Genomic DNA, 55,221 nt, shown 5'->3' on the forward strand with positions numbered 1-55,221 from the left:
GCGGCAATAGCGCGGTGGTCCCACCTGACCCCATGCCGAACTCAGAAGTGAAACGCCGTAGCGCCGATGGTAGTGTGGGGTCTCCCCATGCGAGAGTAGGACACTGCCAGGCATCAAATAAACGTTATCAGTGTGACGACTGGTAATGCGCAAGTCGCAAAGCGCGATATTGCCGGTATCGAAAGATACAACGTAAAAGAATCGGTGGAGCGGTAGTTCAGTTGGTTAGAATACCTGCCTGTCACGCAGGGGGTCGCGGGTTCGAGCCCCGTCCGTTCCGCCACTTAATTGATAAGCCCTGAGTCTCTGACTCAGGGCTTTTTCATATCTATATTTTGCGCTTTTCAGGCCGGAATTGTCCTTCCTTACCGCCTTATCTCCCGATATTGTTGCCTTTAGATCAAAAGTCTTATGCCGAACCAGGCGTTTTTGATCAATAAAAAAGTTGCCATAATCTTCCTCATACCACATTTACCCGTTAATGAGAGAAAACATTATGAGCATCCCTGCATTTGGTTTAGGTACTTTCCGCCTTCAGGATCAGGTTGTTATCGATTCTGTCAGCACCGCACTTGAGCTGGGCTACCGTACTATCGATACCGCACAGATCTATGAAAACGAAGCGGCTGTTGGCCAGGCTATCGCTGCCAGCGGTGTGAAACGTGAAGACCTGTTCATCACCACCAAGATTTGGATCGCGAACCTGGCGAAAGGCACGTTGATCCCAAGCCTGCAAGAAAGCCTTAAAAAACTGCAAACGTCCTACGTTGATCTGACGCTGATCCACTGGCCGTCACCCAATGACGAAGTGCCGGTTGCCGAATTTATGGCTGAGCTGCTGGAAGCGAAAAAGCTGGGGCTGACCCGCCAAATTGGCGTATCTAACTTCACCATCGACTTGATGCAGCAAGCGATTGACGCGATTGGCGCCGATGAAATCGCCACCAACCAAATCGAGTTGTCACCGTTCTTGCAGAACCGTAAGGTGGTAGCATTCGCGCAGCAGCATGGCATCGCCATCACTTCTTACATGACATTGGCCTATGGCAAAGCGCTGCAGGATGAAACGATCAAAAGCATCGCCGCACGTCACAATGCGACCCCTGCACAGGTTGTCCTGGCTTGGGCACTGAAGCTGGGCTATGCGGTTATTCCATCCTCTACCAAGCGTGAAAACCTGGCGAGCAACCTGTTGGCGCAGCAACTGACGCTGACCGACGAAGATATGGCGCAGATCGCCACACTGGAGTGCAACGGCCGTCTGGTTAGCCCGGAAGGTCTGGCGCCAAACTGGGATTAATCATTCCTCGCAGTAGTCAGCATAAGGCGTCCATCGGGGCGCCTTTTTTATCGTTTCAGGTATTCACTCACAAAATCAATAAAGCTGCGCAGACGGTTGCTGACGGCGCTGTCGCTGTAGTAAACCGCGTTGATCGGCATGGCGACCGGCAGTGTCGCTTCCACCAGAATCGGGACCAAATCTCCACGTTTGATATCTTCGTCGCTCATAAAGTCGGACAGGCAGGCGATACCGTTGCCATGCAGACAGAGATGGCGCTGGGTTTCTCCACTATTGGTGGTCAAACCGGGGGTGATTTCCAACTGGCTGCCATCTGAACAAGCCAGTGGCCAACGGTTCAAGCTGGGCAGGTCGTTGAAACCGATACAGCAGTGATGTGCAAGATCTTCTACCGTTAGCGGCGTGCCGTGCTGAGCCAGATAAGCGGGGGAGGCGAGCACATGTCGGTAGCTGGTCATCAGTTTGCGTGCTTTCAGCGTAGAATCGGTCAGCTCGCCTACGCGGATCGCGATATCCACTTTTCGCTCGATCAGATTGATAAAGTTTTCCGAAGACACCAGCGATAACGACATTTCTGGATAACGTTCGCGGAACTCGGCCACTAAAGGCGTCAGCATATGCAGCACCACCGGCGTTGCCGCATCGACGCGCAGCAGGCCTTGCGGGCGCTGGCGGCTTTCCATCAGCGCATTTTCCGCCGCGGCCATGTCGTTCAGTACCTTCTGCACCTGGCGAAAGTAATTCTCTCCTTCCTGAGTCAGGCTGATTTGGCGCGTGGTGCGGTTGAGCAACGTTACGCCCAGTTTGCTTTCCAGTTTTTTCACCGTTCGGCTGACTACGGAGTTCGCTTGTTCCAGGCGTTCGGCCGCCCGGCTGAAGCTGCCGCTTTCTACGACGGTGACAAAGGTGATCAACTCGTCAGAGTTTGCTTTCATTTTTGCTCCGATAGCAAAGTTAATTTGAAATTTTGAGCATTTTTATCATTTAAGCATAGGCCGATAATAGCCGTCATCAACTTGAATGCTATTTCGGAGTAAAAAATGCCACTCGCATTACTTGCCTTAACCATCAGCGCTTTTGCTATCGGCACGACCGAGTTCGTGATTGTCGGGTTGATCCCGACTATCGCGGAGCAGCTTGGGGTGACCGTACCGTCCGCTGGATTGCTGGTGACTATCTATGCCCTCGGCGTGGCCATTGGCGCGCCGGTGCTGACGGCCCTGACCAGCCGCATACCTCGCAAACTGCTGCTGGTTGGCCTGATGGTGCTGTTCACTCTCGGCAACCTGCTGGCCTGGCAGTCACCCAGCTATGAATCGCTGGTAGTGGCTCGGTTGTTGACCGGCCTGGCGCACGGCGTGTTCTTCTCTATCGGCTCCACTATCGCCACTAGCCTGGTGGCGAAAGAGAAGGCGGCCTCCGCCATCGCCATCATGTTTGGTGGCCTGACGGTGGCGTTGGTGACCGGCGTACCGCTGGGGACGTTCATCGGCCAGCAGTTTGGCTGGCGTGAGACCTTCCTGGCCGTTTCTCTGATTGGCGCTGTCGCCACGCTGGCCAGCGTTATTCTGGTACCGAGCAATATCAAGAACCAGGGCAGCGCCGGCGTGCGGGAACAGCTGAAAGTGCTGACTCATCCTCGTCTGCTGCTGATTTACGCGATTACCGCATTGGGATACGGCGGGGTCTTCACGACCTTTACCTTCCTTGCGCCGATGATGCAGGAACTGGCCGGCTTCTCTGCTCCGACCGTGAGCTGGATACTATTGGCTTATGGCGTCGCGGTGGCGGTGGGTAACATCTGGGGAGGCAAGCTGGCCGATCGTCATGGGGCCGTGCGTGCGCTGAGCTTTATCTTTGCCGCGCTGGCCATTTTGTTGCTGGTGTTCCAGTTTACCGCCAGCCACAGTATTGCCGCGTTGCTGACGGTGATTGTGATGGGCGTGTTCGCTTTCGGCAACGTGCCGGGGCTGCAGGTGTATGTGGTGCAGAAAGCCACGCAATACACGCCAAATGCGGTGGATGTGGCGTCCGGTCTCAACATCGCGGCGTTCAACATCGGCATTGCGCTCGGCTCGGTGATTGGCGGCCAGACCGTTGCCTCACTGGGGCTGGCGCAGACCCCCTGGATTGGCGCGTTGATCGTGGTGGTTGCATTGTTACTGGTTAGCTTCAGCGGTCGCCTGGATAAAAAGTCTCAGCTGCAAACGGCTTAATACGTAAAACTCTTGCTGCCTGGCCCGCATTTTGCGGGCCTTTTCGCATTTTTCACCTATTACCCCTCACCTTTACACAGCTATACCGTCAGAAGATTGAAATCGCTGCAGGCGGCCCCTATAACTGAAAAGGTGATGCCCGCAAAAGCCATGCCCTCTATGCAGGGTAGGCGTATAATCAATTCATCGTTGGCGAGTGTTCATCGCCAGTTTTCATGTTAATGGGTAATAGGCGAATCGCGTGCCGAAACGAACTTATGCAATGAGGTATGTTGCAGGTCAGCCAGTTGAGCGAATCTTTCCTGGTGCCGTTAACCAGCCGTTGCCGCCAGGGGCGGCGCTGCCGACGACCGGCGCCCTGCGCGTCATGGTATGGAATATTTTCAAACAGCAGCGAGCCGACTGGCTTTCGGTGCTGAAAAACCATGGCAAAGACGCGCAGCTGGTATTGTTGCAAGAGGCGCAAACCACGCCAGAGTTGGTGAGCTACGCTACCGCCAACTATCTGGCGGCCGATCAGGTGCCGGCCTTTGTGCTGCCGCAGCACCCTTCCGGCGTGATGACGCTGGCTGCCGCTCATCCTGTTTACTGTTGCCCGCTGCGTGAGCGGGAGCCGCTGCTGCGGCTTTCCAAGTCGGCCCTGATCACCGTTTATCCGCTGTACAACGGCGAACTGTTGATGGTGGTGAACATCCATGCGGTGAACTTTAGCCTGGGTGTCGACGTCTACAGCAAGCAGTTGGGGCCGATAGGCGAACAGATCGCCAGTCACCGGGGGCCGGTGATTATGGCGGGGGATTTCAACGCCTGGAGCCGCAAGCGCATCAATGCACTGTATGACTTTGCCGGAGAGATGGCGCTGCGCGAGGTGAGTTTCACCGACGACCATCGCCGCAAGGCCTTCGGTCGTCCACTGGATTTCGTATTTTACCGCAATCTGGGAGTGGTGGAGGCGTCGGTGCTGGTGACCAGCGCGTCGGATCACAACCCGCTGTTGGTGGAGTTTCACCCGGAGAAAGACTCGCCGGTATGGTGAATCGCAGCTAATAAAAAAGCACCCCGAAGGGTGCTTTTTTTGTGCCGAACATTTAAGTATCCGGCGTCATCTTGTTGCCGACAAACAGGGTCAGCTTCAGACCTGGCTGCAGGTTGCCTTTGGCTAGCGTTGAATTCCAACGCATCACGTCGTTAATATCGACGCCGTGACGACGTGCGATACTGGCGAGCGAATCACCTTTACGAACCTGGTAGGTGATACTGCTGTTACTGCCAGTATTGCTGGCCACTTGCAGGGTTTGCCCAACTTTTAAGGCGCTCTTGGCGCGTAAGTTGTTCCAACTCTGCAAATCGCTGGTCTTAACGTTCAGCCGCTTGGCTATGGCCGATAAGGTGTCGCCGGAGCGCACTTTATACGAACTGCCACCGGACAAACCGCTGTTCTTCGCCAACTGCGTCGTTGGCTGAGTCACGGCCATCTGGCCATCGGCCAGCGAGTCTTTCAGCTGATCGGCATGCCCTTTGGGAACCATGATGTAATGGGGCCCGTTGGGTGCCGTAACGCCTTTTTTGTAGCCTGGGTTATACGCTTTCATCTTGGTGACTGAAAGCCCAGCCATCTCAGCCGCCTGAGTCAGCTGGATCTGCTGCCCGACATCGATACGAGCCAGCGCACGGGTTTCATCCGTTTTCGGGAGTTTCACGCCGTACTTCTTGCTGTTCTTGATGATGTCGCTCAGCGCCAGCATTTTCGGGACATAGATTGACGTTTCACGCGGAAGCGACAATGCCCAGAAATTGGTTGGCTTACCCTGGCGTTTGTTTGCCTTCACCGCTTGCATCACGCGGCCTTCACCACTGTTATAGGCGGCTACGGTCAGTAACCAGTCGCCGTTAAACATGCGGTTCAAGCGCTGCATCATGTTAAGCGCAGCGGTTGTCGAGGCGACGACATCGCGTCGACCGTCATACCACTGATTGTTTTTCAAACCATAATTGCGACCCGTTTGCGGCACGATTTGCCATAGCCCTGCGGCGTTGGCACTTGACGTGGCGTGTGGGTCAAAAGCGCTCTCCACTATGGGTAGCAGTACCAGTTCCATCGGCATATTACGTTTCTTAATCTGCCCGACTATCCAGTACATGTACGGCTCTGCCCGTAATGTTACATCGTGGAGATAGCTCTTACTTTTTAAGTACTTTCTTTTCTGATCACGGATCCGGGAATTTTCCGGAACCTCCATCTTCAGCTCGTCGCTAATGAAGTTCCACAGGTCCTGTTGCGCGGCGGGACTGTTGTTATCCAACCACCGCGCCGAGCTCGCTCGGCCATTTCCTGTGTACTCTCCTGCTTCACCATCTTGACCAGCCGAAGACAAACTCTGTGCATGCTGTTCTGGCGCCGGTGCGTCCTGCCTGGACGACTGGCAACCCACTAGCAAGACCGAGGCGAGAAATATCGCTTTAGCCTTCATGTGTGTGTCAATGTAGTTGCTTAAAAGACGAGCAATAATACTTTGCTTCGCCAAATAACACAACTAAAAGCTTAGAAGTTATCTTTCCGCAGGCGTAATTCAGAAAAAACTGAATGAAGGCTTTCTGGTGGTGAATTAAAGCCTAATTTCTTTTGTAAATCAGTGTCATGGCAACGTAAAAACAGGTTAATTTTGCGCTCTAATTGCAACGTGGTCGGCACGCTAGCTTGGCCTTTTGCCCTTAACGCTTCAACATGTTGTTGATATGTTTCAATCTCTCGATCTTCCGGCAAAATAGCCCGCGCAAACTTAAGATTTGAAAGAGTATATTCATGCGCGCAGCAAATTAAGGTGTTATCGGGAAGTTGCGCGAGTTGTTGAAATGAGTCGTACATTTGTTTTGCGGTGCCTTCAAACAGCCTGCCGCAGCCGGCGGAGAAAATGGTGTCGCCGCAGAACAGATAAGGGGCACTATAGAATGCCACATGGCCCAGCGTATGGCCGGGAACGGCGATAGTCTTGTATTGGCGGCCATCAATGTTAAAGGTGTCGCCGTCGTGGACGATGTGGTTCGCGCCTTTGCCAGCGGTTTCCTGCGGCCCGTAGACCGCCAGGCCCGGGTATTGCGCGACAATCTGCGCCACGCCACCGACGTGATCGTGGTGGTGGTGGGTCAGCAGGATCGCCGACGGCGCCAGCTGCAGGCGCTGCAGCGCCTCGAGCACCGGCCGCGCTTCACCCGGATCGACGATAATGCAGCGCCCCTGCCGGTCATCCAATAACCAAATGTAATTGTCCTGGAAGGCGGGAATGCTGATAAGATTCATGGTGTACCTCTCGTTGGCAACGGCTTGAAAGAAGATAATAAATCATGAAACCAGCCCATACTCTACAAAAGCTCACCGGCCCGCAGTCCTGGGCTGAGCTGCCGTGGGGGGAGTACTATCGTGAAGCGCTCGAGCGGCAGTTGCAACCCTGGTGGCCCAAGCTGTTCGGTTTCCATCTGCTGAAGATGGGCATGCTCAGCGCCGAGCTGGCCACGGATAAATGCGCAATCTCCCACCAGGTCAACGTAGGGCTGGAGGGGGAAGGGCTGCAGGTGATCGCCGACGCCTATCAACTGCCGTTCGCCGCCAAATCGGTGGATGCCTGCCTGTTGGCGCATACGCTGTCCTACGCGGACGATCCGCATCGCATGCTGCGTGAGGTGGATAGGGTGTTGATCGACGATGGCTGGCTGGTTGTCAGCAGCTTCAATCCGTTCAGCCTGCTGGGATTGGGCAAGCTGGTGCCCGGATTGCGTCATCGTCAGCCCTATGTCAGCCGCATGTTTACCCAGATGCGGTTGTTGGATTGGCTCAGCCTGCTGAATTACGAGGTGTTGCACCAGGCGCGTTTTCACGTGCTGCCGTGGCACCGCAAGGGCGGCAAGTTTTTATGCACCCATTTGCCGGCGCTGGGCTGCATGAGCGTGATTGTGGCGCGCAAGCGCACCTTGCCGCTGACGCCCACGCCGATGAAACTGGGGGCGAGAAAGCCGTCTCTCAGCCGCGCGGTGGGCGCGACCAAGAGTTATCGCAAGCTGCCTTAGGCTTCCGGTTGGTAGCCGACGTCATCTTGCGTCGGTTTACCCGCCGCCTCGCGCGCCAGCTCGTCGCAGCGTTCGTTCTCCGGGTGGCCGGCGTGGCCCTTGACCCACTCCCATTTAACGGTGTGGCGCTGAATGGCCTGATCCAGCCGCTGCCACAGATCGACATTCTTGACCGGTTTTTTGTCGGCGGTTTTCCAACCGCGTTTCTTCCAGTTATGGATCCAGCTGGTAATGCCCTGGCGCACGTACTGGCTGTCGGTGCTGAGCGTCACGGCGCAAGGCACCGTCAGCGCTTCCAGCGCCACGATCGCCGCCATCATTTCCATGCGGTTATTGGTGGTCAGACGAAATCCTTCGCTGAAGGTTTTTTCCGTCTGCTTATAGCGCAGTATCGCGCCGTAGCCACCGGGGCCAGGGTTGCCAAGGCAGGAGCCGTCGGTGAAAATTTCTACCTGTTTGAGCATCTCTGGTAGACTCTTCCTATCAGTTTTATAAAAGCCAAGTCTGACATAAACGAGCGCTGTGAGCACTGCAATATGATCTCTACAACCACCAGACAGATTGTCCTCGATACCGAAACCACCGGTATGAACAAGCTTGGGGTGCACTACGAAGGGCACCGCATCATCGAAATCGGTGCGGTGGAAGTGATTAACCGCCGCCTGACCGGGCGCAACTTCCACGTATACATCAAGCCGGATCGGCTGGTGGATCCGGAAGCGTACGGCGTACACGGCATCAGCGACGACTTCCTGGCCGACAAACCGACCTTCGATCAGGTTGCCGACGAATTCCTCGACTTTATCCGCGGCGGCGAGCTGGTGATCCATAACGCGGCGTTCGATATCGGCTTTATGGATCACGAATTCCGCATGCTGCAGCAGGGGATCCCGAAGACCGAGACCTTCTGCACCATCACCGACAGCCTGATGATGGCGCGCCGCCTGTTCCCGGGCAAGCGCAACAACCTCGATGCCTTGTGCAGCCGCTATGAGATAGACAACAGCAAGCGTACGCTGCACGGCGCATTGCTCGATGCCGAGATCCTGGCGGAAGTCTATCTGGCGATGACCGGCGGTCAGACGTCGATAGCGTTCCAAATGGAAGGCGACACCCAGCAAAACGATGCCGCGCAAGAAATACAGCGTATCGTCCGCCCGGCTACGGCGATGAAAGTGGTCTACGCCAGCGACGAAGAAATAAAGGCGCACGAGGCGCGTCTGGATCTGGTGGCGAAGAAGGGCGGCAGCTGCCTGTGGCGCGGGGCGCCGGCGGAATAACGGCGTTTTTGCACGAAAAAAACGCACCGGGCGACCCTTCGTTGAAAAACTGTGCAAACGGTTCATTTGCGGAGAAAAAGGCGTTGACGGAACCGAGAGGCGTCCGTAATATGCGCCTCGTTCCCCCGCAAGAGGGAATGGCGCGGAGCGGTAGTTCAGTTGGTTAGAATACCTGCCTGTCACGCAGGGGGTCGCGGGTTCGAGCCCCGTCCGTTCCGCCACTATTCAGAAGCCCTGAGTTAGCGATAACTCAGGGCTTCGTCGTTTCCGCTCTCGGCAAAACGGTGCGGCCCAGGGAACGGGGCCGGCAGACCGGCCCCTTATCCTCAGAACAACACCGAGTAATTCAAACCGAAGGTGCGTCCGCGGCCTTTATAGCTGTACAGCTCAGGTGAGCCGTAGGTCGGGCTGTACAGGATCGGCGCGCGTTGGCCCCAAACGGTGGTGTACTCCTTATCCAACAGGTTTTCCACGCTGAAGCTGATTTTCCCCACCGGCAGGGCATAGCTGCCGAGGAAATCGAGGGTGTTGTAGCCATCTATTTTGCGGCCTTGGGTGGAGTTGGCCTTGGTATAATCGCCGTCGTCCGACACGTCGAAGGTTTGCTGCGACTGCAAGCGCAGATTCCAGTCGCCCGGCGCCCAGCCGACGTAAGCGGTGACTTTCGATGGGCTGGCGGTATCGACCACCAGCTTCTTCCATTCGCCGTTGACCTTGGTTTCAGAACGGATGAAGTTGAAGTTGGTGCCGGCGCTCCAGTCGCTGTCTTCGAAGAAGTAGTCCACCGCACCTTCCAGCCCATAGATGCGCCGCTTGTCCGCATTGACGTTAATGGTCATGTCGGTTTTGTTGATGGCGATGCTCTTGTCGGACAACGAGTAGTAGGCGGCGATTTGCGTGCGCAGGTTATCGCCGGTATAGCGCCAGCCCAGCTCGTAGGCGTTGACCTTGATGCCTTCCAGCTTGGAATCGCCGACGTTGACGCTCTTCAGCAACTGGTAATGGCCGCCGTTCAACGCGTAGGTGCCGTTGCCGTAATATTTGCCCGGATCCGGGATCTCGAAGCCCTGAGAGAAGTTGAACCAGGTTTGCTGACGCTCGGTCAAGTGCGCCAACAGACCGGCGTTGAACAGCGCATTGTTGTAGTCGGTTTTCCCTCCCGGGATGGCGTCGGCGGAGGCGGCGGCGCCGGTGGCGATCGCCTGCTGCTGGTTATAGCCGACGAAGTCGTCGATCTTGTTTTCGGTGTACTGGTAACGCACGCCGCCGCTCAGGGTGAAGATGGGATTGATGTCGTAACTGGCCTGCAGGAACGACGCCAGGTTGCTGGTGGTATAGCTCGGGTAGCGGCCGGTGCCGTAAGCGTTCTCCAGCGTCATGCCGCCGGACTGTTGGGCCTTCGCCAGGTTGAAGAACTGCTGGTTGGCGTTGAAGCTTTCATGCTCGGCGTCGATGCCGTAAGTCAGCGTCAGCGCGTCGACAGGTTTGCTGTTTAACGTCAGTTTGCCGCCGTAAAAATCGGTTTTTTGCTGCGAAGCGCCAATGCTGCTGACGTAATAGTTCGGCGCTTTGCCCGCCAGCGTTGGGAAGGGGTAGAAGGTCAACGTTTCGTCGCGGTAGTAGACCTGCGCCACCAGATCCTGGCCGAGGAAATCGGTGTTGGAATATTGCAGGTTGATCAGGTGGCGCTCGGTGCCGGGGATGCGATCGGAGTTTAAGTTACCGCTGTTGTACGCCTTGGCGTTGCCGGTCACCGCCGCGAAGTTTTCCCCCAGAAACAGGCCGTGATCGCCGTCGGACTGGCTTTTGTAGTATTGGGTGGTCAGCTGCAGCTGTTGATGATCGTCGATGTTGAGGGTGCCGGTGCCCATCACATCGAGGCGATTGGAATACTGCAGGCCGGTTTGAGTATTGTCGATCAGCACCTCGTTGCCTTTGCCGTCGTACCAGCCGCCGTAACGCTGGTAAGAAACGGACAGCCGCCCCGAGGCGTTGTCGTTGCCGCCGCTGACCGCCGCCGCCACGTTCTCGTCGTGATCGTTATGGCCGCCGAAGCCGGTTTTGCCGCCGACCTGCAATTCGACCTGCTGCTCTTTCTGTCCTTTCTTGGTCACGATATTGATCAGGCCGCCGGTGCTGCCGCCGCCGTACAGTGCGGTCGCGCCGGAAATCACCTCAATATGGTCGATATTGAACGGGTCGATCGAATCCAACTGGCGGCTGTCGCTGCGCGACGAGTTCAGGCGTACGCCGTCGATCATCACCATCATCGAACGGCCGCGCATATTCATGCCATAGTTGGTGCGGCCCTGGCCGCTGACGTCCATGCCGGGGATCAGCTGAGCCAACATGTCCTTGATCTCTTTGCCGCCCTGGACCTGCTGTTCGATCTCCTGACTTTCGATCACCCATGTCGTCTGCGCCATTTCCGCCGCGCTGCGGTGCGAACGGCTGGCGGAGACGACCACCTGCTCTTCGCTGCCGTTTTTCTGATCTTCTGCCCAGGCCGCCGGCGCAAGCAACGCCAGCAGACATGGGTTTAATACCCAAAGAGGTTTGCGTTTCATCGTTATTTCCCAGGTGATATTGTCGTTACGTTGTTTTTTGAGAATGCTTCTTTTATCAATAACGTTTCTTGTTATCAATAAAATCATGATATGATTTTTTGCTATGCATTAACGTAATTAATTAGTTTTATTAACATTTATCCGCTGCGCGATCGCGCGGCCACGCCGCCAACACGGCAGCCGATCGGTCATACGTAAAAGCGACAGCCGTTGCCGGAGAGTCGAGAACATGTCCGCCAGCTACAGAATTTTTGATATCACCCTGAAAAGCAAAACGCTGATTTCGCCCTCGCTGCTGCGCTGCGTGTTTGAAGGTGCGGATGTTCATCGCATGAAGCTGGAAGCGCCTGACCAGCGCATCAAACTGCTGTTCCCGGCGGCGGACGGCAAGATCACGCCGTTGGCCAACGGCCCGGACTGGTACGGCGATTACATGGCGCTCCCCAAAGAACAGCGTCCGGTAATGCGCACCTATACGCTGCGTGCGCTGCGCCGCGAGCAGAATCAGATGGACGTCGAGTTCGTGCTGCATGGCGTGAACGGCCCGGCTTCAGCCTGGGCGACCCATGCCGAACCCGGAGACACGATTCAAACGGTCGCCCCCAACGGTGACTTCGACGGCGACAGCGGCGGCTACGAATGGGTGCCGCCGGCGCAGTTGCAGCAGGCGCTGTTGATCGCCGATGAGACGGCGGTGCCGGCGGCGATGGCGATTCTGGAACAGCTGGCGCAGCAGGCCAATCCGCCGCGGGTGCAGGCGTTTTTCGAGGTGCCGGTGGCGGCGGATTGCCTGGATTTGGCGCATTTCCCGTTCGCCGACGTTTATTGGCTGCCGCGTGACGTCGGCCGCCAGCTGGTGCACGGCACGCTGCTGGTGGAAGCGGTGCGCCAGCGGGTGGATATCCCCGCATCGGCCTGTGCGCAAGCGCAGTCCCTGGCGGAAAGCAGCCTGAGCGATGAGGTGTTGTGGGAGCGGGCGGCCGGAAGCAACGCTTTCTATGCCTGGGTGGCGGCCGAATCTTCCGCGGTGAAAACGCTGCGGCGTTACCTGATTGGCGAACGCGATCTGGATCGCTCCACCGTTAACTTCATGGCCTATTGGTGCTGAGTCGGCCGCCGCCGTGCGCCTCCATCATGGGCTCTACCGCCTGGAGGCCTAAGGCGCGTCGAGCAGGCTGACGTGCGCCGCTACGATGCGCCAGCCACAGGGCAGCTTGACCCAGGTTTGCATTTGCCGCCCCCTGCGGTTGCTGCCCGGCCGATGAAATTCCGTGCTGGCCACCGCCATATCTTCACCAAAAGTCGTGATTTGGGTGTTTTCCAACAGCCGCTCCAGTCCGTTGGCCGGGCGCCGTTGACGAAAATCGCGGATTTCGTCGATACCGTAGAGGCTTTCGGTGGCGCCATAGCGCACCGTGCGCGCGTCGTGCCAGAACAACTCGTCCAGCACATCGATGTCATTGCTGATTAACGCCTGCTCATAGCGGTAAAAGGCGGCGTTGACCTCCGCCAGCACCGCCGGCCGATCGATATGTTCACTGTTCATTGATTACTCCTGTTTGCAGACGCAAGTGGCGACGCCGGCGCATTCCAGCGCATAGGCGGCGCGCAGCGCCAAATCTTCGCGCCACGGCGGGGCGATCAGTTGCAGGCCGATCGGCAGACCGGATGCGCTTTTCAAAGGAACCGTCACGACCGGCAGGCCAAGGAAGGAAATCGGCTGCGTCAGCATGCCCATACTGGCGCGGATCGGCAGATCGACGCCGTTGATGCGCATCGTTTCCTGGCCGATCGGCGTGGCGCTGCACGGCGTCGCCGGGGCGATCAAAATGTCCCAGTGCTTGAACAGCGGCGCGGCTTGCCGGCGAAACGCGTGACGAAAGCGTTGTGCCTGCAAATACCAGGTGGCGGGGAGCATGGCGCCGGCCAGCAGTCGTTCTCGCGACAGTGGCTCGAAGCGTTCGGGTTGGCTGCGCAACTGCGGCAGATAGCGATGGCCGCCCTCTGAGGCGCTGAGGATAAAGGCCGCCGAACGGGCCAGCTCGGCCTGCGGCAGCTCGACTTCGGCGCTGGCTGCCAGCGCTTGCGCCACCTGGTTGACTGCGGCTTTGGCGTCATCATTGCACCATTGCAGGAAATAGCCGCCTAACACGGCGCAGCGCAGGTTCTGGCTGCCCTGTGCCAGCAACGCTTCGGTGCGGGAAATCGGCCGATCGCTCTGGAACGGATCCTCGGCGTCGATGCTCTGCATCGCGTCATACACCGTCGCGAGATCGTGCACCCGGCGGGCGAATGGGCCGATGTGATCCAGGCTGTCGACAAACGGCTGGCTGCCGCTGCGCGAAAGACGGCCGAAGGTCGGTTTCAGACCATAAATGCCGCACAGCGAGGCGGGCACGCGTATTGAGCCATTGGTGTCGCTGCCGAGCGAAAAGGTCACCAGGCCGGCCGCCACCGCTGCGGCCGAGCCGCCCGAAGAGCCGCCGGCGATGCGCCCGAGGTCATGCGGGTTTCGGGTGGCGCCGTAATGGCTGTTCTCGGTGGTGAAACCGTAGGCGTAGGCGTCCATGTTCAACATGCCGCAAAGCAACGCGCCTTGATCCGCCAGCCGGGAGACGCCCCAGGCGTCGCGGTCGGCCGGTGGCCGATCGCTGAACAGGCGGGCACCGGCCAGCGTGGTTTCTCCGGCGACGTCGAACAGATTTTTTACCGCATAGGGAATGCCGGCCAAAGCGGGCAGCGTTTGCCCAAGCGCGCGCGAACGGTCGAGGCGATCGGCTTCTTTTTGCATGCGTTCCCGGGTGATGTGCGTAAAGGCGTTCAGCGCGGGATTCTGACGGTCGATGTGATCGAGCGTATGCCGGACGATCTCGCGCGCCGAGAGCGCGCCGCGTTCAAGGGCCGTACGGATCTCGGCGAGTGACAGGGCGCTTAAGGGGTTCATGGGCGATATACCCCCGCGATTTCCTGGCGCGGATCCAGCGGTAAGGCCATCAGCGGTTCGGCCAGCGCGGCGATGCGTTCGATCTGTTTCAACAGTTCTCGGCGGCGGACATCGTCCAGTTCCACGGCCAGCACGTTTTCCATCTGGTGGATATAGGCCGCCCAATCGGCGGCGTGTTGATTGTTCATAAGCGATCCCGATAAATAAGAGAGTCAGAAGCCGGCGGCGCTGCCGTTGCTTCGCGGATCGAAAGCGCCTTCGAACATGCCGTTGGTGTGGCGTACGATGGCGCCGGCATGGCCGACCGTTTCGCTGAACGCTGGCAGCAGTTCAACGGCGTGGCCGCGCTGTCGCAGATAGTCGAGGGTCGCCGCGTTAAAGCGCCCCTCAAGCTTCAACGAGTCCGAACTTTCGCCCCAGGTTCGCCCCAGCAGCCAGCGCGGCGCGCTGATCGCCTGCTGCAGCGGCAGCCCTTGCACCACGTGCCGCACGAACAACGCCGCTTGAGTCTGTGGCTGGCCGTCACCGCCCATCGAGCCGTAGATCAGCGTGCGTCCGTCATACAGCCGGGCGGCGGCCGGGTTCAGCGTATGGAACGGCTGCTTGCCCGGCGCCAGCGCCAGCAGATGATCGGCGTCCAGGCTGAAAGAGGCGCCGCGGTTTTGCCACAGGACGCCGCTGTTCGGCAGTACCATGCCGCTGCCGAATTCGTGGTAGATGCTCTGAATGAAGGAGACCGCCAGCCCGCTGCTGTCCATCACCCCCATCCAGACCGTATCGCCGGGTCCTTTGCCCTGGCCCCAGTCGGCCGCTTTTTGGCCGTCGATGCGCCCGGCCAGCCTATCCAAATGGTCGGCCGCCAGCAGCGCCTGCGGATCCTGCGTCATGTGGCGCGGATCGGTGATGAAACGGTCGCGCAGATCGAACGCCAGCTTGGTGGCCTCGACCACGGCGTGCACCACGGCGCCTTCGCTCTGTCCGACCAGCGGCAGACGGTCGGTTAGCCCGAGGATGGCAAGCGACACCAGCCCTTGGGTCGGGGGAGCCAGATTGAATATTTCACCTTTTTGGTGTTCCAGGCGCAGCGGAGGACGGCGGCATGGCCGATAACTCGCCAGATCATGAGCGGTGAGCGGCATGCCCAACATCGCCATGTCCGCCGCCATGCTTTCAGCCAGCGGCCCGCGATAAAAACTGTCGAGCCCGTCCTCACTCAGTGCGATCAGCGTATCGGCCAGCTGCGGTTGGCAGAATCGTTGGCCGGCAAGCGGGATCTTTCCCTGCGGCAGGTAAATGCGGGCGAAGGGGGCGAACTCCTCCAGCTCGTGGCGTTTGCTGCGCGTCGCCGCCTCTTGGGAGGCGGTGACCGGAATGCCGTCGGCGGCGTAGCGTATGGCGTCGGCGAGCAACCGCGACAGCGGCAGCGGCGTTTCGCCCAGTTCGGCCGAATAGGCCAACGCCTCCTGCCAGCCGCCGACGGTGCCGGCCACGGTCAACGCCGCTTTTGGGCCGCGCTGCGGGATGCGGCTTTCTCCGGCGTACAGCGCCGGCGTCGCCAGCGAGCCGGCGGCGCCGCTGGCGTCGATGGTCAGCGGCTCGCCCTGCGGCGGCACGATCAGCCAGAAACCGTCACCGCCGATGCCGTTCATGTGCGGATAGACCACGGCGATGGTCGCGGCGGCGGCCACCATCGCCTCAATGGCGTTGCCGCCTTCGCGCAGCACCGCCAGCGCGCTTTCGCTGGCGAGATGGTGTGGCGTGACCGCCATGCCCTGTGGCGCGGTATTGCTGTTAATCATGTTTCTGCCCTTGTCTGAGGTGAGCGTTTGGGTAACAGAAGCAAGAGGCGTTCCACTTTTAATCAGGACGATTAATTGCTTGTCAGAGAGGGGCCGGGGCGTGCTATGTTCCGGTGAAACAAAAGTTACAGCGAGAGTGATGATGCAGCCCTTCGATGAACGCCTGCGCAACGAATATCCGCAATTGGCGCCGCAGGAACAGCGCGTCGCCGACTTTATCCTCGATCATTTCGATGACCTGATCAGTTACAACAGCGCCGAGCTGGCGCGCTTGAGCGGGGTTTCTAAAGCCACGGTCAGCAGGCTGTTCAAGCGGTTGGGGTATCGCAGCTACAAGGACATGCGCGCTGAGCTGCGCACCCTGCGCCAGAGCGGCATGCCGGTGACCGACGAGAGGCATGCGGTGCAGGGCAATACGCTGCTGGCGCGGCATTACAAGCAGGAAATGGCTAACCTCTCGCACTGGGTGAGCCATCTCGATGTGGAGCAATTCGGCGCGGTGATCGCCGCGTTGGCGCGGGCACGGCGGGTCGCGCTGCTGGGGTTTCGCAACAGCTATCCGATAGCCATGCATCTGCGTCAGCAGCTGATGCAGGTGCGGGAGCGGGTGCTGCTGATGCCGCAGCCCGGCCAGACGCTGGCGGAGGAGCTGGTGGATCTCGCGCCGCAGGATATGGCGGTGGTGGTGGCGTTTCGGCGCCGGCCGCGTCAGCTCAAGGCGATACTGACGCAGCTGCAAACTCGCCGGGTGCCGACGCTGTTGATCTGCGAACCGCAGGCGCAGTCGCTGATCCCGCTGGCGGACTGGCATTTGGCCGCTTCGCTGGACAGCGTCTCCGCCTTCGACAGCTATTCAGCCGCCATGAGCTTATGTAACCTGCTCAGTAACGCCCTGCTGCATGAGATGTTGGAGCAGGGGCGATCGCGTATTCATCATATTGCCGGTCTGTATCAGGATTTGGACGAACTGGAACCGCGCTAACCGGCGCTTTTTTGGTGCTGATGCACATTTTTGGTGCGTATTTGGCCTGCCTGCTTTCCCTTTCTCCGTCGCCGGCCCGCTGAGGCCGGCAGGTTTTTTCTCGTTAATCATCGCCAGTTAAGGCATGGGTTCGACGTATTTTCGATTGGCACATTAGTTGCAAAGCTTGTGGTGTAAGAATCTTTTGTTTCATCTTTTCACCATCGGGGATACGCTATGAACATCAAAAAAACGCTGTGGACGGTTTTCACTGGGATCGCCTTGCTGGCGCAGGCCGCGCCGACCATGGCGGATCAATTGCAAGAGATCCGGCAGCGCGGCGTCCTGCGCGTGGCGGTGCCGCAGGATTTCCCGCCATTCGGCTCGGTGGGCACCGATCTGCAGCCCCAGGGTTATGACATAGATATGGCGCGTTATCTGGCCGATAAGATGAAACTTAAGTTGCAGTTGGTGCCGGTCACCAGCGCCAACCGGGTGCCTTATCTGCAGACCAATAAAGTGGATCTGGTGATCTCCAGCCTGGGCAAAAATCCGGAGCGTGAAAAGACCATCGCTTTCAGCCGCGCCTATGCGCCGTTCTTCCTGGGGGTCTTTGGTCCTAAAGACGGCGCGTTGGCGGACATGGCGCAGCTCGATGGCAAGACCGTCGGCGTCACGCGCGGTGCGGTGGAGGATATGGTTCTGAGCGACGGCGCGCCTAAAGGGGCGCAGATCAAGCGTTATGAGGATAACAACACGACGCTGTCGGCCTATCTCTCCGGGCAGGTGCAGTACATCGCCACCGGTAACATGGTGGTGAGTGCCCTGGCGCGCCAGAATCCGGGCAAGGCGCCGGCCGCCAAGTTCATGTTGAAAGATTCGCCGTGCTTTGTGGGGTTGCGCCAGGGAGAACCGGCCTTGAAAGCGGCGGTGGATGCGCTGATTGGACAGGCGCTGGCGGACAAGACGCTGAATGGCCTGTCGGAGAAATGGTTGAAGGCGCCGCTGCCCGATGGTTTTGGCGCATAACGGGAGCGGCGGATGACCTATCAGCTGAATTTCTCCGCGCTCTGGCCCTACATGCCTGAGCTGTTGGCGGGGTTACTGACGACGATGGCGCTGACGGCGCTGGCGACGTTGATGGGGGTTGCGTTGGGCATTTGCGGCGCGGCGATCCGCAGTGGCCGGGCCGGCGCGCTGAGCCGCCTCTGGGGCGTTTACGTCGAAGTGGTGCGCAACACGCCGTTCGTCGTGCAGTTGTTCTTCATCGTGTTCGGCCTGCCGAGCCTGGGCTGGAAACTGACGGCCGGGCAGGCGGCGCTGCTGGCGATGGTGATCAACCTTGGCGCCTACAGCACCGAAATTATTCGTGCCGGCATTCAGGTCACGCCGAAGGGGCAGTGGGAAGCGGGGCGCGTGTTGGGGCTCAGCCGCAGCCAGACCTTTTTACGCATCGTACTGCCGCCGTCGCTGCAGCGTATTTATCCGGCGTTGGTGAGCCAGTGCATCATCGTGATGCTGGGATCCTCGGTGGTGTCGCAGGTCTCATTCGAAGAGCTGACCTTCGCCGCCAACCTGATCCAGTCGCGCACCTTCCTCAGCTTTGAAGTCTATCTGGTGACGGCGCTGCTTTATCTGTTGTTGTCGCTGTTGATGCGTCAACTGTTACTGGCCGCCGGGCGGCGTTTTTTAGGGAGCCGGAACTGATGCTGACGTTTACCGATTGGGACATCGTGCGCAATCTGCTGTTGGCGGCTCGCTGGACGCTGCTGCTGTCGTTGACGGCGTTCTTCGGCGGCACGCTGGTGGCGCTGCCGCTGGTGTTGATGCGCCTGAGCAAGCGCCGCTGGGCAATGCGTTTTGTCCGCGTTTACGCTGAACTGTTTCAGGGCACGCCGCTGCTGATGCAGCTGTTTTTGGCGTTTTTCGGTCTGGCGCTGTTCGGCGTCGACGTCAGCCCATGGACCGCGGCCGCGCTGGCGCTGACGCTATTCACCAGCGCTTTTCTGGTGGATATCTGGTCCGGCAGCATCGCCGCCTTGCCGAAAGGTCAGTGGGAGGCAGCCCGTTGTCTCGGGCTGAGTTTCACGCAGACGCTGATGCGCGTCATCACGCCGCAGGCGGTGCGTATCGCCATTGCGCCGACCGTCGGTTTCTCGGTTCAGGTGATCAAGGGCACCGCCTTGGCGTCGATCATTGGCTTCGTCGAGCTGACCAAGGCCGGCACCATGCTGAACAATGTGACTTATCAGCCCTTCAAGGTGTTTGGTCTGGTCGCGTTGGGCTATTTCCTGATGTGCTATCCCTTGTCGCGTTACAGCCATTATCTGGAGAAGAAATGCCATGCCGATCATCACCATTAATCAGGTTCAAAAATATTACGGTCAGAATCATGTGTTGAAGGGCGTGGATCTGGATATCGACATGGGGCAGGTGGTGTCGATCATCGGCCGCAGCGGGTCTGGTAAAAGCACGCTATTGCGCTGCATCAACGGGCTGGAAGGGTATCAGGAAGGGAGCATCAAACTGGGCGGCATGACCATCACCGATCGCGATTCGCAGGCGCGTGAAATCAGCCGCTCGATTGGCATGGTGTTTCAGAACTTCAACCTGTTCCCGCATATGACGGCGCTGGAAAACGTGATGCTGGCGCCGCGCCGGGTGCTGAAAAAAAGCGCTGCCGAGTGCCGCGAGTTGGCCGAACAGATGCTGAACAAGGTGGGATTGGGTGAGCGCATGCATTACGCGCCGGCCAACCTTTCCGGCGGGCAACAGCAGCGGGTGGCGATCGCCCGGGCGCTGGCGATGAAACCGAAGGTGTTGCTGTGCGATGAGATCACCTCGGCGCTGGATCCCGAGCTGGTGGGTGAAGTCCTGAAGGTGCTGGAACAGTTGGCGCGAGAGGGCATGACGCTGATTCTGGTCACTCATGAAATGAGCTTCGCCCGCGAGGTGGGCGACCGGGTGGTATTTATGCACCAGGGCAAGGTGTGGGAGCAGGGAAATAGCCGCACGCTGTTCGCCAATCCGCAAACGCAGGAATTGAAACAGTTTATCGCTTCTGTGCGCGGGTTGTCAGAAGCCTGATTTCGGCAAATAAAATGACAAGTTATTAAGCTGGTAAGGAAATAACATGCTAACTACTCCGCAGTTCGAACAGATTAACCCGCCGGCGCGCCTGTTGATGGGGCCGGGGCCGATCAACGCCGATCCGCGCGTGCTGCGCGCCATGTCGAGCCAACTGATCGGCCAGTACGATCCGGCAATGACCGGTTACATGAATCAGGTCATGGCGCTGTATCGCGCGCTGTTCCGCACCGAAAACCGCTGGACGATGCTGGTGGACGGCACCTCGCGCGCCGGCATCGAGGCGCTGCTGGTTTCTGCCATTCGTCCGGGCGATAAGGTGCTGGTGCCGGTATTCGGCCGCTTCGGACATCTGCTGTGCGAAATTGCCCGCCGTTGTCGCGCCGAGGTACACACGATAGACGCGCCGTGGGGCGAGGTGTTCAGCGCCGATCGCATCGAAGACGCGATTAAGCGGGTGCGCCCGCGCCTGCTGCTGACGGTGCAGGGCGATACGTCCACCACCATGCTGCAGCCGCTGCATGAGCTGGGCGATATCTGCCGCCGCCACGGCGTGCTGTTCTATACCGATGCGACGGCGTCCTTTGGCGGGAACCCGCTGGAGACCGACGCCTGGGGGCTGGATGCGGTCTCCGCCGGGCTGCAGAAGTGCCTGGGCGGCCCTTCCGGCAGTTCGCCGGTCACCCTCAGCCCGCAGTTTGAAGAGATCGTGCGCCGTCGCAAATGCGTGGAGGAGGGGATCCGCACCGCCGAACATGCCGACGGCGACGACGAGATGATCTACTCCAACTATTTCGACCTCGGCATGATCATGGATTATTGGGGGCCGGAACGCCTGAATCACCATACCGAAGCCACCAGCATGTTGTTCGCGGCGCGAGAATGCGCGCGGGTGATCCTCGAGGAAGGGCTGGATCAGGCCATTGCCCGCCACCGGCTGCACGGCGCGGCGATGCTGGCGGGCATCCAAGGCATGGGGCTGGCGGTGTTCGGCGATCTCGAGCACCGCATGAATAACGTGCTCGGCGTGATGATCCCGCCGCAGGTGCACGGCGAGCAGGTGCGGCAGATGATGCTGAACGATTTCGCTATCGAAATCGGCACCTCGTTCGGCCCGCTGCAGGGCAAGATCTGGCGCATCGGCACCATGGGCTACAACGCGCGCAAAGATTGCGTGCTGCAAACGCTGGCGGCGCTGGAGGCGGTGTTGAACCGGTTGGGCTTCGCCACGCAACAGGGGGAGGCCCTCCAGGCGGCCTGGAACCTGTACGATGCAGGACGGCCAGAATGACGCCGCAGGAGGCGCAGCAGGCCGCCGCGCGGGTGATGGCGCGCTGTGACGAGCTGGCGGCGATCAGCGCGGAGCCCGGTAAACTGACGCGTCTTTATCTGTCTGCGGAACATCGGCGCGCCAACGTTCTGGTGGGCGAATGGATGCGCGAGAGCGGCATGCGGGTGTGGCAAGACAGCGTCGGCAATATCTGTGGCCGTTATGAAGGGCTAACGCCCGGCGCCCCCGCGCTGCTGCTCGGTTCGCATCTGGACACGGTGCGCAACGCCGGGCGCTATGACGGCATGCTCGGCGTGCTCACGGCGCTGGAAACGGTGGCGCAATACCACCGCCAGGGGCGCCGTTTGCCGCTGGCGCTGGAGGTGATCGGCTTTGCCGACGAAGAAGGCGCTCGCTTCGGCGTGACGTTGCTGGGCAGCCGCGGCTTGACCGGCCAATGGCCTCAGGAATGGCTGGCGCAGACTGATGCGGACGGGGTGAGCATCGCGCAGGCCATGCGCGACTTTGGGCTGGAGCCGACGGCGATCGCGCAGGCGCGCCGCGCGCCGCAGGAAATCCGCGCTTATCTGGAATTGCATATCGAACAGGGCCCATGTCTGGAGGCGGCCGACCTGGCGCTGGGGGTGGTGACGGCGATCAACGGCGCGCGTCGGCTTAACTGCGTCTTTAGCGGGGAGGCGGGCCATGCCGGTACGGTGCCGATGGGGCAGCGCAAAGACGCGCTGGCGGCCGCGGCGGAATGGATAACGGCGGTTGAAACGTTGACCCTCGCCGCCGATCCGCATCTGGTGGCCACCGTCGGCTGCATCGAGAGCCTGCCGGGCGCGGCCAACGTGATCCCGGGCGAAGTGCGATTGACGCTCGACGTGCGCGGCCCGCAGGATGCGCCGCTGGCGGCGCTGTTGGCGACGTTGCTGGCGCAGGCGCAGACGATCTGCGCACGCCGCGGAGCGCGCTTCGCCAGCGAGGAGTTTTACCGCATTGACGCCACCGCCTGCGATGGCGATCTGCAGCGCCGCTGGCAGGCGGCCGTCGAGCAGGTACAGGGGCAGAGTCTGGCGCTGCCGAGCGGCGCCGGTCATGACGCCATCGCCGTGGCGGCGCAATGGCCGGTCGGCATGCTGTTCGTGCGTTGCGCCGGCGGCGTCAGCCACCATCCGGCTGAAGCGGTGCGGCAGGCGGACGTAGCGCTGGCGACCCAGGCCTATTGCCTGGCGATCGCCGGCTGGGATCGCGTTTAATCAGTCAAGACGCAGAAAGCTGTCGGCATCGCGCCAGGCCGGGAAGGCGCTGCGGTAACTCTGCAGGGTTTCCAGCGACAGCTCGGCGTCCAGCCGCGCGGCTGCGCCGGGCTCGGCATCCGCCAGGATCTCGCCCTGCGGGCTGATGATCAGGCTGTCTCCGCTGTAGTTCAGGCCGTTCGGATCGTCGCCCACCCGGTTGCAGCCCGCCACATACACCTGATTTTCAATCGCCCGCGCCGCCAGCAGCGTTTGCCAATGGCGGCTGCGCGGCGCCGGCCAGTTGGCGACGTACAGCGCCAGATCGTAATCCTGCTGATAGCGCGCCCAGACCGGGAAACGCAGGTCGTAGCAGATCTGCGGCAGAATGCGCCAGCCGCGCCACTCGACGATTTCGCGCCGGTTGCCGGCCTGATAGTGCAGGTGTTCGCCGGCCATGCGGAACAGATGGCGTTTATCATAGGCATGCACCTGGCCGCCCGGCTCCACCAGCAGGAAGCGATTGACCGCGCCTTCGGCGGTTTTCAGCGCCACGCTGCCGCCGATCAACGCGTGGCTTTTCACCGCCCAGCCGTGCAGCCAGTCGATCACCTGCTGTTCGGGCAGGGCGCTCTCGCCGGCATCCATGGCAAAACCGGTGGTGAACATTTCCGGCAAGACGATGAGATCGCGCCCGACGATCGGCGCCAGCAACGCGTCGAAGGCGGCCAGGTTAGCGAGGCCGTCGCGCCAGACCAGAGGTTGCTGCAACAGGGTAATTTTTAAAGTCGACATAACCGCTCCGCAGCTGCATCCAGCGTGGCGTCCTGTTTAGCGAAGCACAGCCGGATCAATTTATGGGGGAAAGGATCGGCACAGAAGACCGACAGCGGAATGGCCGCCACGCCCACGTGCTCGGTTAACCAATGGCAGAACGCCACATCGTCCAGATCGGAGATGGCGCTGTAGTCCGCCAGCAAGAAGTATGTACCGGCGCAGGGTAAAATTTCCAGTCGGCTGCTCGCCAGCGCTTGCACGAAGCGGTCGCGCTTGGCGCGGTAGAATGCCGGCAACTGTCGCCAGTGCTCCGGCTCGGCGCGCAGGCTATCCGCCAGCGCCAGCTGCGCCGGGGTGTTGACCGAGAAGGTCAGGTATTGATGCACCTTGCGCACCTCGGCGCTCAGCGCGGCGGGCGCCACGCAGTAACCCACTTTCCAGCCGGTCATGTGGAAGGTTTTACCGAAGGAGGACACCGCGATCGCCCGTTGGCGCAATTGTGGGTGGGCCAACACGCTGGCGTGCCCGCCTTTGGCGAAGCAGATGTGTTCGTAGACCTCGTCGCTGAGCACGTAGATCTCGCGCTCGGCGATGGCGTGCCACAGCTGCTGCATGTCTTCCGCCTGCCAGGCGGTGGCGGACGGGTTGTGCGGCGTATTGACGATCACCAGACGGGTGCGCGGCGACAGCGCGGCGGCGAACCGTTGCCAATCCACGGCAAATGCGGGCGGCTGCAGGGCGAGGCGTTTGAGTACGCCGCCGGCCAGCGTCACCGCCGGCGCGTAGCTGTCGTAGCTCGGATCGAAACAGACCACCTCATCGCCGGGGCGCACCAGCGCGGTGATGGCGGCGAACAGCGCTTCGGTGGCACCGGCGGTGACGGTCACTTCGCTGCCGGCATCCGGCTGCCAGCCATACAGCTCGGCGGTTTTGTCGGCGATGGCTTCGCGCAGCGCCGCCACGCCGGTCATTGGCGCATATTGGTTGGCGCCCTGGGCGACGTGCCAGGCCAGGCGTGCTTTCAGGTAGTCCGGCCCGTCAAAATCAGGGAAGCCCTGCGACAGGTTGATCGCCTGATGCTGCTGCGCCAGCGCGCTCATCTGGGTGAAGATGGTGGTGCCCAGGGCAGGCAGTTTACTGTCGGGAATCAATGCGGAAGTGCTCATAGCAGGTGAATACTCCAGGCGCTTATATTGCCGTCAATATAACACGATGCTAGTATTTGGCAATCAAGACGCTTAGATGGCTAAATGCGAAAAAGTGCTTAGCCTGTCGCGCAGCCGGCTAAGCCTCACCTGCTGACCGCTATACCGAACGGGAAACGATAACAATGACGGAGAATCCGCAACTTACCGCATTACTGGCGGCCTGCCACTGGATTGGCGACAAAGGCTGGTGTCCGGCGACCGGCGGCAACATGTCGCTGCGCCTCGACGAACGCCAGTGCCTGGTCACCGAGTCCGGCAAAGACAAAGGGAGTCTGAGCGCCGCCGATTTTCTGCGGGTGGATATCGCTGACAATCACGTGCCGAGCGGCCGTACGCCGTCGGCGGAAACCGGGCTGCATACGCTGCTCTATCGCTTGTACCCGCACTTTGGCGCGGTGTTGCATACCCATTCCGTCAACGCCACCGTGTTGTCGCGGGTGGAACGCGGCGATGCGTTGGTGCTGCAGGGGTACGAAATGCAAAAGTCGCTCGCCGGTCAGCGCAGCCACCTGGACAGCGTGGCGATCCCCATTTTCGATAACGATCAGGACATTCCCCGGCTGGCGTCGCGCGTCGCGGCCTATGCCGAGGTCACGCCGCTGCAGTACGGTTTTCTGGTGCGCGGCCACGGTCTCTATTGCTGGGGAAGTCAGGTGGCGGAAGCCCGCCGCCATCTCGAAGGGCTGGAATTCCTGTTCCAGTGTGAACTGCAACGTCGCTTGCTGGAGGCGAAATGATCCGCGCTATCGTGACCGATATTGAAGGCACCACCAGCGATATTCGCTTCGTGCATCAGGTGCTGTTTCCCTATGCCCGCGAGCGGCTGGCGGATTTTGTACGCCGTCACGCCACGGAGAGCGAAGTCGCCGCGCCGTTGGCGGCGCTGCGCGCTGAAATTGACCAGCCGCAGGCGGATCTCGATACGCTGATCGCCGCGCTGTATCGCTTTATGGATGAAGATCGCAAATCCACCGCGCTCAAGGCGCTGCAGGGCATCATCTGGCGCAGCGGCTATCGCGAGGGCGACTTCCGCGGACATCTTTATCCGGAGGTCGCCGGGCAGTTGGCCGCCTGGCAGCGCCAGGGGCTGAAGCTTTACGTTTATTCCTCCGGTTCGGTGGAGGCGCAGAAGCTGCTGTTCGGCCACAGCGACGCCGGCGATCTGCAGCCGCTGTTCAGCGGCTATTTCGACACCCGCGTCGGCGCCAAGCGTGAAACCGCGTCGTACCGCAACATCGCGCAGGCTATCGGCATCGCGCCCGACGAACTGCTGTTCCTGTCCGATATTCACCAGGAGCTGGACGCCGCACAGGCCGCCGGCTGGCATACCTGCCAGCTGATCCGCGATGAGGCGGACGCACAGAGCCGGCATCCGCAGGTCAGCCGTTTTGATCACATCGATTTAGGGGAGTTTGTCTCATGAGTGGATTGACCATTTTCAGTGATACAGCACCGCAGCAGCCGCTGTGGCAGAGCCGCGACGCGCAGGAAATCCAGCGCCAGCTGGCGCAGATCGGCGTGCGCTTTGAGCGTTGGCAGGCGGATCGCGAGTTGGGCGACAACCCGCAGCCGGAGGCGGTGATCGCCGCCTACCAGCATGAGATCGACCGGCTGGTGGCGGAAAAGGGCTACCAGAGTTGGGACGTGATCAGCATGCGGCCGGACCACGAGCAGCGTCAGGCGCTGCGCGAAAAATTCCTGTCCGAACACACGCACGGCGAGGATGAAGTGCGCTTTTTCGTTGAAGGGGCGGGGCTGTTTTGCCTGCATCTGGACGGCAAGATCTTCCAGATCCTGTGCGAGAAGAACGATCTGATCTCGGTGCCGGCCAACACCCGCCACTGGTTCGATATGGGCTCGGCGCCGCACTTTACCGCGATCCGGGTATTTGACAACCCAGAAGGCTGGGTGGCGCATTTCACCGGCGACACGATCGCCGATGCCTATCCGCGCCTGGACTGATCGTCAACCGGCGGGCGTTAACCCAGCGCCCGCTGGAAAATCCCCGCTTCAACCTGCTGCGGCGTGATCACGCCGCTGTCGAACACCCACCCGCTGATAAGCTTGGCCGGCGTGACGTCGAACGCCGGATTGCAGACCGGCGCATCGGCCGGCGCCCACTGGCAGGCGCCGAAGCTGCCTGAAACGCCGGTGACTTCGGCCGCCGCGCGTTGCTCGATCGGGATGGCGGCGCCGTCCGGACAGTGCGGATCGTGGGTGGTATGCGGGGCAGCCACGTAGAATGGAATGCCATGGTAGTGCGCCAGCACCGCCAGGCTGTAGGTGCCAATCTTGTTGGCGACGTCGCCGTTGGCGGCGATGCGATCCGCGCCGACCCACACCGCATCGACCTGGCCCTGCGCCATCAGGCTGGCGGCCATCGAATCGCAGATCAGGCGATAGGGAATGCCCAGCTCGCCCAGTTCCCAGGCGGTCAGACGGCCGCCCTGCAGCAACGGCCGGGTTTCATCAACCCATACCTGTTGCACTTTGCCCTGCTGGTGGGCGCGCAGCAGCACGCCGATGGCGGTGCCGACGCCGGCGGTGGCCAACCCGCCGGTATTGCAGTGGGTCAGCAGGCGGCTGCCTGGCTTGACCAGCCCAGCGCCGTGATCGGCGATGCGATCGCACAGCCGGCGATCTTCCTCCACCAGCCGCAGCGCTTCGTTCACCATCGCCGGCGCCCAGTCCGGCTCCGCCAGCGCCAGCTTCATGCGATCCAGATTGTTCATCAGGTTAACCGCCGTCGGGCGGGCGGCGCGCAGCGTGTGCAGCGCCTGTTCCAGCTCGGCGCGCGGCACACCGCGTTCCGCCAGCAGCGCCAACAGCAGGCTGGCGGACAGCCCGATCAGCGGCGCGCCGCGCACCCGCAGGCTGTGAATGTGCCCGACCAACTCCTCCACGCTGTCGCAGGTGCGCCACCGCTTTTCCTGCGGCAGGGCTTGCTGATCGAGGATCCAAAGGCGGTTGTCCCGCAGGGTCAAACTGGTGGTGTTAAGCGCTTGCATCGGCGGTTAATTCCTTGTTGCGAGGTTATTGCATCTGAAACGCTATTCTGCCAACATGACTTCCAGATGTATAGACGTCCAAATGCTTTTACGTCTAAATAAACAGAATCGCTGGGGGCAGCGAGAGAGAACAGAGGGGTTGGGGAATGTCGCTTTATCGTACGTTTACGGCTGCCGATGCCGTTGAATACGCCCGCCAATACGGGCAGGTGGCCGATCCGCAGGCGCTGGTCAGCGCCGACGAGATCGGCGACGGCAACCTGAACCTGGTGTTCAAGATCCGCGATCGCGAAGGCGTGAGCCGGGTGATCGTCAAACAGGCCTTGCCGTACGTGCGCTGCGTGGGCGAATCCTGGCCGCTGACGCTGGATCGGGCGCGCATCGAAGCGGAAACGCTGTTGATCCACGGCGGTTTCTGCCCGCGACATACGGTAAAAGTCCTGCACCACGATCCCGAGTTGGCGGTGATGGTGCAAGAAGATCTCTCCGATCATCGCATCTGGCGCAGCGAACTGGTGCAGGGGAACTATCATCCGCTGGCGGCCGGTCAGCTGGCGGAATACCTGGCGCAGACGCTGTTCCACACCTCCGATTTTTATCAGTCGGCGCAGCAGAAAAAAGCGGAAGTCAGCCGCTTCACCAACCCCGAGCTGTGCCAGATCACCGAAGATCTGTTCTTTACCGATCCCTATATCGACCATGAGCGCAATCAGTTCGAGGCGGCGCTGTTGCCGCAGGTGCAGGCGTTGCGCGAGGATGCACCGTTGAAGCTGGCGGTCGCCGGCCTGAAACACCGCTTTCTCAGCAAGGCGGAGGCGTTGTTGCACGGGGATATCCACAGCGGTTCAATTTTCGTGGCGGAAGGGCGATTGAAAGCGATCGACGCTGAATTCGGTTTCTACGGCCCGATCGGTTTCGATGTCGGCACTGCGTTAGGCAATCTGCTGCTCAACTATTGCGGCCAGCCTGGGCTGTTCGGGCCGCGCGACGCCGCCGCCGGGCGCGAGCAGCGTCTGCAGGATGTGCGCGAGCTGTGGCTGATCTTTGCCGATCGTTTCCTGGCGCTGTGCCATCAGCAAAGCCGTGATGCGGCGCTGGCGACGCCGGGTTACGCCGAGCAGTTCCTGCAGCAGGTCTGGATTGATGCGGTAGGGTACTGCGGCGCCGAGCTGATTCGGCGCACTATCGGCCTGGCGCACGTCGCCGATCTGGACAGCATCGCCGACGCCGACATGCGCCTCGACTGTCAGCGTCATGCGCTGGGTTTGGGGCGCACGCTGATCGTCAATGCGCCGCAGATCGAGCATATCGACGCGCTGTTGGCGCGCATTCGTCAGCAAGGCTGAAGAGCCCGACAGTAATGAGGCAAACCCGGCTGCGGCCGGGTTTTTTTTTAATAACTTATTGGCATCAGTAACAGAATAGATAAATTGTTTTTAACTAAAAAGGTATTTTCACTCGCGTCTTATTTGTAAATTTAATTATATTTTCTGACCGTTGGTTACATGTCTTTAATATTAATGCCATCCATAAGGACAGTGCTTATTTATCTGGATTTCATGACGGTAATTAAAATAAAAAAACGCCATCCGTTCTTTTTTTGATCGTTTTATTGTGGGAGTGGGAAGATGAAAAAAGACTTTTTATCGATAAAAACTATCACGTCGCCGTTACTTTTTTAGGAAATGGGACAGCTCATGCTTGGGTTTGAATAAAGCAGCGGGTTGATTATCTCAATATTACCCCCTAGATTATTCGAGTGTCGGACAATCGTAAATAAATAACGCAAGGTTATTAACTATAAGTAACCTTTGGCCTCACTTTGTCTGATTATTTCTATCGAGATCGGAGTGCTCCATGCAATTAACGCCAAGAGAAATCGAAAAGCTGATGGTCTATACCTTGGCTGACGTCGCATTAAAACGAAAATCCAGAGGGATAAAGCTTAATTATCCCGAGGCGGTGGCCATTATTACCACCGCGGCGCTGGAGGGCGCCCGCGAGGGAAAAACGCTGGAAGAAGTCATGAACGACACGCGGCAGGTTTTGAGCCGCGATGACGTCATGGACGGCGTGGCGGACTTGATCCCGCATGTGCAGGTCGAGGCGATATTCAGCGACGGCAGCCGCCTGGTGACGGTGCACGATCCTATTCAATAAGCGCCGATGGCCTTCCTGAATCCCATGGACGAATCTTATCAGCACAGGTATTCCGATGAAAAAGCATGACAAAGAAAAGCACGTGCCGCCAGGCGGCTATATCCTGTCCGAAAGTCCCATCACCTTCAATGAAGATCGCGAGACGGTTATTTTAACGGTGCGCAATACCGGCGACAGGCCTATTCAGGTCGGCTCACACTTTCATTTCTTCGAAGCCAACAAAGCGCTGCAGTTCGATCGCGCCGCCGCCTTTGGTAAACGGTTAAATATCACCGCCACGACGGCGATCCGCTTTGAACCCGGCGATGAAATCGAGGTGGCGCTTATTGCCATCGGCGGCAAGCAAACGGTTTATGGTTTTAATAATCTGGTGGACGGTTGGGCGGGCGACAGCCCGGTAGCCGCCGGTGAAAGAGTAAAGAAAACTATAGATGTAAAGCGAGCTATTGAGCTGGGTTATAAAAACCGCGACCAGGCGCCCATCAAGACGGACGAGGAATAAAGCATGCCAACGATCTCCAGGCAGGAATATGCCGGGCTGTTCGGCCCGACCACCGGCGATAAAATTCGCTTGGGCGATACGCAACTGTTTATTGAAATAGAAAAAGATCTGCGCGGTTACGGTGAGGAATCGGTCTACGGCGGCGGTAAGTCGCTGCGCGACGGCATGGGCGCCGATAACCGATTAACCAGCGACAATGTGTTGGATCTGGTCATTACCAATGTGACCATTCTGGACGCCCGGCAAGGGGTGATCAAGGCGGACGTCGGCATTAAAAACGGCCTGATCGCCGGCATTGGCAAAAGCGGCAACCCGGCGATGATGAACGGCGTCACGCCCGGCATGGTGGTGGGCGTCAGCACCGACGCCATCTCGGGCGAACACCTGATCCTGACCGCCGCCGGCATCGATACGCACATTCATTTCATTTCGCCGCAGCAGGCCGCACATGCGCTCTCCAACGGCGTGACGACCTTCTTCGGCGGCGGCGTCGGGCCGACCGACGGTTCCAACGGCACCACGGTGACCGCCGGGCCCTGGCATATCCACCGCATGCTGCGCGCCTTTGAGAGCATGCCGGTCAACGTGGGGATGCTCGGCAAGGGGCACGCTTCGCACGCTGCGCCGCTGGTCGAACAGATCGCCGCCGGCGTGGCCGGGCTGAAGGTGCATGAGGACTGGGGCGCCACCAACTCCGCGCTGCGCCACGCGCTGCGGGTGGCCGACGACATGGATATTCAGGTGGCGGTGCATACCGACAGCCTGAACGAGGGCGGCTACGTCGAGGACACCATCGACGCCTTCGAAGGGCGCACTATCCACACCTTCCACACCGAAGGCGCCGGCGGCGGGCACTCGCCGGATATCATCAAGGTCGCCGCGCAGATGAACGTCTTGCCGAGCTCCACCAACCCCACGCTGCCGTTCGGCATCAACAGTCAGGCCGAACTGTTCGACATGATCATGGTGTGCCACAACCTCAACCCCAATGTGCCGGCCGACGTGGCGTTTTCTGAAAGCCGGGTGCGGCCGGAAACCATCGCCGCGGAAAACGTGCTGCACGACATGGGCGTGCTGTCGATGTTTTCCAGCGACTCCCAGGCGATGGGGCGGGTTGGCGAAAACTGGCTGCGGGTGATGCAGACGGCACACGCGATGAAAGCCGCGCGCGGCAAGCTGCCGGAAGATGCGGCGGAACACGATAACTTCCGCGTGCTGCGCTACGTGGCGAAGATCACCATCAACCCGGCGATCGCGCAGGGCATCAGCCACGTGCTGGGTTCGGTCGAGGTCGGCAAGATGGCCGATCTGGTGCTGTGGGAGCCGCGCTTCTTCGGTGCCAAGCCGAAGCTGGTGATCAAGGGTGGGATGATTAACTGGGCGGTGATGGGCGATCCCAACGCGTCGTTGCCGACGCCGCAGCCCACGTTCTACCGACCGATGTTCGGCGCCATGGGCAAATCGCTGCAGGAAACCTGCGTCACCTTCGTCTCCGGCGCGGCGTTGCACGACGGCATCAAAGAGAAACTGGGGCTGGAGCGGCAGGTGATGGCAGTGCATAACTGCCGCGCGATCTCCAAGCAGGACATGGTGCGCAATGCGGAAACGCCGCACATCGAGGTGGACCCCGAAACCTTCGCCGTCAAGGTCAACGGCGAACACGCCACGGTGAAACCGATCGCCACCGCCGTGCTTAATCAACGCTACTTCTTCAGCTAGGAACCGCCGCTCATGATCGTGATTGAAAAGATACTCGGCAATATCAAACGGGATGCCGACTGGCGTGAGCGCTTGCAACACGCCTCGTTGGACGTGTTGGCGCTTTCGCAGTGGGAGGCGCAGAAAAGCCGCTGCCGCAAAACCACCCGCGATGGTCAGGATCTCGGCATTTCCCTCGATCGTCACCAGGTGCTGGCCGACGGCGATGTGCTGCTTTGGGACGAAGCGAACCGCAGCGCGGTGGTGGTGCAGATGAACCTGCGCGACGTGATGGTAATCCATCTTGAGTCGCTGCTGGCGACCGATATGGCGACGGTGCTGAAGACCGCGTTCGAACTGGGGCATGCCCTGGGCAATCAGCACTGGAAATCGGTCATCAAAGGGAATCGCATCTTTATTCCGCTGACGGTGGCGACCAAGGTGATGGATTCGGTGATGAAAACCCACGGCTTTCATGCGCTGCCTTATTCGTTCGTGAAGGGTGAAAGCATTTTGCCGCATCTGACCCAGCCGGAAGCGCGCCTGCTGTTCGGCGGCGCGGAGGACTCCGCCACCCATGTGCATGTTGACAGCCCATTCCTCGGTCAGCATGTGATCACGCTGAAATGAACGCCGTTCAGCTGATTCGCATCCTGCAGTTTGCCGATTCGGTGCTGCCGGTGGGGGCGTTTGCCTTTTCCAATGGCGTCGAGTCGGCGATCCAGGCCGGCATCGTGCGCGATGTCGACACGCTGCAGTCGTTCACCCGCACCGCTTTGCAACAGGCGGCGGGCGGCGACGGCCGGGCGGTCGCGGCGGCCTGCCGGGCGCTGCAGGGGGGCGATCGCGAGGCGGTTATCGGGCACGACTGGGCGCTGTTCAACCGCAAGCTGAATGAAGAAGGCCGCAGCATGGTGGTGAGGATGGGAAAGAAGCTGGCGGAAATGACGGCGGCCATCTGTGATGAGCCCCAGGTGGTCTGGTGGCTTGAGCAGATCAAAACCGGCCGCGCCGCCGGCACCTATCCGGTGACGCAGGCGGTAGTGATGACGGCGCTGGGCGCGGGGCCGCGCGAGGTGGCGGTGATGCATCAGTACGGCGTGGCGATGACCATTCTCAGCGCCGCCATGCGCCTGATGCGCGTCACCCATATCGACACCCAACGCATCCTGTTTCAACTCAACCGGGACATCGACGTTTTTTGTGACGAAGCCGAACGCGGCGGCGTTGAACAAATGGCCTCTTACGCGCCGGTGACCGACGTCCTGGCCGCGCTGCACGTCGGCGCATTTACCCGACTGTTCAGCAACTAATGACAAAGGAACGAGCAGAGTGAAGAAAATTACCCGCATTGGCATCGGCGGCCCGGTAGGCTCGGGCAAGACCGCGATTATCGAAGTCATTACGCCGCGTCTGATCGAACGGGGCATCAGCCCGTTAATCATCACCAACGACATCGTCACTACCGAAGACGCCAAACAGGTCAAGCGCACGCTCAAGGGGATCCTCGACGAGGAGAAAATTCTGGGCGTGGAAACCGGCGCCTGCCCGCATACCGCGGTGCGCGAGGATCCGAGCATGAATATCGCCGCGGTGGAGGAGATGGAGGCCCGTTTCCCGGACAGCGACGTGGTGATGATCGAGAGCGGCGGCGATAACCTGACGTTGACCTTCAGCCCGGCGCTGGCGGACTTTTACATCTACGTTATCGACGTCGCCGAAGGGGAAAAGATCCCGCGCAAAAACGGCCCGGGCCTGGTGCAGGCCGACATCCTGGTGATCAACAAAATCGATTTGGCGCCGTACGTCGGCGCCAGCCTGGCGGTGATGGAGCACGATACGCGCGTGGTGCGCGGCGAGCGGCCTTATATCCTCACCAACTGCAAAACCGGCGAAGGCATCGACGAACTGGTGGATATGATCATGCGTGATTTCCTGTTCACCCACGCGCCGTCGGCGGCGGTATGACGGCCGTCAGCGAAGCGGCGAGGCGCGTGGCGCAACTCGGCGCCGACGCGCCGGAGTTGGCCGCCTACCAGGACGAACCGCCGCAGATGGCCAGCGGCGGCGTGGGCAAAACCGGCTATCTGCGGCTGGGGTTCGCGCTGAACGGGCATCGCAGCGTGCTGCGGCAAATGGAGCGGCGCGTGCCATTTCTGGTGCAGCGGGCGCTGTATTGGGACGAGGCGCTGCCGCAGATGCCGTGCGTATTCGTCATCTCCACCTCGGGCTGCATCTTGCAGGGCGATCGCCTGACGCTCGAGGTGCAGGTCGCCCCCCGGGCCTGCGGGCATGTCACCACTCAATCGGCGACCAAGATCCACGCCATGGAAAATAACTACGCGGCGCAGATGCAGACGCTGACGCTCGAAGAGGGCAGCTATCTGGAGATGATGCCCGATCCGGTGATCCCTCACTGCGGCTCGCGCTTCATTACCGATACCCGCATTACGCTGCACCCCACGGCGACGCTGCTCTATGGCGAGATCCTGATGTCGGGACGCAAACACCATCAGGCGGATCGCGGTTTCAGATTCGACGTTTACTCTTCGCGCATCAGCGCCTGTCGCCCCGAGGGCAACACGCTGTTTGTCGAGCGCTATGTGCTGGAACCGCATAAACACCCGCTGAACGGGGTCGGCGTAATGGGGCCGTTCGATGTGTTCGGCAATGTGATCCTGCTGACGCCGCCCGAGCATCATCAGCGGCTCCTCGATCGCATCGCGCCCCGCTATGACGAGGCTGAGGGGATCGCCAGCGGCGTCAGCCGGTTGCCCAATGAGTGCGGGCTGATCTTTAAGGCTTTGGGCAAAGAGGCGCGCCAGGTGAAGGCGGCGATTCGCGCTTTCTGGCGCGTCGCCCGGGAGGAAATCCTGGGCGTGACGCTGCCCGAGCCTTTTATCTGGCGCTAGTCTGCAGCGGGAAGCGGTCATGACGACAAAGTGGAGTTGGGCGGCGTTGTGCGCCCGCAGCCGAATAGCGGCGGTGACGGATGCGGTGCTGCGCGGCTGTTCGCAGGTGATGTTTCAAAATAACCCTTTGACCGGATTATTGTTTTTCATCGCCATTTTCGTGGGCGCCTGGGAAGAGGGGCTGCCGCAGGTGGCCTTCGGCTGCCTGCTGGGTACGGCGGCGGCGACGCTCAGCGCGGCGTGGTTGGTGGACGATCGCACAGCGTTGCGCACCGGTCTCTATGGCTACAACGGCTGCCTGGTCGGCGCCGCGCTGCCGACCTTTTTGCTGCCCTCAGTCTGGCTGTGGATCGGCGTGATCTTCAGCAGTGCGATCTCGGTGATCGTCACCGTCGGCCTCAATCGGCTGCTGCGTACCTGGAAGATCGCGGCGCTGACCGCGCCTTTCGTGCTGACCACCTGGACGGTGCTGCTGGCCAGCTACCCGTTCAGCCATCTGCGGCATGTGCGGTTGCCGCCGGCGGCCATCCCGGCCGACGGCGCGGTGTTCAACCCGCATCCCGACCTGGCGGAGGTGTTGAGCGGTGCGTTGCACGGCGTCTCCCAGGTCTTTTTGTGCAGCAGCGTGAGCGGCGGCGTGCTGCTGTTGCTCGGGCTGGCGGTTTCGTCGCCGCGCGCGATGGCGCTGGGTTTTTTCGGCGCCTTGCTGGCGGTGATCACCGCGCTGGCGATCGGCGCCGATCCGCAGGCGGTCTTCGCCGGGCTATATGCTTTCAGCGCGGTGCTGACGGCGGTGGCGCTGGGTTCCGTCTTCAACCCGCCCGGCCGGCGGGTGCTTATCTATACGCTGCTCGGCGTGATTTTCACGGTGCTGGTGCAGGGGGCTTTCAATACTTTGCTGGCTCCGCTGGGGATGCCGTCGCTGACCATGCCGTTCGTGATCGCGTCCTGGCTGTTTTTGAGCGCCAATCCGGCGGTGATCGCGGCGCGGCGCTAATCCATTGATTTCAACATAACGAGAATACGGGAGTGTGGGTATGGCGGTAATTTCCGAAGGATTGCATGGCGCGGCCCGGCGGCGGGCGGTATCCCTGCTGCTGGGGCTGGTGGCGGTCAACGTCGTTGTCTGGCTGCTGGCGCTGGCGGTGTTCAAAGACAATGCGGCGCTGATGGGTACCGCCTTGCTGGCCTACAGTTTTGGTCTGCGTCATGCGGTGGATGCCGATCACATCGCCGCGATCGACAACGTGACCCGCAAGCTGATGCAACAGGGCAAAACGCCGGTGGCGGTCGGCACCTTCTTCTCGCTCGGCCACTCGACCATCGTGGTGCTGGCCTCGGCCGCCATTGCCGCCACGGCGATGATGTTCAGCCGACAGATGGGCTGGTTTCACGAAACCGGCGGTTTGATCGGCACGCTGGTGTCCGCGCTGTTTCTGCTGACGGTGGCCTTTATCAACCTGCTGGTGCTGATCTCCGTGTGGCGCGCTTTCCGGCAGGTGAAGGCGGGCGAGCTGCCTGCGCATCAATCGCTGGATCTGTTGATGAGCGGCGGCGGTGCGCTGGCGCGCTGCTTCCGCCCGCTGTTCAGGCTGGTGAATCAGAGCTGGCACATGTACCTGGTGGGCTTCTTGTTTGGCCTGGGCTTCGACACCGCCACCGAGGTCGGGTTGTTGGGGATTTCGGCTGCCGGTGCCGGCCACGGCATGAACCTGTGGAGCATCATGCTGTTCCCGGCGCTGTTCGCCGCCGGCATGGCGCTGATCGACTCCATCGACAACTTCGTGATGATTGGCGCTTACGGCTGGGCGTTCTCCAAACCGATCCGCAAACTGTACTACAACATGACCATCACGGCGGCGTCGGTGATCATCGCGGTGTTTATCGGCGGCATCGAAGCGCTCGGACTTATCGCCGACAAGCTGGCGCTGTCCGGCCCGCTGTGGGACGCCGTGGCGCGGCTCAACGATCATCTGGGGGAGATGGGTTATTGGGTGATCGCCGTGTTCATTTTCTGCTGGCTGGTGTCGGTGGTGAATTACCGCCTGCGCGGCTATGACAAGCTGACGGTCAGCGGCTGAAAAGGCGGGTGCTCGTGGATCCTGCCTGACACCATCCGCCAACGGGCGGGGTGAACCCCGCCGTTGGGTTGCCTTACCGTTCGGATTCGTAAGCCAAAGTGGCCGCAACCTCCGAGTCTCCCAACCTGATGCGCAGTTCGCACAGCGAACCGCGGGTTAGCCAGATGAACGCGATCAGCGTCATACAGACGATCACCAGCTTAAGCACGACCCGTTTTTGCTGCATTTTTGACCTCCCTATCCTTGCCTTGCGGCGGGTAAGAGGCTAACCTGATGTTGCTAGGCATCAGAGTGGCCTCGGGTTGATAATATCGACTCGGGGCCTTTCTCTTTCTCTCCTTTGCCAAGGCTCCGGACAGAAAGATCCAGAGCACCCGCTGCGTAGTCTACCCGAACTTCCTTCCCGTGAAATCCGCCGTTGCGCCAACCTGCGGCGCGGTGCGCAGTTCGTGATGCAAGAAAAGAAAAAGGGGCGATGATGATCGCCCCTTGGATGCGTGGAGTAGGAATTGGCGTTAAGCCGCTTCGGTCTGCTGTTGGCGCTTAGACTGCGCCGCCGGCTTTTCCGGCTTGGCGGCCGCCAGCGCATCCGGCGCAAAGTCGTCCACGTTGATGGAGCGCAGGCGGCTCTCTTCGGCTTTCACCAGGATCTTCGCTTCGTCGGCGCTGATCTTGCCTTCTTCCAGCGCGCGCTCCGCCAAACGATCCAGACGGGTGAACGGCAGGTTTTTGCCGGCCGCCTTGCACAGGCGTTCGTGAATCGGCTCGGCGGCCATCACGTCGGCCAGCGCCGCTTCCAGCAGACCGATTGGGTTATGTTCGCTCGGCGTCAGGTACTGGCCGCGCCCCAGGCGGCTGCGGGTGGCGGAAGGCACCTGCAGGATCTTGGCCAACTGGTGATCCAGACGATCGGACGGTGCGGTATGCACACGGCCGAGCGGGAAGACCACGAAGCGCATCGCGCCGGCGATAAAGCGGTTCGGGAAGTTGCGCAGCAGATCATCCAGCGCCTGTTCGGCTTTATGCAGGCTGTCTTGCACGCCCCAATGTACCAGCGGCAGATCTTCTTTCTGACGGCCTTCGTCGTCAAAGCGTTTCAGCACGGCGGAAGCCAGGTACATCTGGCTGAGGATATCCCCCAGGCGAGCGGAGATGCGCTCGCGGCGCTTCAGGCTGCCGCCCAGCACGCCCATGGAAACGTCCGACAGCAACGCCAGGTTGGCGCTCAGGCGGTTCAACTGCTGATAGTAACGACGGGTCGCGTCCTTGGTCGGCGTGGCGCTGGTGCGGCCGTTGGTCAGGCCCAGCCAGAAGCTGCGTACCTTGTTGCTGCCGACGTGGCCCAGGTGGCCGAACAGCGATTTATCGAAGGCGTTCAGATCGTTGTTCTGCGCCGCCGCCATTTCATCCAGCACATAAGGATGGCAGCGGATCGCGCCCTGACCGAAGATCATCATGGTGCGGGTCAGGATGTTCGCGCCTTCCACCGTGATGGCGATCGGTGCGCCCTGATAAGCGCGAGCCAGGAAGTTGGATTCGCCCAGCATAATGCCTTTACCGCCGGCGATGTCCATGGCGTCAACGATCGACTGCTGGCCGCGGTGCGTACAGTGGTATTTGACGATGGCCGACAGCACGGCCGGTTTCTCGCCCTGCACCAGCGCGTAGGTGATCAGCGAAGCGGCGGCGTCCATCACATAGGTGTTGCCGGCGATGCGCGCCAACGGCTCTTCGATCCCTTCCATTTTACCGATGGAGATCTTGAACTGACGGCGAATGTGCGCGTAGGCGCCGGTCGCCAGGGCGATGGATTTCAGGCTGCCGGTGGAGTTGGACGGCAGGGTGATGCCGCGACCGACCGACAGGCATTCAACCAGCATGCGCCAGCCCTGGCCGGCCATTTTCGGGCCGCCGATGATGTAATCGATCGGCACGAACACGTCGGTGCCGCGGGTCGGGCCGTTCTGGAACGGCACGTTCAGCGGGAAGTGGCGGTTGCCGATTTCCACGCCCGGCGTGCTGGTCGGGATCAGCGCACAGGTGATGCCCGGGGATTCGTTGTCGCTCAGCAGGCGGTTCGGGTCATGCAGTTTGAATGCCAAACCCAGTACGGTGGCGACCGGCGCCAGCGTGATGTAGCGCTTGTTCCAGGTCAGGCGCATGCCCAGCACCTGCTTGCCTTGCCATTCACCCATGCACACGGTGCCGACGTCTGGAATGGCACCGGCATCGGAGCCCGCTTCCGGGCTGGTCAGCGCGAAGCAAGGGATCTCGTCGCCGCGCGCCAGGCCCGGCAGATAGTGGTTTTTCTGTTCTTCGGTACCGTAATGCTGCAGCAGTTCGCCTGGGCCGAGGGAGTTCGGCACGCCGACGGTGATCGCCAGGATGCCGGAAACGCCGGCCAGTTTTTGCAGCACCATCGCCTGAGCGTAAGGGGAGAATTCCAGACCGCCGTACTCTTTCTTGATGATCATCGCGAAGAAACGGTGTTCTTTCAGGTACGCCCAGAGTTCAGGCGGCAGATCGGCCAGTTCGTGAGTGATCTGGAAGTCGTTGGCCATGCGGCAGGCTTCTTCCACCGGGCCGTCGATAAACGCCTGCTCTTCTTCCGTCAGGCGCGGTTTCGGGTAGCTGTGCAGCTTGTTCCAGTCCGGCGCGCCGCGGAACAGATCGCCTTCCCACCAGGTGGTGCCCGCGTCGATCGCTTCCTTCTCGGTGGTGGACATCGGCGGCATCACCTTGCGGAAGGCGCGCAGCGCCGGCGCGGAGAGCAGAGAGCGACGCACAGAGGAAAGGTTCAGCGGCAGCAGCACGATCGCCAGCGGCAGCAACAGCCAGAAGCTCCACAGGCCGATCGCGCCCATGGCGGCGGTGTACGCCACCAGGATCAGGCTGCTGAGGGTAAGGTTCACTCGGTGGTAGAACACCACGCCGAGGAGAGCCAGTAAAACGACAATACTAAGAACCATCATAAGAAGCTCCGAAGTAGTAAGAGGTCTGACCTGTTGTGTGTATGTAATAGGTTTTAGTACAAGGCAGAATTTTTATCAATGCGTTTACAGTTTAATTACAACTCAGGTCACAAACTGACAGCACCAATCATCAAAAACCTCTCCGCTTCCTTAACCGGCGCGCTGTTTGGCTGAGAATGCTTCTCGCTGTTTCCGCGATCCGGTACACTGCGGAGCGGAAGATTTGACGATAACAAGAGGTTCCTCATGTACCACGACCTTATTCGCAGTGAACTGAACGAAGCGGCTGATACCCTGGCGAAATTTATCAATGACGACGCCAACATCGACGCCATCCAACGCGCGGCGGTGCTGCTGGCGGACTCCTTCAAAGCCGGCGGTAAAGTGATCTCCTGCGGCAACGGCGGTTCCCATTGCGACGCGATGCACTTCGCCGAAGAGCTGACCGGCCGCTACCGTGAAAACCGCCCGGGCTACCCGGCGATTGCCATCTCGGACGTGAGCCATCTGTCCTGCGTCAGCAACGACTTCGGCTATGAGTATGTGTTCTCCCGCTATGTGGAAGCGGTGGGCCGCGAAGGCGACGTGCTGCTGGGCATTTCCACCTCCGGCAACTCCGGCAACATCATCAAGGCCATCGACGCGGCGCGCGCCAAGGGGATGAAAGTGATCACCCTGACCGGCAAGGACGGCGGCAAAATGGCGGGTTCCGCCGATGTGGAAATCCGTGTGCCGCACTTCGGCTACGCCGATCGCATTCAGGAAATCCACATCAAAGCGATTCACATCTTGATTCAGCTGATCGAAAAAGAGATGGTTAAGGCTTGATAGCCTTCGGGGGGGCTGCGGCTCCCCCAGGAATAAGACAGCGGGCGCTGCATGCATGCCGCGCCCGCACAGCGTATGTCAGTGTGGTTAAGGAGTGCTGGCGATGTGTGAACTGCTCGGGATGAGCGCAAACGTACCGACCGATATCTGCTTCAGCTTTACCGGCCTGGTACAGCGCGGCGGCCGCACCGGGCCGCATAAGGATGGCTGGGGCATTACCTTCTATGAAGGGAACGGCTGCCGCACATTCAAGGATCCGCAGCCGAGCTTCAACTCGCCGATCGCCCGCCTGGTGCAGGACTATCCGATCAAGTCTTGCGCGGTGGTGTCCCATATTCGCCAGGCCAACCGCGGCGAAGTGGCGCTGGAAAACACCCATCCGTTCACCCGCGAACTGTGGGGCCGCAACTGGACCTACGCGCACAACGGCCAATTGAAAGGCTATCGCCAACTGGATACCGGCACGTTTCGCCCGGTCGGCCAGACCGACAGCGAATACGCGTTTTGCTGGCTGCTGCATCAGCTGGCGTTGAAATACCCGCGCACGCCGAGCCAGTGGCCGGCGGTGTTCCGCTATATCGGCCTGTTGGCGAGCCAGCTGCGCAAGAAAGGGGTATTTAACATGCTGTTGTCGGACGGGCGCTTCGTGATGGCCTATTGCTCCACCAACCTGTATTGGATCACGCGCCGCGCGCCGTTCGGCAAGGCGACGCTACTGGATCAGGACGTGGAGATCGATTTTCAGCAGCAGACCACACCGAACGATGTGGTCACGGTGATCGCCACCCAACCGCTGACCGCCAACGAAACCTGGCACAAGATTGAGCCAGGCGAGTTCGCGTTATTTCACTTCGGTGAGCGGCTTGTTCTGAGCGAAGGGATTGGTGTTGGGCGTCGGGCTGGTTGACGCGTACTGCGTCATCTGGCCGCTGCTCATCAACGGTTGACCCAGCACATACTGGCCGTTGTCCACGGTCATCATCGGCGGCTGGTGGTTCTTCGCGAAGTAATCATAGCCCGGCTTCAGCTGGCGCCAGAAGGCGATATAGCTGGATGACGCATGGCGCTTCAGGTTCTGTTCGGTCATGCGGAACGGGTAGATGCTGATGTCGACGCGGCTTTGGCCATAGGCGAAGGCGGCTTCGACGTAGCGATAGATCTCATCCATATAGGTGTTGGTCATCGCGTAACAGCCGATCGATTTACATTCGCCGTGGATCATCAGATAAGCGCCGGAATAGCCCTGCGACTTATCGTAATCATTAGGGAAACCGATATTGATCGCCCGATAATACTTGCTGTCGGGTTTCAGATGGCGCGCGTCAACGCTATAAAAGCCTTCCGGACTTTTAAAGTCGCCTTCACGACGTTTAGGACCCAGCCCGCCGGAGAAATTACAGATCGGGAACGTATTGACCAAGCGGAATTCATTGCCCATTTTGGCATACAATTCCAGCTTACGTTCCTCTTTGAAGATCTGAATATAGACCGGCGACCCCAATAATTGCTGTTTAACTACCGGCGCTTCGGGTACCTGCTCGCTGGCGCTGCAGGCCGTGATCATCGGCATAGAAACAAGCATCGCAAACAACAGCGCGATTTTGCTCATTATTATTCCTGCTTATATTTATCTGCTGGCGCAATGAGATTGGCCAGCGTGCCACTGATTATTGTTTTTACTGCTGCAAAACACCGCCAGATTACCAGCGCGTTTATTTTTAGCAATACGTGATATGTATAAAAAAACGACAAAGCTCGATAAAAGTGAAATGACCGGCAGATTTTAACGATAAGTAGTGAAAAACAGGCGAAATTTAATTGCGTTTGCTTGACACAAGTCACGACGGAACGCAGAACAATGTTGCGAACAATGTTAATATTCTCTCTTCAATTTAACGCGCTGTGGCGATTGAAGCGGCAAGAGTTATTGCATATAACCCGGCCGTTTTGATGGTTATTTGGCTACATGCCGTTAACACATCGACTGTCGCGCAAACAACGGAAGGGGGATTCAAGGGAATGCGCGTTACCCCAGTTTTTCACTGCGAGAAAGTTCATGTTGGGCGTGCCGTTGTGCGCACTGCCCGGCAATCCTGGCATCGTCAGCACCCGCCTCTGGGGCCGGTCAGACGTGTAAACCAAACTACATCGTATAAATCCTATGATTAAGATCAGAAAAGGGTTAGATCTGCCGATAGCCGGAGCCCCGGTTCAGGCGATCCAAGATGGCCCGAACATTCAGCATGTCGCCCTGCTTGGGGAAGAGTATGTCGGAATGCGTCCCTCCATGCTGGTGCAGGAAGGCGATACCGTTAAGAAAGGCCAGGCGTTGTTCGAAGATAAGAAAAACCCCGGGGTTTTCTTCACGGCTCCCGCCAGCGGCCGCATCGTCGCGATTAACCGCGGCGAGCGGCGCGTCTTGCAATCGGTGGTGATTGCGCTGGAAAACGGCGGCGACGATCAGCTTGAGTTTGCGCATTATCCGTTGGGTGAACTCAGCCAACTGCCGCGCGAACAGGTCGAAAGCGAACTGATCGCCAGCGGCCTGTGGACCGCGCTGCGCACCCGCCCGTTCAGCAAAACGCCAAGCCCCGGCAGCGAACCGCGCGCCATTTTCGTCACCGCGATGGATACCCAACCGTTGGCCGCCGATCCGCAGGTGATCATCGCCGAACAGCAGGCGGCCTTCAACGCCGGGCTGGTGGTCTTGGCGCGTCTGACGGCGGGCAAGGTGCACGTATGCCACGCCGCCGGCGCCTCGGTTGGCCAGCAGAGCGGCCCGCAGATCGCCTACAGCGAATTTGCCGGCCCGCATCCCGCCGGGCTGGCGGGCACCCATATTCACTTCCTTGAACCGGTCAGCCTGAAGAAAACCGTTTGGCACATCGGTTACCAGGACGCGATCGCCATCGGCACCCTGTTCACCACCGGTAAGCTCGATACCCGCCGGGTCGTGGCGCTGGCCGGGCCGCAGGTGGCGCAGCCGACGCTGCTGCGCACCCGCCTGGGAGCCAGCCTCGATGAGCTGACCGCCGGCCGCCTGAAAGAGGGCGAGAACCGGGTGATCTCCGGTTCGGTGCTGAACGGTATGCAGGCCGCCGGGCCGAACGCCTGGCTGGGCCGTTTCCACTCGCAGGTGTCGGTGCTGGAAGAAGGGCGCGACAAAGAGCTGTTCGGCTGGATCGTGCCGTCGCCGAACAAGTTCTCCATTACCCGCACCACGCTGGGCCACTTCCTGAAAAACAAACTGTTCGCCTTCTCGACCACCACTAACGGCGGCGAACGCGCCATGGTGCCGATCGGCAACTATGAGCGGGTGATGCCGCTGGATATTTTGCCGACGCTGCTGCTGCGCGATTTGCTGGCGGGCGACAGCGACAGTGCGCAGGCGCTGGGCTGCCTGGAGCTGGACGAGGAAGATCTGGCGTTGTGCACCTTCGTTTGCCCCGGCAAGTATGAGTACGCGCCGGTGCTGCGCGAGGTGCTGACCAAGATTGAGCAGGAAGGATAACCGATGGGCCTGAAGAATTATTTTGAGAAGATAGAGCATCACTTCACGCCGGGCGGCAAACTGGAAAAGTGGTACCCGCTGTATGAAGCGACCACCACGGTGTTTTATACCCCCGGCACGGTGACGCGCGGCGCTTCGCACGTGCGCGACGCCATCGATTTGAAACGCATGATGATCCTGGTGTGGCTGGCGGTGTTCCCGGCGATGTTCTGGGGCATGTACAACGTCGGCCAGCAGGCGATCCCGGCGCTGCACCATCTGTACAGCGGCGACGCGCTGCAACAGGTGCTGGCGGGCGACTGGCATTATCGCCTGGCGCAGTGGCTCGGCGCCTCGCTGGCGGCCGACGCCGGCTGGGTCAGCAAGATGGTGCTGGGCGCCTGTTACTTCCTGCCGATCTACGCCGTGGTGTTCGTCGTCGGCGGCTTCTGGGAAGTGCTGTTCGCCATTATCCGCAAGCATGAGGTCAACGAAGGCTTCTTCGTCACTTCTATCCTGTTCGCGCTGATCGTGCCGCCGACCCTGCCGCTGTGGCAGGCCGCGCTGGGCATCACCTTCGGCGTGGTGGTGGCCAAAGAGATCTTCGGCGGCACCGGGCGCAACTTCCTCAACCCGGCGCTGGCCGGCCGCGCCTTCCTGTTCTTCGCCTATCCGGCGCAGATCTCCGGTGACTTGGTGTGGACCTCCGCGGACGGTTTCTCCGGCGCGACGCCGCTGGCGCAGTGGAGCGCAGGCGGGGCGCACAGCCTGAGCAACGTGGCCACCGGCCAGTCCATCAGTTGGCTGGACGCCTTCCTCGGCAACATTCCCGGCTCCATCGGTGAAGTCTCCACGCTGATGATCCTGATCGGCGGGGCGATTATCCTGTTCGGCCGCGTGGCCTCCTGGCGCATCGTCGCCGGCGTGATGCTCGGCATGGTGGCTTCCGCCCTGTTGTTCAACGCCATCGGTTCGGACACCAATCCGATGTTTGCCATGCCGTGGTACTGGCATCTGGTGCTGGGCGGCTTCGCCTTCGGCATGATCTTTATGGCGACCGACCCGGTTTCCGCCTCCTTCACCAACAAGGGGAAATGGTGGTACGGCATTCTGATCGGCGTGATGTGCGTGCTGATCCGGGTGGTCAACCCCGCCTATCCGGAAGGCATGATGCTGGCGATCCTGTTCGCCAACCTGTTCGCGCCGCTGTTCGATTACCTGGTGGTGCAGGCCAACATCAAGCGGAGAAAAGCCCGTGGCGAATGAAGCGAAAAACGACGGCATCGGTAAAACGCTGCTGGTAGTGCTGCTGCTGTGTCTGGTGTGTTCAGTGGTGGTGGCGGGCTCCGCCGTCGGCCTGAAGTCCAAACAGCAGGAGCAAAAGCTGCTCGACAAGCAGCGCAATATTCTCGACGTAGCCGGCCTGTTGCAGCCGAAAATGGAGAGCGAGCAGGTCAAGCGCCTGTACAGCGAGCGCATCGAACCGCGCCTGGTGGATCTGAACAGCGGCGAATTTGTCGCCGGCAAGGCGGCGGCGTTCGATCTGGGCGCCGCGCTGCGCGACGACGCCAAAAGCGTGGCGTTGCCCGCGGGCGACGATCCGGCTGGCATCAAGCGCCGCAGCAACCAGGCGGAAATCTACCTGGTGCGCGATGAAAGCGGCCAGGTGAACAAGATTGTGTTGCCGGTATACGGCACCGGTCTGTGGTCGATGATGTACGCCTTCGTGGCATTGGATAACGACGGCAACACGGTCAAGGGCATCACCTACTACGACCAGGGGGAAACGCCGGGGCTGGGCGGTGAGGTCGAGAACCCGTCCTGGCGCCAGCAGTGGGTCGGCAAGCAGCTGTTCGACGACAACGGCCAGCCGGCGATCCGCGTGGTGAAAGGCGGCGCGCGTCAGGGGGACGTACACGGGGTGGATGGCCTGTCCGGCGCCACGCTGACCTCCAACGGCGTGCAGCATACGTTTGATTTCTGGTTGGGCGAGCACGGCTTCGGCCCGTTCCTGAAAAAAGTTCGTGAAGGAGCGTTGAAAAATGGCTGATTCCAAAGAGATAAAGCGGGTCCTGCTGGGGCCGCTGTTCGACAATAACCCGATCGCCCTGCAGGTGCTGGGCGTCTGTTCGGCGCTGGCGGTGACCACCAAGCTGGAAACGGCGGTGGTGATGACCATTGCGGTGACGCTGGTGACCGCGTTCTCCAGCTTCTTCATCTCGCTGATCCGTCATCATATTCCCAACAGCGTGCGCATCATCGTGCAGATGGCGATCATCGCCTCGCTGGTGATCGTGGTCGATCAGCTGTTGCGCGCCTATGCGTTCGAGATCTCCAAGCAGCTGTCGGTGTTCGTCGGCCTTATCATCACCAACTGCATCGTGATGGGGCGCGCCGAGGCCTACGCCATGAAGTCGCCGCCGATCGAGAGCTTTATGGACGGCATCGGCAACGGGCTGGGTTACGGGGTGATCCTGGTGCTGGTCGGTTTCCTGCGCGAGCTGATTGGCTCCGGCAAGCTGTTCGGCGTTCCGGTGCTGGAAACGGTGCAGAACGGCGGCTGGTATCAGCCGAACGGCCTGTTCCTGCTGGCGCCGAGTGCGTTCTTCATCATCGGCCTGCTGATCTGGGTGCTGCGCACCCTGAAGCCGGCGCAGATCGAAAAGGAGTAAAGGCCGATGGAACACTATATCAGCCTGTTTGTGCGCGCGGTGTTCGTCGAGAACATGGCGCTGGCGTTCTTCCTCGGGATGTGTACTTTCCTGGCGGTGTCGAAGAAGGTGTCGACCGCCTTTGGCCTGGGCATCGCGGTGACCATCGTGCTCGGCATTTCGGTGCCGGTGAATAACCTGGTCTACAACCTGATCCTGCGCGACGGCGCGCTGGTGGAAGGCGTCGATCTGAGCTTCCTCAACTTCATCACCTTCATCGGCGTGATCGCAGCGCTGGTGCAGATATTGGAGATGATCCTCGATCGCTTCTTCCCGTCGCTGTATAACGCGCTCGGCATCTTCCTGCCGCTCATCACCGTGAACTGCGCCATCTTCGGTGGCGTGTCCTTCATGGTGCAGCGCGACTACAACTTCGCCGAATCGGTGGTGTACGGCTTTGGTTCCGGCACCGGCTGGATGCTGGCGATCGTCGCCATGGCGGGGATCCGCGAAAAACTCAAGTATGCCAACGTGCCGGCAGGGCTGCGCGGTCTGGGCATTACCTTTATCACCACCGGACTGATGGCGCTGGGCTTCATGTCCTTCTCCGGTGTTCAGTTGTAAAGGCGGGAAGAATTTATGGAAATTATTTTAGGCGTAGCGATGTTCACCGCCATCGTGATGGTGCTGGTGTTGCTGATCCTGTTCGCCAAATCGAAGCTGGTGAACACCGGCGACATCGCGGTGGAAATCAATGGCGATCTGGATAAAAGCTTCCATGCGCCTGCGGGCGACAAGCTGCTCAACGTGCTCTCCAGCCAGGGGATCTTCGTCTCCTCGGCTTGCGGCGGCGGCGGCTCCTGCGGCCAGTGCCGGGTGGTGATCAAAGAGGGCGGCGGCGATATCCTGCCGACCGAGCTCTCGCACATCAACAAGCGCGAAGCGAAAGAAGGGTGCCGCCTGGCGTGCCAGGTGAACGTGAAGCAGAACCTGAAGATCGAGCTGCCGGAAGAGATCTTCGGCGTGAAGAAATGGGAGTGCGAGGTTATCTCCAACGATAACAAAGCCACCTTTATCAAAGAGCTGAAGCTGAAGATCCCCGATGGCGAAGACGTGCCGTTCCGCGCGGGCGGTTTCATCCAGATCGAAGCGCCGGCGCACGACATCAGTTACGCCGACTTCGACGTGCCGCAGGAGTATCGCGGCGACTGGGACAAGTTCAACCTGTTCCGCTACCGTTCGACGGTGAACGACACCACGGTGCGCGCCTACTCGATGGCCAACTACCCGGAAGAGAAGGGCATCATCATGCTCAACGTGCGTATCGCCACGCCGCCGCCCAACAATCCGGACGTGCCGCCGGGCATCATGTCTTCCTATATCTGGTCGCTGAAGCCGGGCGACAAGGTGACCATCTCCGGGCCGTTCGGCGAGTTCTTCGCCAAGGACACCGACGCCGAAATGATCTTTATCGGCGGCGGCGCGGGCATGGCGCCGATGCGTTCGCACATCTTCGATCAGCTCAAGCGTTTGAACTCGAAACGCAAGATCACCTTCTGGTACGGTGCGCGTTCGCTGCGCGAGATGTTCTATGAAGACGACTTCAACCAGCTGCAGGCGGAGAACGAAAACTTCACCTGGCACGTGGCGCTGTCGGATCCGCAGCCGGAAGATAACTGGACCGGCTACACCGGCTTTATCCATAATGTTCTGCTGGAGAACTACCTGAAGAACCACCCGGCGCCGGAGGACTGCGAGTTTTACATGTGCGGGCCGCCGATGATGAACGCCGCGGTGATCAAGATGCTCAAAGATCTGGGTGTCGAAGACGAAAACATCATGCTGGATGACTTTGGTGGCTAAATGCGCGCATGGGCGATGAAGAACTGGCTGACGGGCGTGGCGCTGAGCGCCACCCTGCTGCTGACCGGCTGCGGGCCGGAACAGGTGGATCTGACGGGTAAAACCATGGGCACCTCGTATTCGATCCGTTACGTGACCGGTGACGATACGCCGTCGGCGCGCGAGATGCAGGCGGAGATCGACAAGCGGCTGGAGCAGGTGAACGACCAGATGTCCACCTACCGGCCGGACTCCGAACTGAGCCGCTTCAACGCCAGCCGCGACATTGACCGGCCGTTCCCGGTTTCGCCGGCCACCGCTGAGGTGGTGAGCGAAGCGCTGCGCATCAACCGCGTCACCGACGGCGCGCTGGACGTGACCGTCGGGCCGCTGGTCAACCTGTGGGGCTTCGGCCCGGAAGGGCGGCCGGATAAAGTGCCGAGCGAGGCGGAGCTGGCGCAGCGCCGCGCCTGGACCGGGGCCGACAAACTGTCGGTGCAGGGCAGCGCGCTGGTGAAAAGCATCCCCGAGCTGTATGTCGACCTGTCGTCGATCGCCAAAGGATACGGCGTGGACGTGGTGGCGGAGTACCTGCAATCGCAACACGTGCAAAACTACATGGTGGATATCGGCGGGGAGGTGCGCACGCGTGGGCATAACGGCGAGCAAAAGCCGTGGCGCATCGCCATCGAGCGCCCGACCGCCGGTACGCAGCAGCAGGCGCAGCTGGTGATCCAGCCGGGGGAGATGTCGATCGCCACCTCGGGTGACTATCGCAACTACTTCGAGCAGGACGGAGTGCGCTATTCGCACACCATCGATCCGGTCACCGGCAGGCCAATTCACCACCGTTTGGTGTCGATCACCGTGCTGAGCCCGACCTGCATGACCGCCGACGGCCTGTCCACCGGCCTGAACGTGATGGGGCCGGAGCGCGGCCTGGCGCTGGCTAACCTGCTCGGCATCCCGGTGTTCATGATCGTGAAAACCGCCGACGGGTTTGAGGAGCGTTATTCAGACGCGTTCAAGCCCTATCTGAAAAAGCGTTCGTGAGGTTGCTATGTTGACGGTATTCGCCGCTACCTTCGTGTTGTTTCTGCTGATCGTCGGCGGGATGTCGCTGGGTTACGTGTTCAAACGCAAAAGCCTGCAGGGCAGCTGCGGCGGCATCACCGCGCTGGGCATGGAGAAAGTCTGCGACTGCCCGGAGCCGTGCGATGCGCGCAAAAAACGCGAAGCCAAAGCGGCGCAGCGGCGCGAGCAGTTGGAAAAGCACCGCATTCTGTAGCTGTAGCGAAAACCCGGCCTTGGCCGGGTTTTTTATTTCGTCTTGCGGAAGCTTTTCGCCTCGGCCGGGGAGTTAACCATCACGCCGTCGGCGCCCAGCGCCAGCGCCTGCTGATATTCCTGCGGCGAGTTGACCCCGAACAGGATGATGTGCGCCGGGCCCTGCGAGCGGAAACAGTCCATCGACTCTTTATCCCAGGTCAGAAACGCCTTCGAACGCCCTTCGCCGAGGGTATATTTCTCTACCACCTCCACCTCGCGCTTCAGCTCCAGCCCGTACCAGCGCGGCTGCCGGTTGTCCGGTTTGACGTCGCACTGGTGCGCCATGGTGACGTTGGCCAGCAGCGTGCGGGTCTCGTCGCGGCTTTCAAAGCGCGGGATGGCCGGCGGCAGCGCCTGCAGGTATTTGGCGTCGGTAGAGTAGACGCGGGTGCGGTTCAGGCTGTCGGTGCTTTGCAACGTCGCCAGCAGCGCCTGGCCAAACTGCGCCGGATCGGCGTCCGGGGATTTGATGTCCAGATAAAAGGTGACGTGCGGAAACGCCTTCAGCACGTCGTCGAGGCGCGGAATGCCGATGCCCTGGCCGCGGAACGGGTGGGCGTCACCCTTGGCGAAGGCCCAGCCGGCATCGGTCTCGGCCAGCTGCGCGGCGGTATAGGCAGAGACCGGGCCCTGCCGGTTGGTCAACGCTTTCAGATCCGAGGGGCGGTACAGCACGATGACGCCGTCTTTGGATTCTTGCAGGGTGATCCAAATGGCGTCGGCGCCGTTTTTCAATGCCGTTTCGATAGCGATGCGGGTGTTCTCCGGCGCATCGGCGGTGCCGCCGCGGTGGGCGACGATCGCCGGCGCATGACCGGCGGCGGCGCTGGCCGCCAGCGCGCTCAGCGACAGCGCGGAAGCCAGCAGCAAATGAGAAAATCTGATCATGTAGGGTACCTTGTCGTTATCGTTGTGGTGAGCCGCACGGGATGGCGGAAATCATACTATTGAAAAATTAAGCTTTTTTAACAACGCGGAAATATCTGGCGGAAACGGCGCTTTCATCGAACCCTGCGGCCTTGAGCTTTCGGTATCTGACTGTATACTTATACAGTGTTACTGGAGGGTGCGATGCGTAAAATCATTCATGTCGATATGGACTGCTTCTTCGCGGCGGTGGAAATGCGCGACGATCCCAGCCTGCGCGATATTCCGTTGGCGATTGGCGGCAGCGCCGATCGGCGCGGGGTGATCAGCACCGCCAACTACCCGGCGCGGCGCTATGGCGTACACAGCGCCATGTCCACGGCGATGGCGCTCAAGCTGTGTCCGCATCTCACCCTGCTGCCGGGGCGCATGGCGGCCTATAAAGAGGCTTCGCTGCACATCCGCGAAATCTTCGCCCGCTATACCCCGTTGATCGAGCCGCTGTCGCTTGATGAAGCCTATCTCGACGTGACCGACAGCCCGCAATGCAACGGTTCGGCGACGCTGATCGCCCAGGAAATCCGTCAGGCGATCGCCGACGAGCTGAACCTGACCGCGTCGGCCGGCGTCGCGCCGATCAAGTTTCTCGCCAAAATCGCCTCCGAGATGAACAAGCCGAACGGGCAATACGTGATCACGCCGGCGCAGGTGCCGGCGTTTTTGCAGCAGCTGCCGCTCAGCAAGATCCCCGGCGTCGGCAAGGTGACCGCCAAACGGCTGGAGGAAGTGGGGCTCATCACCTGCGCCGACGTGCAGCAATACGATTTGGCGCAGCTGCTCAAGCGCTTCGGCAAATTCGGCCGGGTGCTGTGGGAGCGGTGCCAGGGCATCGATCGGCGCGAAATCTCGGCGGAGCGGCTGCGCAAATCGGTGGGGGTGGAGCGCACGCTGGCGGAAGACATTCACGACTGGGAAGACTGCGAAACGCTGATTATCGACAAACTCTATCCCGAGCTGGAGATGCGGCTGCGCAAGGTAAAGCCGGATCTGCACATCGCCCGGCAGGGCGTGAAGCTGAAGTTTCAGGATTTTCAGCAAACCACCCAGGAGCACGTCTTCCCGGTGTTGAACCGGCAGGATTTGCTGGAGGTGGCGCGGCAGGCGTGGCGCGAGCGGCGCGAAGGGCGCGGCGTGCGGCTGGTGGGGTTGCATGTGACGCTGCTCGATCCGCAGCTGGAGCGGCAGCTGGCGCTGCCTTGGGAATAAAAAAGCCGGCGAGTCGCCGGCTTTTTGCGTTAAGCGTGCAGATTACGCGCGCTCAGGGATTGCTTTCAGCAGCGAGGTCAGCAGCTTCCAGTACAGACCGACGCTTTCGATATGCACTTGCTCATCCGGCGAGTGCGGGCCGGTGATGGTTGGCCCGATCGATACCATATCCATGTTTGGATACGGCTTTTTGAACAGACCGCATTCCAGACCGGCGTGGATCACCATGATGTTCGGCGTCTTGTTGAACAGCTCCTGATACAGCTCGCGCACCAAGTGCATCACCGGCGAGTCGGCGTCCGGCTGCCAGCCCGGGTAGCCCCCCTTCGGCGCCACGTTGGCGCCGGCCAGCTGGCCCAGCGCGGTCAGCATCTCGACAACGTAATCTTTGCCGCTGTCGATCAGGGAGCGGATCAGGCAGATGATTTCCGCTTCGTTTTCGCTGGTGGTGACTACGCCGACGTTCAGCGAGGTTTCCACCACGCCTTTCACCGCGTCGCTCATGCGGATCACGCCGTTCGGCGTGCCGTTCAGTAGCGCCAGGAAGCGTTGCTGGCTGTCGGCGCTCAGCGCCTGCGAAGCGCTGGTGGTCGGCTCCAGCAGCACGGTGATGTTCTTCTCTTTGGCGGAGAGTTCGTTCTGCAGCACGGCCAGGAACTCTTGGCTCAGCGCTTTCAGCGCGTCGGCTTTTTCTGCCGGCACCGCTACCACCGCGGAGGCTTCACGCGGGATGGCGTTGCGCAGGGTGCCGCCGTTCAGGTCCAGCACGCGCAGGTTCAGCGCCTCCGCATGGGCGAATAGGAAGCGCGCCAGCAGTTTGTTGGCGTTGCCCAGCCCGACGTGGATCTCGGCGCCGGAATGGCCGCCTTTCAGGCCCTTGAGGGTCAGCTTCAGGGTTTGGTAACCGGTCGGCACCGCTTCGCGCTGCAGCGGCAGGGTCGTGATGAAGTCGATACCGCCGGCGCAACCCATGTAGATTTCGCCTTCTTCTTCGGAATCGGTATTGATCAGGATGTCCGCCTGCAGCCAGTTCGGCTGCAGCCCGAAGGCGCCGTCCATCCCCGCTTCTTCGGTCATGGTCAGCAGGACTTCCAGCGGGCCGTGCTCAACGCTGTCGTCGGCCAGCACCGCCAGGGCGGAGGCCATGCCGATGCCGTTATCGGCGCCCAGCGTGGTGCCGCGCGCTTTCACCCACTCGCCGGCGATATAAGGCTGGATCGGATCCTTGGCGAAGTCGTGCACGGTGTCGTTATTCTTTTGCGGCACCATGTCCAGGTGCGCTTGCAGCGCCACCGGCTTGCGATTTTCCATGCCTTTGGTGGCCGGTTTGCGCAGCAGGATATTGCCGACCTGATCGCGCTCGGCGTGCAGGTTCTTTTCTTTGGCCCAGGTGAGGATGTGCTGCGCCAGCGCTTCTTCATGATAAGAAGGGTGCGGGATAGAACAGATCTTGGCGAAAATATCCCACAGCGGCTGTGGCGAAAGCTGAGACAATTCAGACACTATAAGTCTCCTGTGACGGCAAGCTCCGACAGGACGGGCGTGCCGCGCGGTTAAGGTGAGCGGGTATCTGTGCGTCGTGGCACGATCGTCAGAGAATATCACTTTATTTCCGGCGGTGCGCGCCCCGTATTGTGCGGTTTAAGCGCTTGATCACACGGCTTCGCGGCGGGAACGCTCGTTTTTTCAGCATCAATCACCGAAAAGCCGCCCGGCGGAAATCGCGAGGTTTTCCTCGGTACAGCTGGAATTCAACGCGGCCAGTCTCTATAATCTCGCGCAACCTTTTTTCCCCTGAACTATAAATAAGCCGCTTCACCGCCGGCTGGGACACGATTCTATGAGCGAAAAATACGTTGTTACCTGGGATATGCTGCAAATGCACGCACGCAAGCTGGCGCACCGCCTGCTGCCTGCCGACAAATGGACAGGCATCATTGCCGTAAGCCGCGGCGGTCTGGTACCGGCGGGCCTGCTGGCGCGCGAACTGGGCATCCGCTATGTGGATACCGTCTGCATTTCCAGCTATGACCATGACAACCAACGCGAAATGAAAGTGCTCAAGCGCGCCGAAGGCGACGGTGAAGGCTTCATCGTGGTGGACGATCTGGTGGATACCGGCGGCACCGCGAAAGCGATCCGCGATATGTACCCGAAAGCGCATTTCGTCACCATCTTCGCCAAACCAGCGGGTCGTCCGCTGGTGGACGACTACGAAGTCGACATCCCGCAGGATACCTGGATCGAACAGCCGTGGGACATGGGCGTCAGCTTCGTTCCCCCGATCGGCGGTCGCTAAGCCCAGCCAGTTCCAAGTCAACGCCCGGTTATGCCGGGCGTTTGTTTAATGATAAACGTGATGGCGTTGTCAGGCTTACCGAAGGCAAGATATAAAAAATAAGGAAAATCAATTTATTGATTTTCGGCCGTTGACCACAAAGGAGGAAAAACCACGCTTTTTCCTCCTTTGTCAGCCGCCTGACGCCCGGTTATGCCGGGCGTTTGCGTTATCTTGGTTTATCCCGCCAGAGTTAGGTACACTACCTCCAGTTAAGTAGGCCTTTTGCGGCCTATCGCCAGATTTACGGAGGCTGTTGTTACCATGGCACAGGCCAACCTTTCTGAAATTCTTTTCAAGCCCAAATTCAAACACCCCGAAACCTCGACGCTGGTGCTGCGTGCGCGTAACAAAGTGAGCGCCGCCATGCATTCCGCATTGGAAGGCGACACCACCGGCAGCTGGTACCGCATGCTGAATCCGCTGCTGTGGGCCTGGCGCGGCGTCAGCCCGATCGAAATCCACGAAGTGCTGGCGCGCATCGCCGCCTCGGACGCCGAGCGCAGCAACCCGCAGCGGCTGGATACCGTGGTGGGCTACCGCAACGGCAACTGGATCTACGAGT

The 55,221-nt window shown here is 60.4% G+C and carries 56 protein-coding genes, 2 tRNA genes and 1 rRNA gene (1 of these 59 only partly in view); 42 read left to right on the plus strand and 17 right to left on the minus strand.

Going from position 1 to position 55,221, the window contains the following annotated elements:
- The 3 genes from rrf to dkgB form a co-directional block, all read left to right on the plus strand.
- Positions 1-112, plus strand: a 5S ribosomal RNA gene (gene rrf, locus ACJ8J1_RS10160); the annotation flags it as partial.
- A 94-nt stretch (positions 113-206) separates the two neighbouring features.
- Positions 207-283, plus strand: a tRNA-Asp gene (locus tag ACJ8J1_RS10165).
- Between the two features lie 213 nt (positions 284-496).
- A complete protein-coding gene (gene dkgB, locus ACJ8J1_RS10170; protein WP_033641939.1) occupies positions 497-1,300 on the plus strand; it encodes a 2,5-didehydrogluconate reductase DkgB in 804 nt (267 codons plus the stop codon).
- 47 nt (positions 1,301-1,347) lie between these two features.
- Here dkgB and yafC read toward each other — a convergent pair whose 3' ends face one another.
- Positions 1,348-2,235 (minus strand): DNA-binding transcriptional regulator YafC, encoded by an 888-nt coding sequence (yafC, locus tag ACJ8J1_RS10175; RefSeq protein ID WP_004930183.1) that lies wholly within the window; start codon positions 2,233-2,235, stop codon positions 1,348-1,350.
- A gap of 105 nt (positions 2,236-2,340) precedes the next feature.
- On the opposite strand from yafC, the gene ACJ8J1_RS10180 reads away from it, so the two are divergent.
- Both ACJ8J1_RS10180 and ACJ8J1_RS10185 read left to right on the plus strand, forming a co-directional pair.
- The gene (locus tag ACJ8J1_RS10180; RefSeq protein WP_033641940.1) at positions 2,341-3,516 is read left to right on the plus strand and encodes an MFS transporter; all 1,176 of its coding nucleotides are present in this window, start codon (positions 2,341-2,343) and stop codon (positions 3,514-3,516) included.
- Between the two features lie 241 nt (positions 3,517-3,757).
- Positions 3,758-4,552, plus strand: a complete 795-nt coding sequence (locus ACJ8J1_RS10185; protein WP_025160092.1) for an endonuclease/exonuclease/phosphatase family protein — start codon at positions 3,758-3,760, stop codon at positions 4,550-4,552.
- Positions 4,553-4,604: 52 nt separating this feature from the next.
- On the opposite strand, the gene mltD is transcribed toward ACJ8J1_RS10185, so the two are convergent.
- Together mltD and gloB are read right to left on the minus strand one after the other, a co-directional pair.
- Positions 4,605-5,987: a murein transglycosylase D gene (gene mltD / locus ACJ8J1_RS10190; RefSeq protein WP_033641941.1), complete on the minus strand. Its 1,383-nt coding sequence runs from the start codon at positions 5,985-5,987 to the stop codon at positions 4,605-4,607.
- A 71-nt stretch (positions 5,988-6,058) separates the two neighbouring features.
- Positions 6,059-6,814, minus strand: a complete 756-nt coding sequence (gene gloB / locus ACJ8J1_RS10195; RefSeq protein ID WP_033641942.1) for a hydroxyacylglutathione hydrolase — start codon at positions 6,812-6,814, stop codon at positions 6,059-6,061.
- Positions 6,815-6,858: 44 nt separating this feature from the next.
- On the opposite strand from gloB, the gene ACJ8J1_RS10200 reads away from it, so the two are divergent.
- Entirely contained in the window at positions 6,859-7,578 is a 720-nt protein-coding gene (locus ACJ8J1_RS10200) for a class I SAM-dependent methyltransferase (protein ID WP_033641943.1), read from the plus strand.
- Here ACJ8J1_RS10200 and rnhA read toward each other — a convergent pair.
- Positions 7,575-8,042 carry a ribonuclease HI gene (gene rnhA, locus ACJ8J1_RS10205; RefSeq protein ID WP_033641944.1) on the minus strand — a complete coding sequence of 156 codons (468 nt, stop codon included), beginning with the start codon at positions 8,040-8,042 and terminating at the stop codon, positions 7,575-7,577. The genes ACJ8J1_RS10200 and rnhA overlap by 4 nt on opposite strands.
- A 72-nt stretch (positions 8,043-8,114) precedes the next feature.
- Here rnhA and dnaQ point away from each other — a divergent pair, with 72 nt between their 5' ends.
- A complete protein-coding gene (gene dnaQ / locus ACJ8J1_RS10210; protein WP_033641945.1) occupies positions 8,115-8,858 on the plus strand; it encodes a DNA polymerase III subunit epsilon in 744 nt (247 codons plus the stop codon).
- 144 nt (positions 8,859-9,002) lie between these two features.
- Positions 9,003-9,079: transfer RNA gene (locus tag ACJ8J1_RS10215), tRNA-Asp, on the plus strand.
- A 105-nt stretch (positions 9,080-9,184) separates the two neighbouring features.
- On the opposite strand, the gene ACJ8J1_RS10220 is transcribed toward ACJ8J1_RS10215, so the two are convergent.
- Positions 9,185-11,425, minus strand: a complete 2,241-nt coding sequence (locus ACJ8J1_RS10220) for a TonB-dependent siderophore receptor (protein WP_033641946.1) — start codon at positions 11,423-11,425, stop codon at positions 9,185-9,187.
- Positions 11,426-11,654: 229 nt separating this feature from the next.
- Between ACJ8J1_RS10220 and ACJ8J1_RS10225 the strand changes: the two genes are divergently transcribed.
- Entirely contained in the window at positions 11,655-12,533 is an 879-nt protein-coding gene (locus tag ACJ8J1_RS10225; RefSeq protein ID WP_033641947.1) for a siderophore-interacting protein, read from the plus strand.
- A gap of 48 nt (positions 12,534-12,581) precedes the next feature.
- Here the strand turns inward: ACJ8J1_RS10225 and hpxZ are convergent, their stop codons facing one another.
- The 4 genes from hpxZ to ACJ8J1_RS10245 are packed head-to-tail and all read right to left on the minus strand — an operon-like array spanning position 12,582 to position 16,168.
- Positions 12,582-12,971, minus strand: coding sequence for an oxalurate catabolism protein HpxZ (hpxZ, locus tag ACJ8J1_RS10230; protein ID WP_033641948.1), 390 nt, complete (start codon positions 12,969-12,971; stop codon positions 12,582-12,584).
- Positions 12,972-12,974: 3 nt separating this feature from the next.
- Positions 12,975-14,369, minus strand: coding sequence for an AtzE family amidohydrolase (locus ACJ8J1_RS10235; protein WP_033641949.1), 1,395 nt, complete (start codon positions 14,367-14,369; stop codon positions 12,975-12,977).
- Positions 14,366-14,557 carry an oxalurate catabolism protein HpxX gene (hpxX, locus tag ACJ8J1_RS10240; protein ID WP_033641950.1) on the minus strand — a complete coding sequence of 64 codons (192 nt, stop codon included), beginning with the start codon at positions 14,555-14,557 and terminating at the stop codon, positions 14,366-14,368. The genes ACJ8J1_RS10235 and hpxX overlap by 4 nt, the downstream gene beginning before the upstream one ends.
- A 24-nt stretch (positions 14,558-14,581) precedes the next feature.
- The gene (locus tag ACJ8J1_RS10245) at positions 14,582-16,168 is read right to left on the minus strand and encodes a gamma-glutamyltransferase family protein (protein WP_033641951.1); all 1,587 of its coding nucleotides are present in this window, start codon (positions 16,166-16,168) and stop codon (positions 14,582-14,584) included.
- A 142-nt stretch (positions 16,169-16,310) separates the two neighbouring features.
- Here ACJ8J1_RS10245 and ACJ8J1_RS10250 point away from each other — a divergent pair, with 142 nt between their 5' ends.
- From ACJ8J1_RS10250 to hpxK, 7 genes are all read left to right on the plus strand, one after another.
- Entirely contained in the window at positions 16,311-17,150 is an 840-nt protein-coding gene (locus ACJ8J1_RS10250; protein WP_033644199.1) for a MurR/RpiR family transcriptional regulator, read from the plus strand.
- 216 nt (positions 17,151-17,366) lie between these two features.
- Positions 17,367-18,158 (plus strand): transporter substrate-binding domain-containing protein, encoded by a 792-nt coding sequence (locus ACJ8J1_RS10255; protein WP_033641952.1) that lies wholly within the window; start codon positions 17,367-17,369, stop codon positions 18,156-18,158.
- A 12-nt stretch (positions 18,159-18,170) separates the two neighbouring features.
- Positions 18,171-18,836 carry an amino acid ABC transporter permease gene (locus tag ACJ8J1_RS10260; protein ID WP_033634112.1) on the plus strand — a complete coding sequence of 222 codons (666 nt, stop codon included), beginning with the start codon at positions 18,171-18,173 and terminating at the stop codon, positions 18,834-18,836.
- Positions 18,836-19,492: an amino acid ABC transporter permease gene (locus ACJ8J1_RS10265; protein ID WP_033641953.1), complete on the plus strand. Its 657-nt coding sequence runs from the start codon at positions 18,836-18,838 to the stop codon at positions 19,490-19,492. Before ACJ8J1_RS10260 ends, ACJ8J1_RS10265 begins: the two co-directional genes overlap by 1 nt.
- A complete protein-coding gene (locus tag ACJ8J1_RS10270; protein ID WP_033641954.1) occupies positions 19,473-20,216 on the plus strand; it encodes an amino acid ABC transporter ATP-binding protein in 744 nt (247 codons plus the stop codon). Before ACJ8J1_RS10265 ends, ACJ8J1_RS10270 begins: the two co-directional genes overlap by 20 nt.
- Before the next feature lie 46 nt (positions 20,217-20,262).
- Positions 20,263-21,507 (plus strand): pyridoxal-phosphate-dependent aminotransferase family protein, encoded by a 1,245-nt coding sequence (locus ACJ8J1_RS10275; protein ID WP_033641955.1) that lies wholly within the window; start codon positions 20,263-20,265, stop codon positions 21,505-21,507.
- Positions 21,504-22,748 (plus strand): allantoate amidohydrolase, encoded by a 1,245-nt coding sequence (gene hpxK, locus ACJ8J1_RS10280; protein WP_033641956.1) that lies wholly within the window; start codon positions 21,504-21,506, stop codon positions 22,746-22,748. Before ACJ8J1_RS10275 ends, hpxK begins: the two co-directional genes overlap by 4 nt.
- On the opposite strand, the gene ACJ8J1_RS10285 is transcribed toward hpxK, so the two are convergent.
- Both ACJ8J1_RS10285 and ACJ8J1_RS10290 read right to left on the minus strand, forming a co-directional pair.
- Positions 22,749-23,522, minus strand: a complete 774-nt coding sequence (locus ACJ8J1_RS10285; protein ID WP_033641957.1) for an amidohydrolase — start codon at positions 23,520-23,522, stop codon at positions 22,749-22,751. It abuts the gene before it with no gap.
- On the minus strand, positions 23,510-24,670 hold the full coding sequence (locus ACJ8J1_RS10290) for a pyridoxal phosphate-dependent aminotransferase (RefSeq protein ID WP_033641958.1): 1,161 nt from the start codon (positions 24,668-24,670) through the stop codon (positions 23,510-23,512). The genes ACJ8J1_RS10285 and ACJ8J1_RS10290 overlap by 13 nt, the downstream gene beginning before the upstream one ends.
- Positions 24,671-24,834: 164 nt before the next feature.
- On the opposite strand from ACJ8J1_RS10290, the gene ACJ8J1_RS10295 reads away from it, so the two are divergent.
- Genes ACJ8J1_RS10295 through ACJ8J1_RS10305 form a run of 3 tightly spaced genes read left to right on the plus strand, consistent with a single transcriptional unit; the run spans position 24,835 to position 26,674 of the window.
- Positions 24,835-25,449: a methylthioribulose 1-phosphate dehydratase gene (locus ACJ8J1_RS10295; protein WP_033641959.1), complete on the plus strand. Its 615-nt coding sequence runs from the start codon at positions 24,835-24,837 to the stop codon at positions 25,447-25,449.
- Positions 25,446-26,135, plus strand: coding sequence for an acireductone synthase (mtnC, locus tag ACJ8J1_RS10300; protein ID WP_033641960.1), 690 nt, complete (start codon positions 25,446-25,448; stop codon positions 26,133-26,135). The genes ACJ8J1_RS10295 and mtnC overlap by 4 nt, the downstream gene beginning before the upstream one ends.
- A complete protein-coding gene (locus ACJ8J1_RS10305; protein ID WP_033641961.1) occupies positions 26,132-26,674 on the plus strand; it encodes a 1,2-dihydroxy-3-keto-5-methylthiopentene dioxygenase in 543 nt (180 codons plus the stop codon). Before mtnC ends, ACJ8J1_RS10305 begins: the two co-directional genes overlap by 4 nt.
- Before the next feature lie 17 nt (positions 26,675-26,691).
- Here the strand turns inward: ACJ8J1_RS10305 and mtnA are convergent, their stop codons facing one another.
- A complete protein-coding gene (gene mtnA, locus ACJ8J1_RS10310) occupies positions 26,692-27,720 on the minus strand; it encodes an S-methyl-5-thioribose-1-phosphate isomerase (RefSeq protein WP_033641962.1) in 1,029 nt (342 codons plus the stop codon).
- Between the two features lie 146 nt (positions 27,721-27,866).
- Between mtnA and mtnK the strand changes: the two genes are divergently transcribed.
- The 10 genes from mtnK to ACJ8J1_RS10360 all read left to right on the plus strand — a co-directional run bounded on the left by mtnK (position 27,867) and on the right by ACJ8J1_RS10360 (position 37,073).
- Positions 27,867-29,066: an S-methyl-5-thioribose kinase gene (mtnK, locus tag ACJ8J1_RS10315; RefSeq protein WP_033641963.1), complete on the plus strand. Its 1,200-nt coding sequence runs from the start codon at positions 27,867-27,869 to the stop codon at positions 29,064-29,066.
- A gap of 511 nt (positions 29,067-29,577) precedes the next feature.
- Positions 29,578-29,880, plus strand: coding sequence for an urease subunit gamma (locus ACJ8J1_RS10320; RefSeq protein ID WP_025160087.1), 303 nt, complete (start codon positions 29,578-29,580; stop codon positions 29,878-29,880).
- Between the two features lie 55 nt (positions 29,881-29,935).
- The gene (locus ACJ8J1_RS10325) at positions 29,936-30,382 is read left to right on the plus strand and encodes an urease subunit beta (protein ID WP_033641965.1); all 447 of its coding nucleotides are present in this window, start codon (positions 29,936-29,938) and stop codon (positions 30,380-30,382) included.
- 3 nt (positions 30,383-30,385) lie between these two features.
- Complete coding sequence (locus tag ACJ8J1_RS10330; RefSeq protein ID WP_033641966.1) at positions 30,386-32,101, plus strand: urease subunit alpha; 1,716 nt, start codon at positions 30,386-30,388, stop codon at positions 32,099-32,101.
- Between the two features lie 12 nt (positions 32,102-32,113).
- Positions 32,114-32,710, plus strand: coding sequence for an urease accessory protein UreE (gene ureE, locus ACJ8J1_RS10335; RefSeq protein WP_033641967.1), 597 nt, complete (start codon positions 32,114-32,116; stop codon positions 32,708-32,710).
- A complete protein-coding gene (locus ACJ8J1_RS10340) occupies positions 32,707-33,393 on the plus strand; it encodes an urease accessory protein UreF (protein WP_033641968.1) in 687 nt (228 codons plus the stop codon). The genes ureE and ACJ8J1_RS10340 overlap by 4 nt, the downstream gene beginning before the upstream one ends.
- Before the next feature lie 19 nt (positions 33,394-33,412).
- On the plus strand, positions 33,413-34,048 hold the full coding sequence (ureG, locus tag ACJ8J1_RS10345; RefSeq protein ID WP_033641969.1) for an urease accessory protein UreG: 636 nt from the start codon (positions 33,413-33,415) through the stop codon (positions 34,046-34,048).
- Entirely contained in the window at positions 34,045-34,992 is a 948-nt protein-coding gene (locus tag ACJ8J1_RS10350; protein ID WP_033641970.1) for an urease accessory protein UreD, read from the plus strand. Before ureG ends, ACJ8J1_RS10350 begins: the two co-directional genes overlap by 4 nt.
- Positions 34,993-35,011: 19 nt before the next feature.
- The gene (yut, locus tag ACJ8J1_RS10355) at positions 35,012-35,989 is read left to right on the plus strand and encodes an urea transporter (protein ID WP_033641971.1); all 978 of its coding nucleotides are present in this window, start codon (positions 35,012-35,014) and stop codon (positions 35,987-35,989) included.
- Between the two features lie 40 nt (positions 35,990-36,029).
- Positions 36,030-37,073 carry a HoxN/HupN/NixA family nickel/cobalt transporter gene (locus ACJ8J1_RS10360; protein WP_046688284.1) on the plus strand — a complete coding sequence of 348 codons (1,044 nt, stop codon included), beginning with the start codon at positions 36,030-36,032 and terminating at the stop codon, positions 37,071-37,073.
- 73 nt (positions 37,074-37,146) lie between these two features.
- On the opposite strand, the gene ACJ8J1_RS10365 is transcribed toward ACJ8J1_RS10360, so the two are convergent.
- Positions 37,147-37,299, minus strand: a complete 153-nt coding sequence (locus ACJ8J1_RS10365) for a Hok/Gef family protein (protein WP_004930217.1) — start codon at positions 37,297-37,299, stop codon at positions 37,147-37,149.
- 289 nt (positions 37,300-37,588) lie between these two features.
- Positions 37,589-40,045, minus strand: coding sequence for an acyl-CoA dehydrogenase FadE (fadE, locus tag ACJ8J1_RS10370; protein ID WP_103682158.1), 2,457 nt, complete (start codon positions 40,043-40,045; stop codon positions 37,589-37,591).
- A 246-nt stretch (positions 40,046-40,291) separates the two neighbouring features.
- On the opposite strand from fadE, the gene lpcA reads away from it, so the two are divergent.
- Together lpcA and ACJ8J1_RS10380 are read left to right on the plus strand one after the other, a co-directional pair.
- Positions 40,292-40,873: a D-sedoheptulose 7-phosphate isomerase gene (lpcA, locus tag ACJ8J1_RS10375; protein ID WP_004930220.1), complete on the plus strand. Its 582-nt coding sequence runs from the start codon at positions 40,292-40,294 to the stop codon at positions 40,871-40,873.
- A 103-nt stretch (positions 40,874-40,976) separates the two neighbouring features.
- Entirely contained in the window at positions 40,977-41,780 is an 804-nt protein-coding gene (locus ACJ8J1_RS10380; protein WP_019454310.1) for a class II glutamine amidotransferase, read from the plus strand.
- Here the strand turns inward: ACJ8J1_RS10380 and dpaA are convergent.
- On the minus strand, positions 41,715-42,482 hold the full coding sequence (dpaA, locus tag ACJ8J1_RS10385) for a peptidoglycan meso-diaminopimelic acid protein amidase (RefSeq protein WP_033641973.1): 768 nt from the start codon (positions 42,480-42,482) through the stop codon (positions 41,715-41,717). The two genes, ACJ8J1_RS10380 and dpaA, sit on opposite strands and share 66 nt — an antisense overlap.
- Before the next feature lie 552 nt (positions 42,483-43,034).
- Between dpaA and ACJ8J1_RS10390 the strand changes: the two genes are divergently transcribed.
- Genes ACJ8J1_RS10390 through nqrM form a run of 8 tightly spaced genes read left to right on the plus strand, consistent with a single transcriptional unit; the run spans position 43,035 to position 50,144 of the window.
- Complete coding sequence (locus ACJ8J1_RS10390) at positions 43,035-44,384, plus strand: Na(+)-translocating NADH-quinone reductase subunit A (RefSeq protein ID WP_033641974.1); 1,350 nt, start codon at positions 43,035-43,037, stop codon at positions 44,382-44,384.
- A gap of 3 nt (positions 44,385-44,387) precedes the next feature.
- Entirely contained in the window at positions 44,388-45,629 is a 1,242-nt protein-coding gene (locus ACJ8J1_RS10395) for an NADH:ubiquinone reductase (Na(+)-transporting) subunit B (RefSeq protein WP_016928991.1), read from the plus strand.
- Positions 45,619-46,413: a Na(+)-translocating NADH-quinone reductase subunit C gene (locus ACJ8J1_RS10400; protein WP_033641975.1), complete on the plus strand. Its 795-nt coding sequence runs from the start codon at positions 45,619-45,621 to the stop codon at positions 46,411-46,413. Before ACJ8J1_RS10395 ends, ACJ8J1_RS10400 begins: the two co-directional genes overlap by 11 nt.
- Positions 46,406-47,035: an NADH:ubiquinone reductase (Na(+)-transporting) subunit D gene (locus tag ACJ8J1_RS10405; RefSeq protein WP_004930232.1), complete on the plus strand. Its 630-nt coding sequence runs from the start codon at positions 46,406-46,408 to the stop codon at positions 47,033-47,035. Before ACJ8J1_RS10400 ends, ACJ8J1_RS10405 begins: the two co-directional genes overlap by 8 nt.
- A gap of 6 nt (positions 47,036-47,041) precedes the next feature.
- Positions 47,042-47,638: an NADH:ubiquinone reductase (Na(+)-transporting) subunit E gene (nqrE, locus tag ACJ8J1_RS10410; protein WP_004930235.1), complete on the plus strand. Its 597-nt coding sequence runs from the start codon at positions 47,042-47,044 to the stop codon at positions 47,636-47,638.
- Positions 47,639-47,653: 15 nt separating this feature from the next.
- A complete protein-coding gene (gene nqrF, locus ACJ8J1_RS10415; RefSeq protein ID WP_033634097.1) occupies positions 47,654-48,877 on the plus strand; it encodes an NADH:ubiquinone reductase (Na(+)-transporting) subunit F in 1,224 nt (407 codons plus the stop codon).
- The gene (locus ACJ8J1_RS10420) at positions 48,878-49,909 is read left to right on the plus strand and encodes an FAD:protein FMN transferase (protein WP_103682157.1); all 1,032 of its coding nucleotides are present in this window, start codon (positions 48,878-48,880) and stop codon (positions 49,907-49,909) included.
- Between the two features lie 7 nt (positions 49,910-49,916).
- A complete protein-coding gene (gene nqrM / locus ACJ8J1_RS10425; RefSeq protein WP_016928987.1) occupies positions 49,917-50,144 on the plus strand; it encodes a (Na+)-NQR maturation NqrM in 228 nt (75 codons plus the stop codon).
- Between the two features lie 32 nt (positions 50,145-50,176).
- On the opposite strand, the gene ACJ8J1_RS10430 is transcribed toward nqrM, so the two are convergent.
- Positions 50,177-51,073 (minus strand): glycerophosphodiester phosphodiesterase family protein, encoded by an 897-nt coding sequence (locus tag ACJ8J1_RS10430; RefSeq protein ID WP_033641977.1) that lies wholly within the window; start codon positions 51,071-51,073, stop codon positions 50,177-50,179.
- A gap of 183 nt (positions 51,074-51,256) precedes the next feature.
- Here ACJ8J1_RS10430 and dinB point away from each other — a divergent pair, with 183 nt between their 5' ends.
- Positions 51,257-52,318, plus strand: a complete 1,062-nt coding sequence (gene dinB / locus ACJ8J1_RS10435) for a DNA polymerase IV (RefSeq protein ID WP_033641978.1) — start codon at positions 51,257-51,259, stop codon at positions 52,316-52,318.
- Between the two features lie 42 nt (positions 52,319-52,360).
- Here dinB and pepD read toward each other — a convergent pair whose 3' ends face one another.
- Complete coding sequence (pepD, locus tag ACJ8J1_RS10440; protein WP_033641979.1) at positions 52,361-53,821, minus strand: beta-Ala-His dipeptidase; 1,461 nt, start codon at positions 53,819-53,821, stop codon at positions 52,361-52,363.
- Positions 53,822-54,158: 337 nt separating this feature from the next.
- On the opposite strand from pepD, the gene gpt reads away from it, so the two are divergent.
- Both gpt and frsA read left to right on the plus strand, forming a co-directional pair.
- Positions 54,159-54,617: a xanthine phosphoribosyltransferase gene (gene gpt, locus ACJ8J1_RS10445; RefSeq protein ID WP_025301674.1), complete on the plus strand. Its 459-nt coding sequence runs from the start codon at positions 54,159-54,161 to the stop codon at positions 54,615-54,617.
- Between the two features lie 303 nt (positions 54,618-54,920).
- Positions 54,921-55,221, plus strand: the start of a protein-coding gene (gene frsA / locus ACJ8J1_RS10450; RefSeq protein ID WP_033641980.1) for an esterase FrsA. The gene runs 947 nt beyond the window's last position; 301 of the gene's 1,248 nt are visible here — the first part of the coding sequence; it begins with the start codon at positions 54,921-54,923; its stop codon lies beyond the right edge, outside the window.

The sequence above is a fragment of the Serratia sp. CY37869 genome, from assembly GCF_052168895.1.
GTDB classification, from domain to species: domain Bacteria; phylum Pseudomonadota; class Gammaproteobacteria; order Enterobacterales; family Enterobacteriaceae; genus Serratia; species Serratia ureilytica.

Coding starts and splice junctions, on each gene's coding strand:
- dkgB (WP_033641939.1), top strand. CDS start 497: ATGAGCATCCCTGCATTTGGTTTAGGTACTTTCCGCCTTCAGGATCAG.
- yafC (WP_004930183.1), bottom strand. CDS start 2,235: ATGAAAGCAAACTCTGACGAGTTGATCACCTTTGTCACCGTCGTAGAA.
- ACJ8J1_RS10180 (WP_033641940.1), top strand. CDS start 2,341: ATGCCACTCGCATTACTTGCCTTAACCATCAGCGCTTTTGCTATCGGC.
- mltD (WP_033641941.1), bottom strand. CDS start 5,987: ATGAAGGCTAAAGCGATATTTCTCGCCTCGGTCTTGCTAGTGGGTTGC.
- gloB (WP_033641942.1), bottom strand. CDS start 6,814: ATGAATCTTATCAGCATTCCCGCCTTCCAGGACAATTACATTTGGTTA.
- ACJ8J1_RS10200 (WP_033641943.1), top strand. CDS start 6,859: ATGAAACCAGCCCATACTCTACAAAAGCTCACCGGCCCGCAGTCCTGG.
- rnhA (WP_033641944.1), bottom strand. CDS start 8,042: ATGCTCAAACAGGTAGAAATTTTCACCGACGGCTCCTGCCTTGGCAAC.
- dnaQ (WP_033641945.1), top strand. CDS start 8,115: ATGATCTCTACAACCACCAGACAGATTGTCCTCGATACCGAAACCACC.
- ACJ8J1_RS10220 (WP_033641946.1), bottom strand. CDS start 11,425: ATGAAACGCAAACCTCTTTGGGTATTAAACCCATGTCTGCTGGCGTTG.
- ACJ8J1_RS10225 (WP_033641947.1), top strand. CDS start 11,655: ATGTCCGCCAGCTACAGAATTTTTGATATCACCCTGAAAAGCAAAACG.
- hpxZ (WP_033641948.1), bottom strand. CDS start 12,971: ATGAACAGTGAACATATCGATCGGCCGGCGGTGCTGGCGGAGGTCAAC.
- ACJ8J1_RS10235 (WP_033641949.1), bottom strand. CDS start 14,369: ATGAACCCCTTAAGCGCCCTGTCACTCGCCGAGATCCGTACGGCCCTT.
- hpxX (WP_033641950.1), bottom strand. CDS start 14,557: ATGAACAATCAACACGCCGCCGATTGGGCGGCCTATATCCACCAGATG.
- ACJ8J1_RS10245 (WP_033641951.1), bottom strand. CDS start 16,168: ATGATTAACAGCAATACCGCGCCACAGGGCATGGCGGTCACGCCACAC.
- ACJ8J1_RS10250 (WP_033644199.1), top strand. CDS start 16,311: ATGCAGCCCTTCGATGAACGCCTGCGCAACGAATATCCGCAATTGGCG.
- ACJ8J1_RS10255 (WP_033641952.1), top strand. CDS start 17,367: ATGAACATCAAAAAAACGCTGTGGACGGTTTTCACTGGGATCGCCTTG.
- ACJ8J1_RS10260 (WP_033634112.1), top strand. CDS start 18,171: ATGACCTATCAGCTGAATTTCTCCGCGCTCTGGCCCTACATGCCTGAG.
- ACJ8J1_RS10265 (WP_033641953.1), top strand. CDS start 18,836: ATGCTGACGTTTACCGATTGGGACATCGTGCGCAATCTGCTGTTGGCG.
- ACJ8J1_RS10270 (WP_033641954.1), top strand. CDS start 19,473: ATGCCGATCATCACCATTAATCAGGTTCAAAAATATTACGGTCAGAAT.
- ACJ8J1_RS10275 (WP_033641955.1), top strand. CDS start 20,263: ATGCTAACTACTCCGCAGTTCGAACAGATTAACCCGCCGGCGCGCCTG.
- hpxK (WP_033641956.1), top strand. CDS start 21,504: ATGACGCCGCAGGAGGCGCAGCAGGCCGCCGCGCGGGTGATGGCGCGC.
- ACJ8J1_RS10285 (WP_033641957.1), bottom strand. CDS start 23,522: ATGTCGACTTTAAAAATTACCCTGTTGCAGCAACCTCTGGTCTGGCGC.
- ACJ8J1_RS10290 (WP_033641958.1), bottom strand. CDS start 24,670: ATGAGCACTTCCGCATTGATTCCCGACAGTAAACTGCCTGCCCTGGGC.
- ACJ8J1_RS10295 (WP_033641959.1), top strand. CDS start 24,835: ATGACGGAGAATCCGCAACTTACCGCATTACTGGCGGCCTGCCACTGG.
- mtnC (WP_033641960.1), top strand. CDS start 25,446: ATGATCCGCGCTATCGTGACCGATATTGAAGGCACCACCAGCGATATT.
- ACJ8J1_RS10305 (WP_033641961.1), top strand. CDS start 26,132: ATGAGTGGATTGACCATTTTCAGTGATACAGCACCGCAGCAGCCGCTG.
- mtnA (WP_033641962.1), bottom strand. CDS start 27,720: ATGCAAGCGCTTAACACCACCAGTTTGACCCTGCGGGACAACCGCCTT.
- mtnK (WP_033641963.1), top strand. CDS start 27,867: ATGTCGCTTTATCGTACGTTTACGGCTGCCGATGCCGTTGAATACGCC.
- ACJ8J1_RS10320 (WP_025160087.1), top strand. CDS start 29,578: ATGCAATTAACGCCAAGAGAAATCGAAAAGCTGATGGTCTATACCTTG.
- ACJ8J1_RS10325 (WP_033641965.1), top strand. CDS start 29,936: ATGAAAAAGCATGACAAAGAAAAGCACGTGCCGCCAGGCGGCTATATC.
- ACJ8J1_RS10330 (WP_033641966.1), top strand. CDS start 30,386: ATGCCAACGATCTCCAGGCAGGAATATGCCGGGCTGTTCGGCCCGACC.
- ureE (WP_033641967.1), top strand. CDS start 32,114: ATGATCGTGATTGAAAAGATACTCGGCAATATCAAACGGGATGCCGAC.
- ACJ8J1_RS10340 (WP_033641968.1), top strand. CDS start 32,707: ATGAACGCCGTTCAGCTGATTCGCATCCTGCAGTTTGCCGATTCGGTG.
- ACJ8J1_RS10350 (WP_033641970.1), top strand. CDS start 34,045: ATGACGGCCGTCAGCGAAGCGGCGAGGCGCGTGGCGCAACTCGGCGCC.
- yut (WP_033641971.1), top strand. CDS start 35,012: ATGACGACAAAGTGGAGTTGGGCGGCGTTGTGCGCCCGCAGCCGAATA.
- ACJ8J1_RS10360 (WP_046688284.1), top strand. CDS start 36,030: ATGGCGGTAATTTCCGAAGGATTGCATGGCGCGGCCCGGCGGCGGGCG.
- ACJ8J1_RS10365 (WP_004930217.1), bottom strand. CDS start 37,299: ATGCAGCAAAAACGGGTCGTGCTTAAGCTGGTGATCGTCTGTATGACG.
- fadE (WP_103682158.1), bottom strand. CDS start 40,045: ATGATGGTTCTTAGTATTGTCGTTTTACTGGCTCTCCTCGGCGTGGTG.
- lpcA (WP_004930220.1), top strand. CDS start 40,292: ATGTACCACGACCTTATTCGCAGTGAACTGAACGAAGCGGCTGATACC.
- ACJ8J1_RS10380 (WP_019454310.1), top strand. CDS start 40,977: ATGTGTGAACTGCTCGGGATGAGCGCAAACGTACCGACCGATATCTGC.
- dpaA (WP_033641973.1), bottom strand. CDS start 42,482: ATGAGCAAAATCGCGCTGTTGTTTGCGATGCTTGTTTCTATGCCGATG.
- ACJ8J1_RS10390 (WP_033641974.1), top strand. CDS start 43,035: ATGATTAAGATCAGAAAAGGGTTAGATCTGCCGATAGCCGGAGCCCCG.
- ACJ8J1_RS10395 (WP_016928991.1), top strand. CDS start 44,388: ATGGGCCTGAAGAATTATTTTGAGAAGATAGAGCATCACTTCACGCCG.
- ACJ8J1_RS10405 (WP_004930232.1), top strand. CDS start 46,406: ATGGCTGATTCCAAAGAGATAAAGCGGGTCCTGCTGGGGCCGCTGTTC.
- nqrE (WP_004930235.1), top strand. CDS start 47,042: ATGGAACACTATATCAGCCTGTTTGTGCGCGCGGTGTTCGTCGAGAAC.
- nqrF (WP_033634097.1), top strand. CDS start 47,654: ATGGAAATTATTTTAGGCGTAGCGATGTTCACCGCCATCGTGATGGTG.
- ACJ8J1_RS10420 (WP_103682157.1), top strand. CDS start 48,878: ATGCGCGCATGGGCGATGAAGAACTGGCTGACGGGCGTGGCGCTGAGC.
- nqrM (WP_016928987.1), top strand. CDS start 49,917: ATGTTGACGGTATTCGCCGCTACCTTCGTGTTGTTTCTGCTGATCGTC.
- ACJ8J1_RS10430 (WP_033641977.1), bottom strand. CDS start 51,073: ATGATCAGATTTTCTCATTTGCTGCTGGCTTCCGCGCTGTCGCTGAGC.
- dinB (WP_033641978.1), top strand. CDS start 51,257: ATGCGTAAAATCATTCATGTCGATATGGACTGCTTCTTCGCGGCGGTG.
- gpt (WP_025301674.1), top strand. CDS start 54,159: ATGAGCGAAAAATACGTTGTTACCTGGGATATGCTGCAAATGCACGCA.